This window comes from Marinospirillum sp., from assembly GCF_035271045.1.
Lineage (GTDB): Bacteria > Pseudomonadota > Gammaproteobacteria > Pseudomonadales > Halomonadaceae > Marinospirillum.
In genome coordinates, this window is record NZ_DATESC010000021.1 from 57,672 (window position 1) to 115,342 (window position 57,671).

The following is a 57,671-nucleotide window of genomic DNA, read 5'->3' on the forward strand; positions in this document are numbered from 1 at the left end:
TTTGCGCCCAAATTTATCTGACAACCAACCATAAGGCAGCTGCAGCAATGCTTGGGTAAAACCATAGACACCAATGGCTAAACCAATCACAAAAGGCTCGGCACCTTCATAGTGTAAAAGCAACAAAGGCATCACTGGCAAAACCATGAATAGCCCCAACATACGCAAGCCATATAAGCCAGCTAGCCCAGTAATTGCCCTTACTTCAACTTTCGATAGTGAATCCTGTCGCATATTACCCTTAACCTGTTAAGACTTGCTAAGCAGCAGCCACTTTAAAGCTGGAATTGTACCCTGTTGACGGTTTTGTAACCACAAAGGCAGGCACAGGCGTTCGATAAAATCTATAATAAGCGGTTGCGATTAACTAGGAGAAAATAAGTGGCCTTGGATAAAATCCGTTTACGCGGGGCGCGAACTCATAATCTAAAAAATATTTCTATTGAAATTCCACGTGACCAATTGGTTGTTATTACTGGGCTTTCTGGATCTGGTAAATCATCGCTAGCTTTTGATACGCTTTATGCTGAAGGGCAGCGCCGTTATGTCGAATCACTGTCTGCTTATGCACGGCAGTTTTTATCCATGATGGAAAAGCCTGACATTGATCACATTGAGGGCCTTTCACCCGCTATTTCCATTGAGCAAAAGTCCACTTCCCATAATCCACGCTCTACGGTGGGTACGATTACCGAAATATACGACTACCTGCGCCTACTTTATGCACGTACTGGTATTCCACGTTGCCCAGAGCACCAAGTGCCTTTAGAAGCTAAAACCGTATCTGAAATGGTCGATGAAGTTTTAAAGCTGCCTGAAGAATCGCGTATTTTAATTTTAGCGCCGGTAATACAAGACCGCAAAGGCGAACATCTAAACTTACTGGCCGATTTACGCGCTCAAGGTTTTATTCGTGCCCGTATTGATGGCGCGGTCGTTGAGCTAGATGAAACACCTACTTTAGATAAAAAACGCAAACACACCATTGAAGTAGTGGTTGACCGTTTAAAAGTTAAGCCAGATCAACAATTACGTTTGGCTGAATCATTTGAAACAGCATTAAATCTTTCTGAGGGCTTGGCTTTGGTTAGCTTTATGGATGGCAGCCAGCCAGAAATGTTATTTTCTGCCAGCTTTGCGTGTCCACATTGTGGTTATGCCGTGGCTGAATTAGAGCCGCGTATTTTCTCTTTTAATAACCCTGCTGGTGCCTGTCCAACGTGCGATGGTTTGGGCGTAAAACAGTTTTTTGATGAACATAAATTAGTCGTCGCACCCGAACTGTCTTTAGCAGAAGGCGTTATTAAAGGCTGGGATAGGCGCAGTGTTTATTATTTTGGAATGTTAAATAATATCGCTCATCATTATAAGTTTGAACTAGAAACACCTTGGCAACAATTGCCCAAAAAAGTGCAGCAAATAGTGCTGCATGGGAGTGGTACTGAAGCAATTGATTTTAGCTACATGAACGATCGTGGTAAGAAAGTGCTAAAAGCACACCCATTTGAAGGCGTTATCCCTAATCTTGAGCGCCGTTACCATGAAACCGACTCCAATAGTTTGCGTGAAGATTTATCCAATTTATTAACCACTCAAGCTTGCCCAACCTGTAAAGGCAGCCGTCTTAAAGAAGCATCACGCAATGTATTTGTAGGTCAAACAGCATTACCTGAAATAGTAAAAATGTCGTTAGGTGAAGCCCGTGATTATTTTTCTGAATTAAAGCTTGAAGGCCGCCGAGGTGAAATTGCTGTACGCATACTGCAAGAAATTGTTGAACGCCTAACCTTTTTAGTAAATGTGGGGCTAGATTATTTATCACTAGATCGCAGTGCTGAAACGCTTTCTGGTGGTGAAGCGCAACGCATTCGCTTAGCGAGCCAAATTGGCGCTGGCTTAGTTGGCGTGATGTATATTTTAGATGAGCCTTCGATTGGCCTGCACCAACGTGATAACGCGCGACTGCTACAAACCCTAACTCACCTGCGCGATTTAGGTAACACCGTTATTGTGGTAGAGCACGATGAAGATGCTATTCGTCAAGCCGACTGGTTAATTGATATTGGGCCAGGAGCGGGTGTGCATGGCGGACAAATTGTGGCACAAGGTACACCAGCCGAAGTAATGGCAACTAAAGGCTCAATAACCGCAGACTACTTAACGGGGCGCCGTAAAATTGAAATTCCTTTCCCTCGCCACTTAAATAACCCTGACAAACAATTAGTTATCCACAAAGCCAGCGGTAATAACTTAAAAGAAACCACCATTCGTATTCCACTGGGTTTAATGACCTGCGTTACTGGTGTTTCTGGTTCAGGTAAATCAACCTTAATTAATGGCACACTCTACCCTCATGCTGCCACTTTATTAAATGGTGCAACGACTTTAACGGCTGAACCTTGTGCAAAGATTGAAGGCTTAGATTTATTAGATAAAGTCATTGATATCGACCAAAGTCCTATCGGAAGAACCCCTCGCTCTAACCCTGCAACCTATACCGGTATTTTTACACCAGTGCGTGAATTATTTGCTGGCACACAAGAGTCACGCTCACGCGGCTATAAAGCAGGACGCTTTAGTTTTAACGTAAAAGGTGGTCGCTGCGAGGCTTGCCAAGGCGATGGCATGATTAAGGTTGAGATGCACTTTTTGCCGGATATTTATGTACCTTGTGATTTGTGTAAAGGTAAACGTTATAATCGTGAAACCTTGGAAATTCGTTACAAAGGTAAGAATATTCACGAAGTTTTAAACATGACCATTGAAGAAGCACGTGAATTTTTTACTGCCATTCCAGCTGTTGCTAGACGCTTACAAACATTGATGGATGTTGGTTTGTCTTATATTCGCTTAGGTCAAAGTGCAATTACACTTTCAGGCGGTGAGGCACAGCGGGTGAAACTAGCAAAAGAGTTAGCTAAGCGAGACACAGGCAAAACACTCTACATTCTGGATGAGCCCACCACTGGGTTACATTTTGAAGATATTCGACAGTTACTCATTGTGCTGCATCGTTTAAGGGATCATGGCAATACTTTGGTCATTATTGAACATAACCTAGATGTGATTAAAACAGCCGATTGGATTATTGATATTGGCCCTGAAGGCGGTAAAGGCGGTGGGCAGCTAGTGGCGGAAGGTTCGCCAGAAGAAGTCGCTAAATGTACTGCTTCTTACACTGGGCATTTTTTGGCTAAAACTTTAACGCTCGGTTAAGCGCTAATTGCAAGACAATAAAAAACCGGCTTAGGCCGGTTTTTTATTGATTGATCAAGCGTGCTAATTATTCAGCTGCTTCGTCGGCCACAGGGCGATCAACTAGCTCTACATAAGCCATAGGTGCATTGTCACCAGCACGCATGCCACATTTTAAAATGCGAACATAACCACCAGGACGAGTAGCAAAACGCTTACCTAAGTCTGTGAAAAGCTTACCTACCGCAGCATCAGAACCGGTACGAGCAAAAGCAAGACGACGGTTAGCAACGCTATCTACCTTGGCTAAGGTAATTAGCGGCTCGATAACGCGACGCAATTCTTTAGCTTTTGGCAGGGTAGTTTTAATTACTTCATGTTCTACCAGCGAAATGCTCATGTTTTTAAACATGGCTTTACGGTGGGAACTATTACGATTTAGCTGACGACCACTTTTACGATGACGCATTGTCGTTTATCCTTTCAAACCTTTGGACTTGAATTGACGCTTAGGCAGTTGCCTTGTCGTCGTTCTTCAAACTAGCGGGTGGCCAGTTCTCTAACCGCATACCCAAGGATAAACCACGGGCTGCAAGAACATCCTTGATTTCAGTCAGGGACTTTTTACCCAAATTCGGAGTCTTCAACAGCTCTACTTCTGTACGCTGAATAAGATCACCGATGTAGTAAATATTCTCGGCTTTTAGGCAGTTAGCAGAACGGACAGTCAATTCAAGATCATCCACCGGGCGGAGTAGGACAGGATCAATTTGATCTTCCTCTTCTTCCGGCTCTTGTTGTTTGTCTGCTTCTAGGTCAACAAAGGCAGCTAGTTGCTCTTGGAGAATAGTGGCAGCACGACGGATCGATTCTTCAGGATCCAAAGTGCCGTCAGTTTCCAATTCTAGTACCAGTTTGTCTAAGTCTGTGCGCTGCTCTACACGAGCAGATTCAACAGTATAAGCAACCCGAGTAACTGGACTAAAAGTAGCATCTAACGCTAGACGACCAATCGGACGGGTTTCGTCTTCATCAGTCTGACGAGCATCAGCCGCAACATAGCCACGGCCAGATTGTACACGAAGGGTCATGTTTAATGATGCGCCTTCGTTTAAATTGGCAATAACTAGCTCTGGGTTGATGATCTCTATATCGTGATCACCTTTAATGTCACCAGCAGTAACAACACCCGGGCCTTTTTTGCTCAGCGTCAGAATAGCTTCATCACGGCTAAACATTTTCACCGCAACTTGCTTTAAATTCAAAAGAATCTCGATAACATCCTCTTGAACACCTTCAATAGCACTGTATTCGTGCTCAACCCCTTCTATATCGGCCTCGACAATCGCGCAACCGGGCATCGAAGAAAGAAGAATACGACGCAGAGCATTCCCAAGGGTATGTCCGAAACCACGCTCAAAAGGTTCGAGAATGATTTTTGCACGAGTCGGACTAATGGTCTCGACTTTTATGTCACGAGGGCGAAGAAACTCTGTCACTGAACGCTGCATAGAAACACCTGTTTAGCTGCCTGACGGTTACCCCAATTACTTGGAGTAAAGCTCGACGATAAGGTTTTCGTTAATTTCACCAGAAAGATCCGTACGTTCAGGCTTAGACTTGAATGTACCTTCTAACTTAGTGGAGTCAACTTCAACCCAAGAAACGTCAGAACGCTGACCAGACAATTGCAATGCACTTTTAATGCGTAACTGCTGTTTTGCCTTCTCACGCACGGAAATGACATCACCGGGCTGAACTTGGTAAGAAGGAATATTAACTGTCTTACCATTAACTGTAAGTGACTTGTGGCTTACTAATTGACGTGCTTCTGCACGCGTAGAACCAAAGCCCATACGATAAACTACGTTGTCTAAACGCGCTTCTAGAAGTTGCAGAAGGTTTACACCCGTTGCACCTTTAAGACGATCGGCTGACTTGTAGTAATTACGAAATTGCTTTTCTAGCACGCCATACATACGACGTACTTTTTGTTTTTCACGGAGCTGTAGACCGTAGTCTGATAGACGACCGCGACGCTGACCATGTTGGCCAGGTACTGCTTCAGATTTACACTTCTTTTCATAAGCGGTTACACCACTTTTGAGTAGAAGGTCTGTTCCCTCACGACGAGAGAGTTTACATTTTGGACCTAGGTAACGAGCCATGAGTCTGCCTCCTTATACGCGGCGTTTCTTCGGTGGACGACAACCGTTGTGTGGAATCGGGGTCACATCGGTAATATTGGTGACCTTGAAACCAGCGGCGTTCAGGGCACGAACGGCAGATTCACGACCAGGACCTGGGCCCTTGACCATTACGTCGACGTTCTTCAGACCATACTCGGCTGCCACTGTAGCGGCACGTTCGCTAGCAACCTGTGCTGCGAACGGGGTGCTCTTACGAGAACCACGAAAACCCGAACCACCAGCAGTAGCCCAAGATAGGGTATTGCCCTGGCGGTCAGTTATCGTAATGATGGTGTTGTTAAAAGAGGCGTGGATATGGGCAATCCCATCCACCACCGACTTTTTAACTTTTTTACGAGTACGCGGGTTAGCCATAGTACTTTTTTCCTGAATATTCACGAATGAGCGCGTATTAAAAAACTACACGCACATTGGCTTATTTACGAATTGGTTTACGCGGGCCTTTACGGGTACGCGCATTAGTTTTGGTGCGCTGACCACGAACAGGAAGATTGCGACGGTGGCGAATACCACGGTTACAGCCTAAGTCCATCAGACGCTTAATACTCATGGTTACTTCACGGCGCAAATCACCTTCTACAGTGTAAGCAGCGACTTCACCACGAAGATTGTCGAGTTCTTCAACTGACAAATCACCAATTTTACGAGTTGGTTCAATTCCGGACTTTTTACAGATAGCCTGCGAACGGGTTTTACCAATACCAAAGATATAAGTAAGAGAAATCACCGTATGTTTATTGTCCGGAATGTTGACACCAGCAATACGTGCCATTCAAATTACTCCGATTCCAAGCCGATAATTATCGACTCCAGTTTTTATGTCCATAAAGGGCGAAAAAGCATACCCCTTGACAAGAAAAATATCAAGGGGTTGCTTAACAAGACCTTTTATGATCCTGTCCAGGGATTAACCCTGGCGCTGTTTGTGACGTGGTTCAGTACAAATAACACGAACAGAACCGCGACGACGAATGATCTTACAGTTACGACAGATCTTTTTTACAGATGCACGAACTTTCATCTTCTACTCCTACCTTGCAAGCTGTCTGCCTTAGCGACGTCCATAGCTTTTAAGGTTAGTTTTTTTAAGCAAAGACTGATTCTGGTACTGATGTGACATCATATGTGACTGTAATTGTGCCATGAAATCCATTACTACAACAACGACTATCAAAAGTGATGTGCCGCCAACATAGAAAGGAATGTTCCAAGCCACTTGCAGAAACTGAGGCATCAGAGAAACAGCCGTAATATACAGTGCACCGAACAAGGTTAGACGTGTTACCACCCCATCAATGTATTTTGCTGTTTGATCACCAGGACGAATCCCAGGTAAAAGAGCACCTGATTTTTTCAGGTTATCAGCAATTTCTTTGGGGTTAAACATGAGTGCTGTATAAAAGAAGCAGAAGAATACAACACTGAGTGCAAAAAGCAAGATATAGAGTGGAGCACCTGGCGCTAATAACTGCGACAAATCTTGTAACACCCCAAAACCTTCAGCACTTCCGAACCATTGTCCTAGAGACGCAGGGAACAACAGGATACTTGAAGCAAAAATAGGTGGAATTACACCAGCCATATTCACTTTTAGCGGTAAATGGTTGGTTTGTGCAGCAAAAACTTGATTACCAACTTGGCGTTTAGCGTAGTTGACCGTTATACGACGTTGGCCACGCTCAATAAACACAACGAAGGCAATCGTTGCTACACCCAGAATACCAATCACCAAAAGAGGGATTAGATTCCAAGAACCTTCACTACGGGCGATTTCAAGTGAACTACCGATAGCACCAGGCAAGCCTGCTACAATACCAGAGAAGATTAATAGTGAAATACCATTACCGATACCTCGCTCTGTAATCTGTTCACCTAACCACATAAGGAAGACAGCACCACAAACCAGTGTTGTTACCGCAACAAAATAAAACCCGAAGTTCGCCATATAGACGACGCCACTTTGCCCAGCCAAACCTACTGACATACCTATCGCTTGGAATATAGCCAATACAACTGTGCCGTAGCGAGTATATTGATTAATTTTACGGCGACCGGCCTCACCTTCTTTTTTCAGCGCCTCTAACTTAGGCATTACTGCTGAAAGCAGCTGCATGATTATCGAGGCAGAGATATAGGGCATAATACCCAGTGCCAAGATGCTCATATTTTCAAGTGCACCACCCGAGAACATATTAAACATGTCTAGAATGGTGCCTTTGTTTTGCTCGAAGATGGCAGCAAGCTGGTCAGGATTAATACCAGGTACAGGGACATGAGCGCCTAGACGATAGACAAGTATCGCCAAGACTACGAACCTGAGACGCACCCAGAGCTCGCTTAGTCCACCTTGATTACCTGGTAGGGTTCCTGGTTTTGCCATTTCGTCCTCGACTAGTTAGTCTTCGACTTTACCGCCAGCCGCTTCAATAGCCGCACGCGCACCCTTAGTAGCTTTTACGCCCTGCAAGGTAACAGCACGGTCGATTTCACCGGACAGAATCACTTTAACGTACAGTGTGGAATCTTTAATCACATCTGCAGCTTTTAAAGTTTGCAGTGTAACCAAGTCACCTTCAACCATAGCGATTTCATGTAAACGCACTTCTTGAGTTAGAGGTGCTTTTAACGAAGTGAAACCAAACTTAGGTAGACGGCGTTGAAGTGGCATTTGACCACCCTCAAAACCTGGCTTTACTGAACCGCCAGAGCGGGATTTCTGACCTTTATGGCCGCGACCACCGGTTTTACCGAGGCCGCTACCAATACCGCGACCAACGCGCTTGCCCGCAGGCTTAGAGCCTGGTGCCGGGCTTAGATCGTTTAAATGCATGATTTAAGCTCCTTCAACCTGCAGCAGGTAGGTGACCTTATTGATCATGCCACGTACTGCGGGCGTGTCTTCCACTTCAACCTGATGGCCGATGCGGCGTAGACCTAGACCCTTAACACACAGCTTATGCTTTGGCAAAGTGCCAATGGGGCTGCGTACCAAAGTGACTTTTAATTTCGCCATGGTGTTACCCCAGAATGTCTTCTATGGTCTTGCCGCGCTTGGCAGCAATGTCTTCTGGTGCTTGCATGGCAACCAGACCCTTAATCGTGGCACGAACTACGTTTACTGGATTAGTAGAACCGTAGATCTTAGCCAAAACGTTGTGCACACCTGCTAGCTCTAGTACTGAGCGCATCGCACCACCGGCGATAACACCCGTACCTTCAGAAGCGGGCTGCATGAAGACTTTAGAAGCTCCATGTGCAGCACGGACAGGATGCTGCAATGTGGAACCATCAAGTTTGACGGTTACCATATTGCGACGTGCCTGTTCCATTGCTTTTTGAATCGCAACTGGCACTTCACGCGCCTTGCCACGACCAAAACCAACGCGGCCATTGCCGTCACCAACGACAGTCAGAGCGGTGAACGCAAAAATGCGACCACCCTTGACCACTTTGGCGACACGGTTAACCTGAACTAAACGCTCTAGTAGGTCACCGGCAGTTTTTTCGTTATTCGCCATTGTTACACCCTTTAGAATTCCAGGCCGCCTTCACGAGCCGCATCAGCTAGGGCTTTTACGCGACCATGATACTTAAAACCGCCACGGTCGAAAGCAATGGCAGTGATGCCAGCTGCTTTAGCGCGTTCAGCGATTAACTTGCCAACCTTGGTGGCTGCTTCGATATTACCAGTCGTACCGGTACGCAGACTTCCGTCTAGAGTAGAGGCGCTCGCTAAAACGTGGCCTCCATCAGCGGAGATAATCTGTGCGTAGATGTGACGCGGTGTGCGATTAACACACAAGCGCACTGCACCTAGCTCGCGAATTTTGGCGCGGGCACGGCGGGCACGACGTAAACGAGATTCTTTCTTCGCGTTCATAACCCTGCCTTACTTCTTCTTGGCTTCTTTACGACGAACTAATTCATCGCTATAGCGGATACCCTTGCCTTTATAAGGCTCTGGACGGCGGTAGTTACGGATCTCTGCAGCACAATGACCAAGCAGCTGCTTGTCAGCACCCTTAAGAATAATAAGAGTGTTGCTGGGAGTTTCGGCACTAATACCTTCAGGTAAGGTGTAATCCACCGGATGGGAGAAGCCCAAGGTAAGATTAATTGTTTGCCCTTTAACTTGTGCACGGTAACCAACACCAATGATCTCTAGGTTTTTAGTAAAACCTTCAGATACTCCAATCACCATATTATTGATGAGTGAACGGGTGGTACCGGCAAGCGCCCAGGCAGCCTTGTTGTTTGGGTTGCTAGGAGCAACCGTCACAGTTTTCTCTTCCACTTTTACTTCAACCAAGTTATTTAGGTCGAGTTCTAGTGTGCCATTGCTACCTTTAACAGTAACTTTGCCATCGTTAAGTGTTAGCTCAACTGTAGCAGGCAATTCAATCAATTTCTTTGCTATGCGGGACATTGTAGTCTCCCTTAGAACACGGTGCAGATGACTTCGCCACCGACACCTGCCGCACGAGCTGCGCGATCTGTCATCACACCTTTAGAGGTGGAAACAATCGCCACACCTAAACCTGCATTCACTCTAGGTAAATTATTCTTACCTTTGTAGCTACGCAGACTTGGCTTGCTAACACGTTGGATCTTTTCGATGACCGCTTTGCCTTCAAAATACTTCAAGGTTACAGTCAGTTCAGGCTTAACATCACCCTGGACCTGATAGTCCACGACGTATCCCTCTTCTTTTAGCACACGAGCAACTTCGATTTTCATCTTAGAAGACGGCATGGTAACCGTCTCTTTAGTTGCCATCTGTGCATTGCGAATACGGGTAACCATATCCGCCAGGGTGTCTTGCATACTCATTCGCTTTGCACTCCTGGATCCAGCTTACCAGCTGGACTTGCGCAGACCGGGAACATCGCCACGCATAGCTGCTCTACGCAGTGCGGTGCGGCCCAGACCGAACTTGTTATAGAAACCATGCGGACGACCAGTTTCGCGGCAGCGATTACGCTGACGTGATTGACTAGAGTCGCGTGGCAGCTTTTGGAGTTGCTGAAGTGCTTCCCACTGAGCTTCTTCCGAAGTCTCAGGGTTAACAATAATTGCTTTCAGCTCAGCACGCTTTGCAGCATACTTTTCTACCAATTTGGCGCGCTTCAGCTCACGCTGAATCATGGAAACCTTCGCCATCTAAATCCCCTTACTTCTTGAACGGAAAGCCAAGTGCAGTTAAAAGTGCACGGCCTTCGTCATTGTTACGGGCAGTAGTGGTGATAGTGATGTCTAAACCTCTCACTTTATCAACTTTATCGTAGTTGATTTCAGGGAAAATGATTTGCTCACGCACACCCATGCTGTAGTTACCACGACCGTCAAAAGACTTGGGGTTTAGGCCACGGAAGTCACGAATACGAGGAATCGCAACATCTACTAGGCGGTCGAGGAAGTCCCACATACGCTCTGCACGTAGTGTTACTTTACAACCAATTGGCCAGCCTTCGCGAACTTTAAAGCCTGCGATGGATTTACGAGCCTTGGTTACAATAACTTTCTGCCCACTCAATTTTTCTAAATCTGCGACAGCATTATCCATTAGCTTTTTATCGCTAAGTGCTTCACCAACACCCATATTTAGGGTGATTTTGGTAATGCGTGGTACTTCCATCACATTCTTTAAGCCAAGCTCTTCTTTCAGTTTGGCTGCTACTTCATTTATGTAAAGCTCTTTCAATCTAGCCATACTGATACCTGACTTGATTAGGCGTCGATCTCTGTTTGAGTCGACTTGAAAATACGTACCTTGGAACCATCGTCCAGGACCTTGAACCCTACTCTATCAGCTTTGCTAGTTTCTTTGTTGAAAATAGCAACGTTGGAAGCATGAATGGGCGCTTCGCGCTCAATAATACCACCAGGCTGATTGGCGTAGGGGTTTGGGCGGGTGTGACGCTTGATAATATTCACACCAGACACCACAAAGCGATCGTCATTTAAAACGCGCTTAACAGTACCACGCTTACCCTTGTCTTTGCCTGCAATGACGATCACTTCATCGTCACGTTTAATCTTGCGCATAACCGGCCTCGCTCCTTACAGCACTTCTGGTGCCAAGGAAATGATCTTCATGAACTTATCACCGCGCAGCTCACGTGTTACCGGACCAAAAATACGGGTACCCATAGGGGCATCCTTACCATCCAGAATAACGGCAGCATTGCCATCAAAACGAATAGCTGATCCGTCGGGACGACGAACTGCAGCCCGAGTACGTACTACAACGGCTTTAAGGACCTGGCCCTTTTTCACCTTACCACGCGGGATGGCATCTTTAACGGTGACCTTGATGATGTCACCAACACGTGCATAACGACGGTGTGAACCGCCTAGCACTTTGATGCACATAACACGTTTAGCTCCGCTATTATCGGCAACATCCAGCATTGATTGTGTCTGAATCATAATCTATCTCCAAACTTGAACAGTTGAGAGCATCTGAGTCACCTCAGATACTGTTAGCCTGCTCAACAATCTCAACCAGTTTCCAGGATTTAGTCTTAGAAATCGGACGTGTTTCCTGGATGGTCACGGTGTCACCCATGCGAGCACTATTGTTCTCGTCATGTGCATGTAGCTTAGTGGAGCGGCGAACATATTTACCATACAGAGGATGAGCAATACTACGCTCAATCATGACGATAATGGATTTTTCCATTTTGTCGCTAACCACCTTACCGGTGACAGTCTTAGCTTTCTTTTCGACTTCGGCCATTTTAGTTACCCGCCTTATCGTTCAGCACGGTTTTAACACGTGCAATATCACGGCGCAATTGCTTGAGCAAATGCGATTGGCCAAGTTGGCCGGTCACTTTGCGCATGCCTAGCTGGAATTGCTCACGTAACAAATTATGTAATTGTTCGTTTAGCTCTTCAGCTGTTTTGCCGCGTAGTTCTTGAGCATTCATTACATCACCGTCCGTTTAACAAAAGTTGTCGGGATAGGAAGCTTAGCTGCTGCAAGTGCAAAGGCTTGACGTGCTAACTCTTCAGTTACACCTTCAACTTCATATAGAACCTTGCCAGGTTGGATTAGGGCAACCCAATATTCTACGTTACCCTTACCCTTACCCATACGAACTTCCAACGGCTTACCAGTGATCGGCTTGTCTGGAAAAACTCGGATCCAAATCTTACCACCACGCTTGATGTGACGTGTCATAGTACGACGCGCCGCTTCAATTTGACGGGCTGTTAAACGGCCACGATCTGTAGCTTTAAGACCGAATTCACCAAAGCTGACCTTGTTTCCGCGTAAAGCCAGGCCGCGGTTACGACCCTTATGCATCTTGCGGAATTTTGTACGCTTAGGCTGTAACATCGACTATCCCCTTACTTGGAACCTTTTTTCTTGGGTGACTGCTGCTGTGGCTGCTGAGCTAGCTTAGCAGCGTTTGCACGCACCTCTTCGATCCCGCCCAGGATCTCACCTTTGAAGATCCACACTTTGACACCAATGATGCCATAAGTAGTGTGTGCTTCAGCAGTGGCGTAGTCGATATCAGCACGTAATGTGTGCAGTGGTACACGACCTTCGCGATACCATTCAGAGCGGGCAATTTCTGCACCACCTAGACGGCCACCGACTTGAATCTTGATGCCTTTACCACCGAGACGCATAGCGTTTTGTACCGAGCGCTTCATCGCACGACGGAACATAACACGGCGCTCTAGCTGACCTGCAACACTTTGAGCAACAAGTGCAGCATCTAGCTCTGGCTTACGGACTTCTTCGATATTGATGTGCACAGGCACACCCATCATGTCGGAAACGTCTTTGCGTAAACGCTCAACATCTTCACCTTTCTTACCAATCACAATACCTGGACGGGCAGTATGAATAGTGATGCGGGCATTATTTGCTGGACGCTCAATTTGAATACGACTTACAGCAGCTTGCTTAAGACGTTCTTCTAAGAAGCTACGTACTTTTAAGTCATTATTCAGCTTGTCGGCATAAGCGGAACCTTCAGCATACCAAGTAGATGTATGCTCTTTAACGATTCCCAAGCGTATGCCGGTTGGATTTACTTTCTGACCCATAGGGTTAACTCCTTACCGGTCTGCAACCTTGACAGTGATATGACAAGTGCGCTTGAGAATGCGATCAGCACGACCTTTAGCACGTGGTTTAATACGCTTCATGGTCGTACCTTCATCCACCATAATTGTGGAGATACGCAGTTCGTCGATATCAGCACCTTCGTTATGCTCAGCGTTTGCAATTGCAGATTCTAGAACCTTCTTAACTAATACTGCACCCTTTTTGGGGCTGAAGGCTAGTAGATTAAGTGCATCAGCAACTTTCTTGCCACGTACCTGATCAGCAACCAAGCGGGCTTTCTGTGCGGACAGACGTGCACCACGCATTTTAGCGGCGACTTCCATCATAACCTCCTGATTAGCGCTTGGCTTTCTTGTCAGCTACATGACCGCGATAAGTACGGGTTGCAGCAAATTCACCCAGCTTGTGACCGACCATCTCTTCAGTGATGAATACCGGTACATGCTGGCGTCCATTGTGGACAGCGATTGTTAGGCCGATCATATTTGGAATGATCATAGAACGACGAGACCAAGTCTTAATTGGCTTCTTATCTTTGCCTTCGACCGCAACTTCCACTTTTTTCAACAGATGAAGGTCAATGAAAGGACCTTTCTTCAGTGAACGAGGCACAGCGGATCCCCTTAAACGTTATTTCGCTTTACGACGACGAACAATTAGATTGTCAGTACGCTTGTTTTTGCGAGTTTTGTAACCCTTGGTTGGTACACCCCAAGGCGTAGTCGGATTTTTACCCTTATTGCGGCCTTCACCACCACCGTGTGGGTGGTCAACGGGGTTCATCGCCATACCACGAACACTTGGACGAATACCACGCCAGCGGTTAGCACCGGCTTTACCTAATACGCGTAGGCTGTGCTCACTGTTACCCACTTCACCTAAGGTGGCGCGGCAATCAACAAGTACCTTACGTGTCTCACCAGAACGTAGTCTTAGTGTAGCGTAAGCACCTTCACGGGCAACCAATTGCACCGAAGCACCAGCAGAACGTGCAACTTGTGCACCTTTACCAGGCTTTAACTCTATGCAATGTAGGGTAGAACCCAGCGGCATATTGCGTAGTGGTAGGCTATTACCTGCTTTGATTGGTGCATCAACACCTGACTGAATGCGATCGCCAGCTGCTACGCCTTTAGGGGCAATAATGTAGCGACGCTCACCATCCATGTACTTAATCAAAGCGATGTGTGCAGAACGGTTTGGATCATACTCCAAACGCTCAACAATGCCTACAACACTGTCTTTATTACGCTTAAAATCTATAATACGGTAATGCTGACGATGACCACCACCAATGTGACGAGTAGTGATACGACCGTTGTTGTTACGACCACCAGTTCTGCTTTGTGATTCAAGCAGAGGCGCATAAGGAGCACCCTTATGCAGGTCTTTATTCACCACCTTAACTAGGTGGCGGCGACCGGCGGAAGTTGGTTTAGCTTTAATAACTGCCATAATTAACCCCTTGCCTTATTCCGCGTCAGCGAAATCGATCGCTTGTCCTTCCACTAGGCTTACATAAGCCTTGCGGAAACCTTTGCGACGACCGAGACCGTGAGTAGTGCGTCGGGTTTTGCCTTTAGCATTAAGAACGCTAACTGCATTTACCTTAACATCAAACAGTTTCTCGACAGCTTTTTTAATTTCTAGCTTTGTCGCATCTGAAGCAACCTTGAATACGTACTGATTTTGTTTATCAGCAACTAAGGTAGCCTTTTCGGTCATGTGTGGACCGAGTAGCACTTTAAATATGCGCTCCTGGTTCATCCTAACTTCTCCTCGAATTGACGTAGGGCTGATACAGTCATCAACACGTTTTCGTAGGCGATCAGGCTAACAGGGTCGGCTGCACTAGCTTCGATAACATCAACGTGTGGCAGGTTGCGAGCAGCCAAATACAAGTTGGTGTTAAGTTCAGAAGTAATAATCAGCACTTTACTCAGATTCATTTCTTCAAGCTTGGCAGCAAGTAACTTTGTCTTAGGCGCATCAACTGTAAATTCCTCTACAGCGATTAAACGATCCTGACGAGCCAACTCGGAAAGAATAGAACGCATCGCAGAGCGGTACATTTTCTTGTTAACTTTCTGAGAATGATCTTGAGGACGGGCAGCAAAGGTTACACCACCTTTACGCCAAATCGGAGAAGTAGCAGTACCAGCACGGGCACGACCAGTACCCTTCTGACGCCATGGCTTTTTACCACCACCAGCAACTTCTGCACGTGTTTTTTGAGCACGAGTACCTTGACGAGCACCAGACATATAAGCAACAACTACCTGGTGAACAAGGGCTTCGTTAAATTCTTTACCAAAGGTCGCATCGGATACTTCAACAGTACCCTGAGCTCCAGCTAGGTTCAGGTTCATGTGTCTATATCCTCTTAGCGGCGAGCCTTGACCGTTTGGCGAACAAGCACGTCACCACCAGTAGCACCAGGCACTGCGCCTTTAACTAACAGTAGGTTACGGTCTGTATCGACACGAACGATTTCTAGGGATTGCACAGTTACACGCTCTGCACCCATGTGACCAGCCATCTTTTTGCCTTTAAACACACGACCTGGGGTCTGGTTTTGGCCGATAGAACCTGGTGCACGGTGAGAGAGAGAGTTACCATGAGTTGCATCTTGCATGGAAAAGTTCCAACGCTTTACGCCGCCTTGAAAACCTTTACCTTTAGATGTTCCGATCACGTCAATTAATTGACCGGCCTCAAAGAGACTGACGGTTAAATCAGCACCTACACTAGGCGCTTCATCACCTTCAGCTAGACGATATTCACGAACGATGCGACCTGCTTCAACACCTGCTTTGGCAAAATGCCCAGCTTGTGCTTTGGTAAGGTGCTTCGCTTTACGCGAACCAGCAGTAACCTGTACAGCAGAGTAACCATCCACATCAAGTGAACGTACCTGCGTAACGCGGTTAGGAGTGACTTCAATAACGGTGACTGGAATTGATGCACCGTCTTCGGTGAAAATGCGGGTCATGCCGCTTTTCTTACCGATTAAAGCAAGAGCCATTGTATGTCTCCTATCAGTGTACGGGGCTATCACCCGCTATGGCTGCCTTTTCCAGGGCATTCCACTATCTAAATTGTACTGCGTCTCGCGACGCTAACCACTTTGCTACTAAAACAAATTAACCTAGGCTAATTTGCACATCAACACCTGCAGCCAATTCAAGCTTCATTAACGCATCAACTGTTTTTTCAGTTGGCTCAACAATGTCAAGCACACGTTTATGAGTACGAATCTCATACTGGTCACGAGCATCTTTGTTTACGTGCGGAGAAACCAGCACTGTAAATTTTTCATTGCGTGTCGGTAAAGGAATCGGACCTTTCACCTGAGCACCAGTACGCTTTGCTGTTTCAACAATTTCAAGTGCGGACTGATCAATTAGGCGATGATCAAACGATTTCAACCGAATACGGATCTTCTGGTCTTGCATTATCCAATGCTCCGATACGGGCTACATGGGTACAGACACTTAAATCTGCACCTAAAAAAGGAGCAGCATTATAGTGCTGCTATTTCTTGCGTGTCAAACCTTTATTGAAAAAGTTTAACAACAAAGAGGGCTCCTTTTAAGAAGCCCTCCTTTTACTGGCCTAAAACAGTGCCAAAATTAAGCAACGATTTTAGCAACAACACCAGCACCAACAGTACGACCACCTTCACGAATAGCAAAACGGAGACCGTCATCCATCGCAACAGGCGCAATCAAAGTAACAACTAACTTAACGTTATCACCCGGCATAACCATTTCTACGCCTTCAGGCAGTTCACAAGAACCCGTTACATCAGTTGTACGGAAGTAGAACTGAGGACGGTAGCCCTTGAAGAAAGGCGTATGACGACCACCTTCGTCTTTTGACAGAACATAAATTTCTGCTTCAAAAACTGTGTGTGGAAGAATAGAACCTGGCTTAGCTAGAACCTGACCACGCTGAACGTCGTCACGCTTAGTACCACGTAGTAGTGCACCAATGTTCTCACCTGCGCGACCTTCGTCAAGCAGCTTACGGAACATTTCAACACCAGTACAAGTAGTCTTAACTGTGTCTACAATACCAACGATCTCAATTTCTTCACCAGTACGTACAACACCGCGCTCTACACGACCCGTTACAACAGTACCACGGCCAGAAATAGAGAAAACGTCTTCGATAGGCATTAGGAATGGTCTATCAATAGCACGCTCAGGTAAAGGAATGTAGCTGTCTAAAGCTTCAACTAGCTTAATAACAGCAGAAGTACCCATACCGTTGTCGTCTTTACCTTCTAACGCCATTAGTGCAGAACCAATGATGATAGGGGTATCGTCGCCAGGGAATTCGTAAGTTGATAACAAATCACGAATTTCCATTTCTACTAGCTCAAGTAGCTCTTCATCGTCAACCATGTCCGCTTTGTTCATGAACACAACGATGTAAGGAACACCAACTTGACGAGATAGTAGAATGTGCTCACGCGTCTGAGGCATAGGGCCATCAGCTGCTGAACAAACAAGAATACCACCATCCATCTGGGCAGCACCAGTGATCATGTTTTTAACATAATCGGCGTGACCTGGGCAGTCTACGTGTGCGTAGTGACGCGTAGGAGACTCATATTCAACGTGAGACGTTGAAATAGTGATACCACGCTCACGCTCTTCAGGCGCATTGTCGATACCAGCAAATGCAACTGCAGTACCACCATATACTTCTGCACAAACACGTGTTAGAGCAGCAGTTAGAGTGGTTTTACCATGGTCAACGTGACCAATAGTGCCAACGTTTACGTGGGGTTTACTACGTTCAAATTTTTCTTTAGCCACAACGATAACCTCTTCAGTTAACGGCAGATTATAAATTTACTTTTGATTGATGACGGCTTCAACAATACTAGCCGGCGCCTCTGAGTACTTAGCAAACTCCATAGAGTAGCTAGCACGGCCTTGGGTTGCGGAACGCAAGTCTGTAGCGTAACCAAACATCTCACCCAATGGAACTTCCGCACGAACAACTTTACCAGCTGGTAGATCGTCCATGCCCTGTACGAGACCACGACGGCGGCTCAAGTCGCCCATAACGTCGCCCATGTACTCTTCAGGTGTAACCACTTCAACCTTCATCATCGGCTCAAGTAGCATAGCACCCGCTTTCTTAGCACCTTCTTTAATTGCTAAAGAACCAGCAACTTTGAAGGCCATTTCGTTAGAGTCGACGTCATGGTAGGAACCGTCAAACAAGGTTACCTTAACATCGATCATTGGGTAACCAGCTAGAACACCATTTTGCAATTGCTCAAAGCAACCTTTGTCAACTGCAGGAATGTATTCACGCGGTACTACACCACCAACGACTTCGTTAACGAACTCGTAAGTCTTCTCGCCATCTTCACCTTTATCGGTGAGTGGTTCGATTTTAAGCCAAACGTGACCATACTGACCACGACCACCGGATTGACGCACAAATTTACCTTCTTGCTCAACCGATTTACGAATGGTTTCACGGTAGGCAACTTGTGGTTTACCAATGTTGGCTTCAACATTAAATTCACGACGCATACGATCAACAAGAATATCTAGGTGTAGTTCACCCATACCAGAGATAATTGTTTGACCTGATTCTGGGTCTGTCTTAACGCGGAAAGAAGGATCTTCTTGAGCTAGTTTACCTAGCGCAATACCCATCTTTTCTTGGTCAGCTTTAGACTTAGGCTCTACTGCAACAGAAATAACTGGCTCAGGGAATTCCATGCGCTCTAACACAATGCGATGATTGTCGTCACACAGGGTATCACCCGTAGTTACATCTTTTAGACCAACACAAGCTGCGATGTCACCAGCGCGAACTTCTTTGATCTCAACACGGTCATTTGCGTGCATTTGCACTAAGCGGCCAACACGTTCTTTTTTCTGTTTTACAGAGTTATAAACGCCTGAACCACTTTCTAGTACACCCGAATAAACACGGATATAAGTTAGCGTACCAACAAAAGGGTCGGTCGCAATTTTGAATGCTAGCGCAGCAAAAGGTGCAGCATCTTCAACTAAACGAACTGCTATTTCACCATTTTCTAGCTCGCCTTCAATAGGGCGAACTTCGTTAGGTGCAGGCAAGTATTCAACAACAGCATCAAGAACAGCAGGTACACCTTTATTTTTAAAGGCTGAACCGCACATTGCTAATACTATTTCGTTATTAATTACACGTTTACGAAGACCAAATTTAACTTCTTCGTCGGTTAACTCACCTTCTTCAAGGTATTTATTCATTAACTCGTCGTTGGCTTCAGCCGCAGCTTCAACCATTTCTTCGCGTAGCTTTTGAGCTTTAGCTACTAATTCTGCAGGAATATCAGCATATTCATGGGTTAAACCCAAGTCTGCTTCATTCCAGTAGATCGCCTTCATTTTCATAAGGTCGACTACACCAACAAAATTCTCTTCAGAACCAATTGGTAATTGAATAGCGATAGGGTTTGCTGCTAAACGTGTCTTAATCTGACCAAGTACACGCTCAAAATCTGCACCAGAACGGTCCATCTTGTTAACAAAAACGATACGTGGAACTTCGTATTTATTAGCTTGACGCCATACTGTTTCAGATTGTGGTTCTACACCTGAAGAGCCACAAAACACAACAACTGCACCATCAAGTACGCGCAATGAACGCTCTACTTCGATAGTGAAATCAACGTGTCCAGGAGTGTCAATGATGTTGATACGGTGTTCTTCAAACTGCTTGTCCATACCTTTCCAGAAAGAGGTAACAGCAGCCGAGGTGATAGTAATACCACGCTCTTGCTCTTGTTCCATCCAGTCTGTGGTGGACGCACCATCGTGAGTTTCACCCAACTTATGGTTGACACCTGTGTAATAAAGTACGCGTTCTGTTGTGGTGGTTTTACCCGCATCAACGTGAGCGCAGATACCAATATTACGGTACTGTTTAATAGCTATTTTACGTGCCACTTGAGGTCTCCCTTAGAAGCGGTAGTGTGAAAATGCCTTGTTAGCTTCAGCCATGCGGTGAACATCTTCACGCTTTTTGACTGCAGCACCTTTACCTTCGGCAGCATCCATAATCTCGCCAGCTAGACGAAGATCCATAGATTTTTCACCGCGCTTACGCGCGAAATCAACCAACCAACGCATAGCAAGTGCAGTACGACGTGAAGGACGAACTTCAACAGGCACCTGATAGGTAGCACCACCAACACGACGCGATTTTACTTCAACCAATGGTTGAATACTTTCAAGTGCTTTATCAAACAATTCGAGTGGATCTTTCTTGGTGCGTTCTTCCACTTTGCTCAGTGCGCCGTAAACGATGCGCTCTGCTGTTGCTTTTTTGCCGCTTTCCATTACATGGTTCATGAATTTGGCTAAGCGATCACTTCCGTACTTAGGATCTGGCAAAATTTCACGTTTCGCCGCAACTCTTCTTCTTGGCATGATAAGCCCTCTAAACGGTCTTCAGGTAACCCCAGGACATGCATTTACTTCGTACGGCCTGGCCTTACTCTTATCAGACGGTATAAATATTAAATTACTTAGGACGCTTCGCGCCGTACTTAGAACGACCTTGCTTACGACCTTGAACACCAGAAGTATCCAATGCGCCGCGAACGGTGTGATAACGCACACCTGGTAAATCTTTTACGCGACCACCACGAATCAGTACAACCGAGTGCTCTTGAAGGTTGTGACCTTCACCACCAATGTATGAAGAAACTTCAAAACCATTAGTTAAACGCACACGGCAAACTTTACGTAGCGCCGAGTTAGGTTTTTTAGGGGTAGTCGTGTAAACACGAGTACATACGCCACGTCGTTGCGGGCAAGCCTGAAGCGCTGGAACGTCGCTTTTGGCTACTCTGCGTTTGCGTGGCTTGCGAACCAACTGATTAATTGTTGCCATGCAAGCAAACTCCAATGTCTGTTTCAGCACCTAAATGGCACTTCAACAAGGCAGATTTCTGATAAAACAAAATGGATAGACGCACCTATCCCCTCTTTTGAGGAAGCGCATTCTACGGTTATAAAGCACAAGAGGTCAAGAGGAGTAGACAATTTACAGCCTATTCCTCTTGCATTTATGCTTAATCTTCGTCTTGATCTAGCGCTGATAACTCACTTGTCAAGGCTGCTTCCACTTCACTCGCGCTTGGGCCACTTTGAATAATGTGTTGATCTTCGCGGTGACGCTTACGCTGCGCGTGGTAGGTTAATCCAGTACCCGCTGGTATCAGACGACCTACTACGACGTTTTCTTTCAAACCACGTAAATAGTCACGCTTGCCATTTACGGCTGCTTCGGTCAACACACGGGTTGTCTCTTGGAAAGAAGCCGCTGAAATAAATGACTCAGTCGCCAAAGACGCCTTAGTGATACCAAGCAGTAAACGCTCAAATTTAGCTGGGAATTTCTTAGCTTTCATTAGCGCTTCGTTTTCTTCTAGCACTTTAAAGTATTCAACTTGCTCACCTGACAAGAAGCTAGAATCACCCACTTCTTGTACTTCTACTTTACGCAGCATCTGGCGAACAATCACTTCAATGTGCTTATCGTTAATCACAACACCTTGTAAACGATAAACATCTTGTACTTCTGTGGTGATGTATTTAGCTAATTCACTGACACCTAATAGACGCAGAATATCGTGCGGGCTAGAAGGGCCATCAGAAATGACCTCACCACGCTCAACATTTTCACCTTCAAACACGTTAATTTTACGCCATTTTGGAATTAACGCTTCATAAGGCTCATCGCCATTATTAGGTGTAATAACAATACGCTGCTTACCTTTGGTTTCTTTGCCCATTGAGAGCGTACCACTAATTTCAGCCATTATAGCTGACTCTTTAGGGCGACGCGCTTCAAATAGGTCAGCAACGCGCGGCAGACCACCAGTAATGTCTCGGTTACCACTACTTTCTTGTGGGATACGCGCAATAACTTGACCTACACCAACGGTTAAGCCGTCATCAATGGTAACAACCGCTTTACCTGGCAAAATGTACTGAACAGGTGATTGACTACCTGGCAGCGCAAGTTCTTTACCTTGAGCATCAAGCAACAGCATCATAGGACGCTTATCTTTACCTGAAGATGGACGGTGCTGTGTTTCAATAATTTCAATGGAAGACAAGCCTGTTAACTCATCGATATTGCGGTTAATAGAAATACTATCTTCCATATCAACAAACTGAACTTTACCTGCAACCTCTGCAACAATCGGATGCGTGTGGGCATCCCATTTAGCAACAATTTGACCGGCAACAACTTCTTCATTGTCAGCAACGCTAACCTCAGCACCGTAAGGTAACTTGTAGTATTCGCGCTCACGGCCTTTAATGTCAGCAATCGCCATTGCACCCGAACGTGATACAGCAATCAATTTGCCATCTTCACGGGTAACAAACTTCACGTTATGGAAACGGACTTTACCACCATGCTTAACTTGTACGTTATCAATAGCAGAAGCTCGTGATGCCGCACCACCAATGTGGAACGTACGCATGGTAAGCTGTGTACCCGGCTCACCAATCGACTGAGCAGCAATAACACCTACAGCTTCACCGACGTTAACCTGATGTCCACGGGCAAGGTCACGACCATAGCACATAGCACACACGCCAAAACGTGTCGTACAAGTAATCGCTGAACGAACAATAATCTCGTCCACACCTAAAGAATCTAAACGATCACACCATTTTTCATCCAACAGTGTGCCTTTAGTAATAACGACTTCACCAGTACCTGCATTAAATACATCACGCGCAACTACACGGCCTAGCACACGCTGAGAAAGTGGCACAATAATGTCACCACCTTCAATAACAGGGTGCATGACTAAGCCTTCTTCTGTACCGCAGTCTAGCTGCGTTACCACTAAATCTTGTGCCACATCAACTAAACGACGCGTCAAGTAACCAGAGTTAGCCGTTTTAAGTGCCGTATCTGCCAAACCTTTACGCGCACCGTGAGTCGAAATAAAGTACTGAAGTACGTTAAGACCTTCACGGAAGTTTGCAACGATGGGCGTTTCAATGATTGAACCATCAGGCTTAGCCATTAGACCACGCATACCGGCTAGCTGACGTATCTGTGCAGCAGAACCACGCGCACCAGAATCAGCCATGATAAATACGCTGTTAAAAGAATCTTGCTCAGATTCATTACCGTCTTTATCAGTCACCGTTTCTTTGGAAATACCAACCATCATCGCCTTGGCAACTTTATCGTTCGCCTTAGACCAAATATCAATGACCTTGTTGTATTTCTCACCTTGTGTCACCAAACCTGAAGCAAACTGTTGTTCAATTTGCTTAACTTCAGCTTCAGAAGCAGCAATAATACTAGCTTTCTCAGCAGGAATAACAAAGTCGTTCACACCGATAGAACAACCTGACCAAGTTGCGTATTGGAAACCGGTATACATAAGTTGGTCAGCAAAAACCACAGTATCTTTCAAACCAACACGGCGATAAGCTTCGTTAATCAAACGAGAAATGGCTTTTTTATTCAGCGCTTTGTTAGCTAAATCAAACGGCAAGCCGATAGGCATAATCCGCGACAGTAAAGCACGACCAACGGTAGTATCAACCACGATCGTACGTGTTACCGCTTCGCCTTCAATTTCTTTGTCCGTTTCAGTCACACGCACTTTTACCTTTGCGTGTAATGCAACACTGCCTGTAGCATGAGCACGTTCAGCTTCTTCAATGTTACTAAACATCATGCCAGTGCCTTTGGCACCTACTTTTTCGCGGGTCATGTAATAAAGACCCAATACCACATCCTGCGAAGGAACAATAATCGGCTCACCGTTAGAAGGCGACAAGACGTTATTAGTTGAAAGCATTAATGCACGCGCTTCTAGCTGAGCTTCCAGCGTTAGCGGTACGTGTACAGCCATTTGGTCACCGTCAAAGTCGGCGTTATAAGCCGCACAAACCAACGGATGTAGCTGAATAGCTTTACCTTCAATTAATACAGGTTCAAATGCCTGAATACCCAAACGGTGAAGTGTTGGCGCACGGTTAAGCATAACAGGGTGCTGACGAATAACCTCGGCAAGAATATCCCAAACTTCAGGCAATTCGCGCTCAACCATTTTCTTAGCTGCTTTAATGGTCGTTGCTAAACCACGCGCTTCTAACTTGGCAAAAATAAATGGCTTAAATAATTCAAGCGCCATTTTTTTAGGCAGACCGCACTGATGCAGGCGCAGTGTTGGACCTACGGTAATAACAGAACGGCCTGAGTAGTCAACACGCTTACCTAGCAAGTTTTGACGGAAACGACCTTGCTTACCTTTAATCATATCGGCAAGTGATTTTAAAGGACGTTTATTAGTACCTGTAATGGCACGACCACGACGACCGTTATCTAGCAAGGCATCAACTGCTTCTTGCAACATACGCTTTTCGTTACGCACGATGATGTCAGGCGCATTTAACTCTAACAAACGCTTTAAACGGTTGTTACGGTTAATAACACGGCGGTAAAGATCATTCAAATCTGAAGTAGCAAAACGACCGCCGTCTAGTGGTACTAAAGGGCGTAAATCAGGTGGCAGAACAGGTAATACTTCTAGCACCATCCAGCCAGGCTGGTTATTTGAATCACGAAAAGCTTCTAGAATTTTTAGACGCTTAGTGATTTTCTTCATCTTAGTTTCAGAAGAAGTTTGTGGAATTTCTTCACGAATTCTTTCGATTTCGTCGTTTAAATCAATATCGCGCAATAAAGCTTGGATCGCTTCAGCGCCCATACGGGCATCAAAGTCATCACCAAACTCTTCTAGTGCATCAAAATACTGCTCATCATTTAGCAGCTGGCCTTTTTCTAGCGTAGTCATGCCAGGGTCAATAACAACAAAGCTTTCAAAATAAAGCACGCGCTCAATATCACGCAGGGTCATATCAAGCATTAGACCAATACGTGAAGGTAGCGACTTTAAGAACCAAATATGGGCAACAGGCGACGCTAATTCAATGTGTGCCATACGCTCACGGCGCACTTTAGCTTGCGTTACTTCAACACCACATTTTTCGCAAATAATACCACGGTGCTTCATGCGCTTATATTTGCCGCACAAACACTCATAGTCCTTGGTAGGACCAAAAATTTTGGCACAGAATAAACCATCACGCTCAGGCTTAAACGTACGATAGTTAATAGTTTCTGGCTTTTTAACTTCACCAAATGACCAAGAACGAATCAGTTCCGGTGAGGCCAGAGTAATTCTTAGTGATTCAAACTCATCAGGTTGACCCTGATTACGCAATACATTAACCAGATCTTTCATCAGCCGCAGCTCCCGTTGGAGTGGCGACGAGCACTAAGCTCGTCATGCAATCTTTGCTATCCCAGAACAATACTAAAAAGCCTGCTGGGTAGCAGGCCACCCAGCAGAACTTCTTAGTATTCCAAGTCGATATCTATCGCTAGGGAACGTATTTCTTTAATCAGAACGTTGAAGGACTCAGGCATACCTGGTTCCATCTTATGATTACCGTCTACAATGTTTTTATACATTTTAGTACGACCATTCACATCATCTGATTTAACAGTTAGCATTTCTTGTAGCGTGTAAGCAGCACCGTAAGCCTCTAGTGCCCAAACTTCCATCTCACCAAAACGCTGTCCACCAAACTGCGCTTTACCACCCAAAGGCTGCTGCGTTACAAGGCTATAAGAACCCGTTGAACGCGCGTGCATTTTGTCATCAACCAAGTGGTTAAGCTTCAGCATGTACATATAACCAACGGTTACTGGGCGGTCGAATTTCTCGCCAGTACGACCATTGTAAAGGTCCATCTGACCGCTGCGCGGTAAACCAGCCAGCTCAAGCATGGCTTTAATTTCATGCTCTTTAGCACCGTCAAAGACTGGCGTTGCCATAGGCACACCTTTCTTCAAGTTATGCGCCAGTTCAATCACTTCATCGTCAGTTAGCTTATCGAGTTCTTCAATACGCAAACCTTCTGAAAGGTTATAAACTTTTTCTAAGAAACTACGAATTTCTTTAATTTGCACTGAACGCTCATTTTCAAGCATTTCAGTAATACGCTCGCCTAAACCTTTAGCCGCTAAGCCTAGGTGAGTTTCTAATACCTGACCAACGTTCATACGTGAAGGAACACCTAACGGGTTCAACACAATATCAACGGGAATACCTTGTTCGTTATAAGGCATGTCTTCAACCGGCATAATGGCCGAAACAACACCTTTGTTACCATGACGACCCGCCATTTTATCGCCGGGCTGAATACGACGCTTAACAGCAACATAAACTTTTACAATTTTTTGTACGCCAGGTGCTAAATCATCACCCTGCTGTAGCTTACGTTTTTTGTCTTCGAACTTTTCTTCCATCAGCTTTTTACGCTCAATCAACTGAGCTTGAGCTTGAGCAAGCAATTCGTTCAACGCGTCATCTTGCATCCGTAATTTAAACCATTCGGCATAAACCAAATCATTTAAGTATTCATCAGTGATTTTGGCGTTTTTAGACAGCTGAGGACCACCGTTAACCATTTGCGTAACCAATGCATTGCGTAAACGTGCAAAGGTCGCTTCTTCAGCAATACGGTATTCTTCTTTTAAATCTTTACGCACTTCGTCTAGCTGTGTTTCTTCAATGGCTAAAGCACGCTTATCTTTATCAACGCCGTCACGGGTGAACACTTGTACGTCAATAACCGTACCTTTCATACCTGTAGCAACACGTAAAGATGTATCTTTTACATCAGACGCTTTTTCACCAAAAATGGCTCGCAGTAGTTTCTCTTCAGGGGTTAGTTGAGTCTCGCCTTTAGGCGTTACTTTACCAACCAAAAGATCACCAGGGCCAACTTCAGCACCGATATAAACAATGCCCGACTCATCTAGCTTAGAAAGCGCAGATTCGCCCACGTTAGGAATATCGGCACTAATTTCTTCAGAACCCAATTTAGTATCACGCGATACGCAAGTTAGTTCTTGAATATGAATGGTAGTAAAACGGTCTTCTTCAACAACGCGCTCTGAAACTAGAATCGAATCTTCAAAGTTAAAACCGTTCCAAGGCATAAATGCGATACGCATATTTTGCCCTAATGCTAACTCACCCATATCCACTGAAGGGCCATCGGCTAAAATATCATCTTTAGAAATAATATCGCCAGGCTTAACAATGGGACGCTGGTTAATACAAGTGTTCTGGTTAGAACGGGTGTACTTAGTGAGGTTATAAATATCAACACCCGCTTCACCACCGATTAGCTCGTCTTCATTAATACGAACAACGATACGTGACGCATCAACCGAATCAACCACACCACCACGCAGTGCAACAGCACAAACACCTGAGTCACGCGCAACCGCACGTTCCATACCCGTACCGACTAACGGCTTATCAGCTTTTAGCGTTGGTACAGCCTGACGTTGCATGTTTGAACCCATCAAGGCACGGTTAGCATCATCATGCTCAAGAAAAGGAATCAGTGAAGCTGCCACCGAAACAACCTGACGTGGCGAAACGTCCATTAAGGTTACTTGGTCTGGCGTTACAAAAGTGGTATCACCGTTATGACGAACCTGTACTAACTCATCAATCAACTCACCTTTTTCGTTCAAGGTGGCAGAAGCCTGAGCAATAACGTATTGGCCTTCTTCAATCGCCGAATAGTAAGCAACATCATTGGTTACTTTGCCATCCACAACAGTACGGTAAGGTGTTTCTAAGAAACCGTAAGAGTTGGTACGTGCATAAGTCGCCAAAGAGTTAATTAGACCAATGTTTGGACCTTCAGGCGTTTCGATAGGACAAACACGACCATAGTGAGTGGCGTGTACATCACGTACTTCAAAACCTGCACGTTCACGTGTTAGACCACCGGGGCCTAAAGCGGAAACGCGACGCTTGTGCGTAACTTCTGATAACGGGTTGTTCTGGTCCATAAACTGAGAAAGCTGACTCGAACCAAAAAACTCTTTAACCGCAGCAGCAACCGGCTTGGCGTTAATTAAGTCTTGTGGCATTAAGCCTTCACTTTCAGCTAAAGATAAGCGCTCTTTAACCGCACGCTCAACACGCACTAAACCAACACGGAATTGGTTTTCAGCCATTTCACCAACCGAACGAATACGGCGATTACCTAAGTGGTCAATGTCATCCACTTCACCTTTACCATTACGAATGCTTAATAGTTCACGCAATACAGCAACGATGTCATCGTGGGAAAGCACTGGCTCGCCAACGTCAATATCGCGGTGTAAACGGCGGTTGAACTTCATACGGCCAACGGCAGAAAGGTCGTAGCGCTCAGGCGAGAAGAACAAGTTATTAAACAAGCTTTCAGCCGACTCTTTAGTTGGTGGCTCACCAGGACGCATCATACGGTAAATTTCTACCAGTGCTTCAAGTTGCGTACGGGTAGGATCAACACGTAAAGTGTCTGAAATAAACGGCCCACAATCTAAATCGTTGGTGTAAAGCGTTTCAAAGCTCTTAATTTTAGCTTCAGCTAGCTTAGTTAGAACTTCTTCAGTAATCTCAGTATTACATTCAACTAACAGTTCACCCGTAGAAGGGTCAACAATGTCTTTGGCAAGTACTTTGCCATTTAAGTAATCATAAGGAACCGCTAGCTGCTTAATACCCGCCTTTTCTAGTAAGCGAATATGGCGCTGAGTAATACGACGATCTTGTTCAACCAACACCGTGCCATCTTTATCTTTAATTTCAAAAGAGGACGTTTCACCGCGCAAGCGTGAAGGTACTAGATCAACATAAATACCGTCTTTTTTGAAATAATAGCTGCTAGTATCAAAGAACATTTCCAGAATCTGTTCTGTACTAAAGTTCAAGGCACGTAACAAAATACTGGCAGGTAATTTACGACGGCGGTCAATACGCACATAAACTAGATCTTTAGGATCAAATTCAAAATCCAACCAAGAACCACGGTAAGGAATAATACGTGCAGAATAAAGCAATTTGCCTGATGAGTGAGTTTTACCACGGTCGTGGTCAAAAAACACACCCGGCGAACGGTGTAATTGAGAAACAATAACACGCTCAGTACCATTAATAACAAAGGTACCATTTTTGGTCATGAGTGGCATTTCACCCATATAAACTTCTTGTTCTTTAATATCTTTGATTGCCTTGTTAGGCGAATCTTTATCATAGATAATCAAACGTACTTTTACGCGCAAAGGTGCTGCAAAGGTAATACCTCGCAAAACACACTCTTTAACATCAAATACTGGGGTTCCAAGGCGATAGCTTACATATTCCAGTGCAGCATTGCCTGAATAGCTCTCGATTGGAAATACGGATTGAAAAGCCGCATGTAAACCAGTTTCAGTGCGCGCATCACCGGCAAGATCCTCTTGGAGGAATTGACGATAAGAATCTAGCTGTATGGCTAAAAGGTAAGGAACATCCATTACCGTCGGCAATTTACTGAAATCCTTACGGATACGTTTCTTCTCAGTGTACGAGTAAGCCATCTGTTTCCCCCAGCTTGTTCACCAAAAACTAGACCGCAGTGGTCACTACACCTTCAAGGGGAGGTGCGCCCCGCTGCAAGCATCACGGTTTAAGGTGAGGTGCAGTTAAATTAAACTAGGCTGCCTGTAACAGAAAAAGGCCGGCAGTGCACTTGCACCACCAGCCATTCTGCTGCAGCCCTAAGCTGCCATGCAAATTACTTAAGTTCCACCGATGCACCGGCTTCTTCAAGTTTAGCTTTAGCGGCTTCAGCTTCAGCTTTAGAAGCGCCTTCCTTAACTGTAGCAGGAGCGCCGTCAACCATTGCTTTAGCTTCTTTCAAGCCTAGGCCAGTAATTTCACGTACTGCTTTGATAGCGTTAACTTTCTTCTCGCCAGCAGAAATTAGAACTACGTCAAATTCAGTTTGCTCTTCAGCTGCTTCAGCAGCAGCAGGACCTGCAGCTACAGCAGCAGCCGCAGATACGCCGAATTTTTCTTCCATTGCTGAAACTAATTCAACAACTTCCATTACAGACATGTCAGCGATAGCGTTAAGAATATCGTCTTTAGTAATTGCCATGTTAAATTCTACCTAAGTAAATTTGTTTAGAAGGACTCAGTAAGATTAAAAGCCGCTTTATTAAGCCGCTTCTGCTTCTTTCTGGTCACGCACAGCTGCAAGAGTACGAACCAACTTGCCTGCTGCTGCTTCTTTCATTGTTGCCATTAGCTTCGCGATCGCTTCGTTGTAAGTTGGCAGTGTAGCCAAACGATCGATATCTGTAGCAGGAATAAGCTCACCTTCGTAAGCCATTGCCTTAACTTCAAATGATTTTTGCGTTTTAGCAAATTCTTTGAATAAACGCGCTGCTGCACCAGGATGCTCCATAGAGAAAGCAATCAGTGTAGGGCCGGTAAATTCTTCAGTTAAACATTCAAAGTTAGTTGCTGCAAAAGCACGACGCGCTAACGTGTTACGAACAACACGTACATCTACGCCAGCTTCACGAGCCTGCTTACGCAGAACGCTCATAGCACTAACGGTTACACCGCGTGCGTCAGCTATAACTACAGATTGAGCAGCTTTGGCAGCATCATTGACTTGACCAACAATGGCCTGTTTGTCTTTTAGATTAAGCGCCACTTTATCTTGCTCCTAATATAGAGAAACGGATTATCACGCCTCTCCACGGTTTCCAACCCTCCGGGAATTCGGAGTCGGTATTGATGGTTGGACCTACAATGTAGGCGGTCACCCATCTGCGTAGGAAATTAAGTTATTTATAAATAACACCTACGGTCTTTGAAGGTTGCCGCTAGCTTTAAATTAAACCATTAAAAAACTAGCCGCATCCGCAAAGTTTGTTGCACAACGTTTAGTCGATTACTTAACGTCTAACGTTGCAATATCAATCGTTAAGCCTGGCCCCATCGTGCTAGACAGTGTTATTTTCTTAATGTAAATACCCTTAGAAGAAGCAGGCTTTAGCTTTTTAAGATCAACAACGAGCGCTTCAATATTGCCGCGGATAGCATCAGCAGCAAAATCAATTTTACCAACACCGGCGTGAATAATACCGTTTTTGTCAGTACGGAAACGTACTTGACCTGCTTTAGCATTTTTAACGGCTGTCGCAACATCAGGTGTAACAGTACCCACTTTAGGGTTAGGCATTAAACCGCGTGGACCTAGAATTTGACCAAGCATACCCACCACACGCATAGCGTCAGGTGCAGCAATAACTACGTCAAAATCCATCTCACCCGCTTTAACTTTTTCAGCTAGATCGTCCATACCTACTAAATCTGCACCGGCTGCCAAAGCAGCTTCAGCCGCAGCGCCTTGAGCAAATACAGCAACACGAACACTATTACCAGTACCGTTAGGTAGAACAGTAGCGCCACGAACAACCTGATCAGATTTACGTGGATCAACGCCTAGGTTAACAGCAAGTTCAATGGTTTCTTTAAACTTAACCGCTGGCAGGCTGCTTAATAAAGCTACTGCGTCTTCAACGCTGTAGCTTTTTAGTGCAACAACTTTTTCAGCAATTAGTTTTTGACGCTTAGTTAACTTGGCCATTTACACGCCCTCCACGTCAATACCCATGCTGCGCGCGGTGCCAGCAATGGTTCTAACTGCAGCATCTAAGTCAGCAGCAGTTAAGTCAGGTTCTTTAGTTTTGGCAATTTCTTCTAGCTGTTCAAGAGAGATTTTACCTACTTTTACTTTATTTGGCGTTGCTGAAGCCGATTTCAAACCCAAAGCTTTTTTCAACAATACTGCTGCTGGTGGCGTTTTGGTGATGAATGTAAAGCTACGGTCGCTGTAAACAGTAATAACAACGGGGGTAGGTAAACCTACTTCCATGTCCTGAGTAGCGGCGTTAAATGCTTTACAAAATTCCATAATATTCACACCGTGCTGACCTAACGCAGGACCAACGGGTGGACTTGGATTTGCTTTACCAGCTGCAACTTGCAACTTAATGTATGATGTGACTTTTTTAGCCATGATAACTCCTATGGGTATAACGCCTTGCGGCTCCCCGTTTTTTTAAAAAAGCCAAGTATTATTCTTTCTCTACCTGACCAAACTCTAATTCGACTGGTGTTGGGCGGCCAAAAATACTCACAGAAACCTGTAAACGGCTCTTCTCGTAATTGACTTCTTCAACTGTACCGCTAAAATCTGCAAAAGGTCCATCAAGTACACGAACCAACTCACCAGGCTGAAACATAGTGCGTGGACGTGGCTTATCGCTGCCATCTTGCACACGCTGTAAAATAGCATCCGCTTCACGCGCAGTAATCGGTGCAGGCTTTTCTGCCGTACCACCAATAAAACCTAGCACTTTGGGTGTTTCTTTAACTAAGTGCCAGCTATCATCGTTCATAGCCATTTCAACTAAAACATAGCCTGGATAAAACTTACGTTCGCTTTTACGCTTTTTGCCATCGCGCATTTCCACAACTTCTTCGGTGGGAACTAAAATCTGTCCAAAAGAATCTTCCATTTTTTTAATGGCAATACGCTCCAGCAGTGAGCGCATAACTTGCTTCTCAAAACCGGAGTAGGCGTGTACAACATACCAACGCTTAGACATTTTCTACCCCTAATAAATCAGACTTTTAATCGCCCAGCTTAGCATTGAGTCAACAAGCCATAGCAAAAATGCAACAATAACGACGGCTGCTAGAACAATGAGTGTTGTTTGAATTGTTTCTGGACGTGTAGGCCATACCACTTTACGTATTTCTATTTTAGCTTCATGCGCAAGGTCGATTAAACGCAGACCTTTTGCTGTACGCAAAAAAACTACACCAGCCATACCACAAAGCAAAACAACGCCGATCACTCTATATATCATAGGTGCATCAGCGTAATACATATTACCTGCTACAGCGACAGCCACCAACAGCAATACTGCAAACCACTTGAGAACATCCAGACTAGCTGGCTGAGCTTCGGCTTTTGCTTTCATTAGAGAGGATAACTCCTTGCATCAGCACGTATAGGAAAAATAGATAAGTAACCAACTTGGGGAAAGTTGGCAGGCCAGGAGGGAATCGAACCCCCAACCTACGGTTTTGGAGACCGTCGCTCTGCCAATTGAGCTACTAGCCTGTATCTGGCATTATCAGCTTACTACAAAACTCCACAAATCTAGTATCTATGGAGCTCATGGACGGAATTGAACCGTCGACCTCACCCTTACCAAGGGTGTGCTCTACCCCTGAGCTACATGAGCGTATTTGGAGCGGGCAGTGGGAATCGAACCCACCTCTTCAGCTTGGAAGGCTGAGGTAATAGCCACTATACCATGCCCGCCTGACTGAAAGAATTTGGTGGAGGGGGAAGGATTCGAACCTTCGAAGCTCGCGCGGCAGATTTACAGTCTGCTCCCTTTGACCACTAGGGTACCCCTCCAACTAGGCGACAAATTATAGATTATTTGTCTGCGTTGTCAAACTATAAATGATCTCTCTCGACAACGGCGGCAACTTTACCAACAACTTTTAAATTGAGCAAGCAATATTTAAAATTATTTCTAAATATTTTTAGATGGCACACCCAACAAGTTACCTTTTTTCTCAGCATCGGTCACTGGAAACATCAACTCTAAACCCGCATAAACCATATCAGGCCAACACAAGCTATCCATTTCTAAACCTGCTGCAACCAAGGCAGCATCACCGCCCGTTAAAATAACTGGCAGCAAATTTTCGGTCTGGTTATACGCTTGACGATAAGCCAAAGTAATTTGCCCTAGCGCAGCTAAATAAATGCCATGACTCACTGCTTCTTGGGTTGAAACACCAAAATTCATTACGCCACGATGCGTATCATCAGGATCAATTGCCACATTTTTAGTGCCCAATTTCAAACTTTCTTTCATTAAACGAATACCTGGTGCAATGTAACCGCCCAAATGCCCACCATCCGCCTTCACCACATCAATCGTAATCGCACTACCGCAATCCACTACAAAACAAGCACCAAAACTGTGGTAAGCGGCCAATAAGCCTAGCCAGCGGTCAATACCTAGTTTTTCTGGCTCTTTATAAGCATTACGCACACCGGCAAATTTAATGGTTGAACGTGCAACGTGTAGCGGTACACGAAACCGCCGTGCAATCCGCTCCACTTCACCTAACACTTCTTTACCGCCGACATTTGAAACACGCATTACTTTAATGTCACGAAAATCAGGAATGGATTCAGAACTCTCCCAACGGTCACGCGTCCAAATAGAACCACGATCAATCAACGCATTAGTCACCGCGTGTTTCATGCGCCATTTAGTCAGGGTATTACCTATGTCTAAATCTAAAATCATTCCCTTGCCCTCACACTTACTTCACCGGCATTAATTAGCCCTTGCAAGCCATCATCATAAGTCACTTGCAACTCACCAATAGCATTAACGCCACCTAGCGTTACAGCCACCTGTTGATTCGGTGTAATAATAAAAGCTTTTTTACCTGCCCAAATGTGCGCGGTATTCCAACGCGCTTGCCACGGTTCAAAGCCTTGTACAGAAAAATTAATTAACAACTGCTCAAGTGCTAAGGCTAAATCAGCCGCTAAACGGGTTCGGCACAGTGTAAAATTTGGATCTGTATCACTTAAAAAAGCCACCGGCTGATCTAACACCAACGGCCCTTGAGGGCGAAATACATTCAACCCCAAACCCACCACCAAATTACAAGGGCCTGAAAAATCACCCGATAGCTCGATTAAAATACCGCCTAACTTGGCATTGTTAAGGTACAAGTCATTCGGCCACTTTAACTGCACACCGTTAATACCCTGCTGCTCTAAAACTTCTTTAATCACCACGCCCACCGCAAGGCTTAAACCCTGCAACGCATTCGCGCCGCCTTCCACTTGAAAACTTAATGATAAGCTTAACGATGCCGCATAAGGACTAAACCAATCACGCCCGCGACGCCCACGACCGGCAGTTTGTTTCTCAGCCAACAACAAGCGCGGTGATGCCGTTTCACCATTTGCCAAGCACCTTGCCAATTCAGCATTAGTGGAATCTATAACTGGGGAAAAATCTAGCACCAACGAAGAGTTGACTGCCAACAGCTGCGCTTGCAGTCGCTCAATGTTCAAGAGCTGCAAAGGCTGTGCTAAACAATAACCATCATTTTTTTTAGTTATAATGTCTAATCCCAAACTTGGCAACTGCTGAATTTGCTTCCAAATGGCTGCGCGACTAATCCCTAACTGTTGACCCAATTGAGTGCCGGTTTGAAACTGGCCATTGCTTAATAATTTAATTAGCGGGTAAAGGTTCATGGTTACGCCGTGCATTTTGGTAAATAAGGTGCAGCGCTTCAGGAATACCTTCAGCGCCATCAATGGTGAGTTTAATAAACCAATCAAACTGACTTTCATAAGTAAAAAACAACAGGTGATTGATCGGATACTTTTTAACCACATTAATCGCTCTAGTCACCTCATCAACAACCCGAGCCTTAATTAAGTCATTTTGTTGATCGGCTAGCCTATTTCCATTTTTATCAAATGCCATCAAACCATTACTACTTGACTCACTTACCAACAAAATCTCACGCTCTGGTCTACCTGACTTATATAGCTCTCTTTCCAGTAAAGCTAAAGTCGACTCTGTTCTACAGGTGTACCACTGATCTAAAATGGCTTTGTCTTTAGCGGCTTGTTTTGCTTGCAAAGCCAAATCATTCGTCATTTTTTCCTCAGCATCCCAAAAAGACAAAGCTTGGCGCAACTCAGTTATTTTAGTATTTTCAAAGCCATCACAAGCAGGGTGCAGTTTTTGCTTAGCAAACCACTGCAAAGACTCGTTATGCACTTCATCTTGCAACAAAGTAGAAAGGTAAAAATCAAAGCCAACAATGTCTAACGAAGTAGGTAAGCCACCGCCCAAATACATATTGTTAGCTTTATCGTAGGTTGTTAGGCGAATATCACCAATAACACTTAGCCACCTCAATTCTTCAGCCGAAGCTTCGCCTCGGCTTTCTTTAGCTTCTAACCGACTAAAATATTCATCAATACTACGCGTATAAGCACTTGAAGTAGCATCAATGTGCTGGGCAAAACTCGCATTGAACATAGCACTAGCAAACACAGCGCCAATTTTCACCTTATTTAAACCTACACTGTCTAATAAATAACGAATATCCAATGCCATTTGGTCTAAATCTTCAAAACTTATTCCATTTAAATAAGGTTCATCACCTAAAAAAATAGCTTCTACTGCTTCAGGGTGCTTTTTTATTGCCTCATAAAAAGGTGCTAAATAATGCGCAAAAACATCCCTAGAAACAGTACGACGCAATTTAATTAAACGAGCAGGAGGTAAGTTTTTTTTATAGATTTCACTCTCAAAGTTATAGTTTAATGAGATATTTTCCATATACATGGCGGGCAATTCTAATGCCAGAAAAAGCTTTAAACCCTGCTCGCTCGCTAATTGTAAGGTTTTTTCTAAATGCTCAACTGTACTTAAATTATAAAGCTGAATATCCACCTTTGAAGCAAAATCTTCAACCACTCTACCTGGTGCAAAAAAACCTATTTTTAAGGCATTCTCATCAATAGTTACAGGGTTATGAGTAGCCTTATTAGTACCTGACTCTGAACAACCCAATAATAAAAATAGTCCCAACATAAAAAAAGCTAATCGTTTCAAAAAATCACCCTCTATCTAAAATCAGTATCGCCGCCCACAAACCAGCAACAACCATCTATTTCGGTACTTAAAGCAGCGTCTAACTTTTCACCGGGTAATGCTAAATAACCGGCATTAATCCAAGTTTCAGGATTAGGAAAATTTAACGCTTCAACAACTTGCTGTGTACCCCAAACAGAAACCTGCTGCAGCCCTAAATTCACACAAGTATTGTCTATTGCTTGTTGTAACCATGCCAAATACTGCCAATCACTTAACGCAAAATCAATAATTTCTAATCCATCCGCACTGGGCAATACCACCGCTGCACCCAATAAACGACCCCAGCGCGACACTCTAATAATTTGATAATGCTTGTCGACGTGCTTAGCAAAACGCCATTGCCAATAATCTGCACCCTTTTGCAGCGAAAAAAGCACCGCAGCCGGTGGCGAGTGCACCGTTAAAGTGTCTAACCAAGTAAAATCACTCATTGTAGCGGCGGCTTCACGTTTGCTACGCACACCAAAGGGTAGGCGTTGACCTTGGGCAACACTTTTATGAGCAATGTAGACCTCATCGGCACGGCGATATAAACCTAAACGAATCCCCAAATGCAGCGCTCGCATAGTAGGGAAGCCAAAACACAGCTGGTAACGCTTATTCAATCCCAAATGTTCTTTCAGCAACAAGCGACTCATTCTTGAAAAAACACCCTGACGGCGTGTACCAAAACGGTGTTTAGCTTCAACCATCACATCAGCTTGCTGCGAAACAACCACAGTTTTGCCTTGCCACAAACCTGTTCTTTCTAGCGCACCATAAAAACCTACCACCTTGCCTTGATCTTCAAACACCGTACCAATCAAGGCTTGTGAAGTATATTTCCATTGCCACCAAGCCAGCTTAACTTGGCTACTAAATACGTCATCATGCAACTCACAGACTGACTGTGCATCGGCGATTGTCGCATAACGCGCACTGGTTACATTAGGACAAACCGCCCAATCTAAGGCGTAATAAGCTTCAGCAAACTCACCTTCTGCTGCTAATTTACCCGCAAATAAACTGCGATAAGCCGCCAAACCTTCTACAGCACGGTCATAACTACCACATTCCAGTGCCGTAGCATGGCATTTTAAAGCGGCTAATTTGGTTTGAAAAACTGCATTAATGTTCAAAAAACGATTCGCAGGTAAAGGCGACCAAACTTCGTAAAACAATACACCTTGGTTAAATTTTAATTGCTGGTGCGCCCGTACAGCCAATTGCCCAACAGCCGCATGGTCGGGGTGCAAATCATATAACCAAGGTGCAATTAACAAACTAGGTTCAAAATTAGCCAAAGATTCTGTTAACAAGCTATCCATCGCCATTGGGTAATCACTTAATCCTCCATCGGGAAAATTCCACGCTTCATGGCTAATGGAAGCCCCCAACACTCGCAACGAAGCCAAAAACTCTTGAAAGCGCACTGCTGCTGCACTTTCTGGCAAGCCACCCGCACCGGAACCATCGCTCACTAACACCACCCTAACGGCAATACCCAGCTGCGCCAATTGAATGAGCAAACCGCCACAACCAATCGCTTCATCGTCTGGGTGGGGTACTAAAACTAAAGCCCGCTTAATTTCTGCAGGGTTTAAAGGAAGGGGCATCAAAGGTTGAGTAAGGTTAATCATTAAGGAGCTGCTGTTCAAAAAGTTCAAGAATATCTGCCCAAATTGGTAATTTTTTATATTCAAGCAATGCCTGCTGCTTCCAAAATAGCGCCTGATTAGGGTTACTGATTAAACGATATATAGCATTTGCCATACTGTCTGCTTTGGGTGGCACTAACCAAGCACCATTACCCAGCACTTCACCGCTTGCACCAGCACTTGGCACCACACAAGGCAAGCCAAACGCCATTGCTTCACGGTTTGCCTGTCCAAACGACTCAATGGCACAACTACTAATGTAAAGATCGGCTAACACATAGGCTTTTGGCATATCTTGTATAAAAGCGGTGCGTAATATATGCCTTAGCGGTTTGCTGGCGGCATAATCTAATAAAGGCTGCACATCGCCACCACCAGCAATTAACAACTGCACACCCTGCTTGGTTTGCTGATCTAATAAATGCACCGCATCCACCAATAACTGATAATTTTTAGCAGGCGAAATACGCCCTACCGCCAAAATAACCGGCACAGCAGGCGGCGCTTCAAACCCAAAAATAGAAAAATCTGGGCTAGGTATGGTTTTAATCTGGGGTGGCTTACCGTAAGGCAATATCACAAAATGCTGGGGTGGTTTTATATACGCAAGGTCGCGTAACAAGGCATCGAGGGCAGTTTGTGAGGGAGTAAAAACTTTATCTGCTTTATTCAAGGTGCGGCGTTCAAATGCCAAAAACCAACGGAATAAACGCGGTGAAAAGGTTAAACCATCACGGCTCACCGCCCAAGTAAAACTGCCCAAGCCGTGTTCAGAAATAAACATTTTTGGGCGCTGCTTAAATTCAGCACCTTGCTTAAAACGCCCTTGTTTAAAAAAGAGCTGACTCCAGCGCCCCCACTGATAACCCAACGCCATCCAAGGATCATGCAGCCAAACATGGGTTGCCTTAATTCTGACCGCATGGCGACCACCGGCAATGCCTTGAATTAAGCGTTCTGCCAAAGCCGGTGCAATTAAACCAAAAAAAGGTCGTAGAAAAGCAATAAAACGCCCTAACCAACGCTGGTGGGTATTAGTGCATTCGGTTTGTGAAAAATACACCACTTCATGCCCACGCTCGCGCATTGCCTGAATAAAAGGCAACAGGGTTCGACCCAAACCATAGTTTTTATCGGCGGCATTTTCACGCGTTATAACCAAAAGCTTAACTTTACTCACACACGCCTGCTTTCCAAACCCTTGGGGCATGATACAAACCTTGCTCTAATTGATTGTCGGGCGAAGCAACGCTAAACCTTGCCGCAGGAATAACTTGGTCATAAAACATAATGCCTTGCTCACACAATAAATAGGCTTCTAGCCAAAACTCACCTTTTAACAGCGCCAGATTAGGCAGTTCTAACACCACTTTGCCTTCACCCTGTGCATTTACCTGCAACACTTTTTTATCTATGTGTGAACCCGCACTTGCCACCATGCGCCCATCGGCACTATGTAAAGTAATCGCAAAGGAAGGCGGCGGTAAATTTAACGAACCTTGCCAAGCACACACCACTTTCAGCGTACTTTTGCTGGTATAAGCCGTTTGCGCTTGCGTCATAGAAGCCAGTTGATCGTCAATAAAAACTTGCAATTGGGTAATGCGTGGATTACCTAAATCTTGCATAGCGCCAGCAGCAGATTCAGCAGCGCTAGCCCTTTGCTGCCCAGCGGTTAATTCTGGCGCAACCGCCGTGCTATCTTCCATGCTGGCATATAAATAGTTTTCATAACGGCGAATGACTTCAGCAGGCATCCCTTCTGAAACGACTTTACCTTCATGCAACCAAATAGCACGGCTGCAAATGGCCTCAACTTGATACAGGTTATGCGAGCAAAATAAAATCGTACAACCTTGCTCTTTCATACTCATAATGCGTTCAAAAGATTTACGCGCGAACGCACCATCGCCCACGCTTAACGCCTCATCAATCACCAAAATATCGGGGTCTACACACACAGCCACCGAAAATGCCAAACGTACAAACATCCCACTGGAATAGGTTTTAACAGGCTGGTCAACCGCTGTACCTATACCAGAAAACTCAATAATTTCATCTAAACGGGCATTTAAATCAGCTTCACTTAGCCCTAAAATTGCCCCGTTTAAAAAAATATTTTCACGCCCTGTAAATTCAGGATTAAACCCCGAACCCAATTCTAGCAACGCAGCAATGCGCCCATAAGCCATAACTGAGCCAGACGAAGGTGGCAAAGTGCCACAAATTAACTGCAACAAGGTAGATTTACCCGCGCCGTTTCTGCCTAAAAGACCAATCACTTCACCTTTTTTTACCGTTAAATTCAGTGGCTGCAAGGCTTCAAAAACACGGCAGTTCACCTTAAAAAAAGGCAATGCTTGTAATAAACGGTCAACGGGGCGCTTATAAATACGGTAGATCCGACCAATATTATTTAATTCTAATGCAAGATTATTAGAGGATTCTTGGTTAAAGGACATCAGCAAAACCCTTGCGTAGTTTTTTAAATGCCAAAGCACCCAACACCGCCAAGCCTAGCGCAGCAACAGCATAAGCGGCTAGGTAATACAAGTTTGGCCAATCACCCCCTAACAAAACAGCACGAACAGCTTCAATCATTAAAGTTAACGGATTAAAAATAATCACCCCTTGTAACCATTCCGGTAACATAGAAACAGGGTAAAACACGGGGGAAAGAAACAACAGCGGCGTAATTAACATGGCAATCAAGTGCTGGCTGTCGGGCAGATAAACACCCAAACCCGCCAAAAGCCACGAAAAACCCAGCAGCACCAAAATAAATACCGCCAATAACACCGGCAGCAGCAGCAAGCTCCAAGTTATGGGCGTACCTAAAATAACCATGCCAACGATTAACACTGTAAAACTAATCATTGCCTGAAAACTGGCCGATAAAAGCGTTACCCAAGACAACAAATGCAAGGGAAACACAACTTTAGTGACCATATTAGGGTTGTCTGCCACCAAACGCGGTGAACGGGTTATCACGTCACTAAACCAAGTGAATAAAATTAAGCCTGAAAACAAATTCAAGCCAAACGCACTGGCAGATTGTTCAACACCGGGCCAACGGGCTTTAAAAACACTTTGAAACACCAAAACATAAACCAACAACATGGCAATCGGGGTAATCACCGACCAACCCAAACCCAACCAAGAGTTGCGAAACTTGGCTTGAATTTCACGGCGGGTTAATTGCTGCAATAAATGACGGTGCTGAACCGGCCAAAAATAACTCAACATGAAGGCTCTCTTTAAAAAAACTCGCTTTAAAAAACTAGGCTTATACTGCTTAAATTTTTAGGTGCTAACACTAAAGCGCTTGCTTACCTGTACTTAGATCATCGAGTAAATCAGGCTTTATAATAATTAACGAAGCCGTACCGTTGCGCTGCACCACTTCATTACTAATCAGCGTTTGAAATACACGCGTCACGGTTTCTCGACTGATATTCAACATAATTGCCATTTCTTGATGTGTTGGAGGATTCAGTAATTCAACCCCATTACCTGCCGTTCTTAGGTTTTGCGTTGAGACGATTAAAGCCGATAATTGAGCACAAACGCGCTGCTGCACGTTAGGAATGGCTAACAAAGAACGCTGCAAAGTTAAATAACGAATGCGCTGCGCCATACGCTGGGCAATGGCTAAAATAAAGGCACTGGCACTATTCATTACATAGCGCACCGCTGCATAAGGCAAAGCCACCACCTGCGTTTTAGTGATGGCCACCACATAATCGCTGCGGTGCGCTTCATCAAATAAGCCCGTTTCGCCACAAAAGTCATTTTGCTCTACAAAGTAAAGACCCACCTCACGGCCGTCAATGGTAAAATCGACCCCTTGCAAACGCCCCTCAAATACAAAACAAATTAACTCATCTTTTAAACCGGCACTTAATACCACTTCACGCCGAGCATATTGCTTTAAGGTGGCTTGCTCAGCAATAAACGACAAAGCATCGTCAGGAAGTCCAGCCAATAAATCAAAGTTTCTTAACAGTTCAACCGACACCGCCATTCGTTATCCTTTCTAATTTAAAACGCTCTAGCTTGTCATACAACTTTGCTTCACTGGCAGCAATCATGGTGTCGTATTGGCTATTTTGACAACCCCACAGCGTTGAATCTTGCTCGGGGTTATGGCCGGCCACAAAAGGCAAAGGCACCAATACCCGTAAGTCCTTCTTCTCTAAATACCTATCCATCGTATTTAGGTGTACGTCTTGATTCATACAATCCCAGCCAGCCATATAAGTCAGCGGCTTTTTACCATAAAAGTTACACACAGCACTAATCATTCGGTCAATAATGACGTAACTTTCACCATCCCGTTCAAAATAATCCAATATTTGTGTGGCATCCGAAACATCGGCTAATAAGCCACTTAATAAATCACAAGGCTTAGACAAAGCAGTCGATGACTCAGCAGCAGGTTTTGTTTCTAACGTTAAAAACAAATCCTTCGCCTTTTGCCAACGCTGCAACGCTGCAGGGCTTAGCACCACGTCATCTTCCCAAACTTCTAAATAATCATTACCCTGCAACAACGCTTGCTGGGCAAGGTAACTGTAACTTAGCGCACAGCCTATCCAACCGATATTAAAACGCAAGCCATGAAAGACACCGACACTGGGGTGTCGTTCCCTAAAAGTAGCATGGCGCTCATATGATTCAGGCATTGAAAGGCACAAGGGTTGTTGCATGGCGGGCTGACTTAACACCGCTGGCAGTGTTTTAACCGCCAAAGGGCTAATTAACCCTAAACCCACTAACAGGCGACCCACATGAAACTTAGCACCGGCTAAATCGGTGGGTAATTCAGCTAAACTGCGCGGTTTATCTAACTGCGTTTGAATGGCCTGCAACATAGCATCAAGATCACCAATGGGGGTAAACGTGATCCAAGGGTTTAAAACAGCGTGGTCAGCTTGGTCAACACTGACTTCAGAAACAATATTTAAACCTAGCGACAAAGCCTCATAAATACGCGTGGTTTCTAGCAAAGCACCTTCATAATAATGAATATTCACTAGCACTTTGGCGCGTTGCAATTGTGCATACAAGGCTTCACCAAACACTTCGCTAACAATCAGGGTTTTAAATTGCTTGCTGATCGCATCTAAAAACAGTTTGCGCCTTGGGTTATGCACATCACCATAAAAAACCACATCATAGTCGACTAAGTTTTCTTGGCTAGTAGACGAACTATTAACAGACAGGCTATTAACCGGAAGATTACTAATCGGCAAGTAATAAAGCTTGGCAAAAGGAACACCTTGCTGTTCTTGCAAATAGGCAAGGTTGGTTTTGGAATAATCCAGTACCGCCTCAGCGTTATTTAAAATGTGGGCATAATTGGCATCAAACCAGCGCGAACTAACGCTTTGCTCCATTTGAAACACCACATACCTAGCAGGCATTTTTTTAAACAGTTGGGCACAAATAATAATGTGTAAAGAAGTATCATACTGCGGCAATTCAGCATCACCTGCACCTTTTACAAACAGGTTATTTACCGTCAAACCAAAGCTTTTTAACTGCTGTTGCAGCAACTTTGCCACAAACTCAGTATGCGCCGTACACAAAAGCGTAATGCCATTAGCATTCACAAACGGTTCAGCAGCAGTTATAGGTTCAGCAGCAGTTATAGATACAGCAGCACTCACGCTAGCCACAGGCGTTGCAGTAAACCAGCGGCGAATTTTTTTCAGCACACCTTCGGTATTACGCAGCAACCTAATTTTAATACCTTGCAAATCACCCACAATAATTAACTGCAATAAGGTACGCATTTTACTACTAATTTTAGTCACCCAAGGCCAAGCTGCTACGCCACTTTTTTGCTGCGCCAACATTCTTATGGCATACAGGTTTTCATTCATAGTGGCTTGCAATTGCTGTTGTTGGGCTTGTAACTGGGTCAGCATTTCAGCCTGCAAACTGGCTTGTTGCTGGGCTTGTTGCTGTTCAATTTTGTTAATGCTGATAGTTTTGGCTAACTGATTTAACTGATTATTAACCACTTTGGCTTCATTGGTTAGGGCGATTTCAAACGCTAACTGCTGCTGTTGCTGTTGCATTTTAACCATCTGAAAATCTTTAGTGAGCTGACCTAGCTGGTTATCAATCGACACTTCTTGCTCTTGGCGGCGGTTAGTTTCTAGCAAGCTTAGCTGTAACTGGCTAACCACCTCTTCATGGTGCTTATTGGCTTTGGCTACACTAAAAAAATTACGGCACATAAACAGCATAACGCTGATTTGTTCAGCCGAATAAAAGGGGGCGCTTAACTTAAAAAACTTAGCTAATTCAGCACTAAAACCCTGTATAGACACACCAAAACCGACACCACTTAACTGAGCGCTGTACCAAGCGGTAACCCCTGGCACACGCTGCATTGACCCTTTTTCAGCCATTTGTAGCCAAAAATTCCAATCTTCATACACATCCAGCTGCGTATTAAACTGGCAAGCTTGAGTTAAAGCGTTATTTTTGAATAATACCGAATGAATCGGCAGGTAATTTTCATAAGCCAAGTGCAGTGGGTCGAACTCGTAATCAAATACCTTTTGCACTTCAGGATTTGCCGCTGAAAATACACAGGCAGTGTCTGAATAAGCAGCAATCAGTTCTGAGTCACCTTGCAACACTTTCAACAACCCTGCCACATGGCTGGGGTCAATCCAATCATCATCATCTAAAAACAGCAGCGCTTTACCTGCTGCTTTTTTTAAAGCCACGTTCGCTGCATTAGAGCGCCCTTGGTTGGTATCTAAATTAACCAGCGTAAAAGCCACCTGTTGCTGAATGGCTTGCTGTTTTAGTTCAAGGTCGACGGCTTGACCACCATCATTAACTAAAATAATTTCTAAGGGTCGATGGGTTTGCTGTAAAACGGCATCAACTGCTTTAGCTAGTGTAACAGGGCGGTTAAACGTTCTGATTAAAACCGAAACAAGGTTTGCATTCATTTGACCCACCAACTCCTATTCATGCTAAGTAATTGATTCAATTTATTGGGTAATAAACGGTTGTTTTTACCCAGCTTATAGCCCAGCAATTTCAGCAGGCTTCTTAATAAAGATTCTGGAATTTTATGCGCTAAACCTTGGCTTTTTAACCATCGCATTTCTGACATCACATAGTGCCGACCGGCTTTTTCTGGCCTTGCCAAAGTAGTAAAAATCCACGCTTGCTGTTGATGCATACAGCCAATGTCAAAATAGCGTTTTAATTCTTGCCACGGCGTGTAATCGTGCGAGTGTACAGCGGTTGCTTGGGCAACATAGGCTAGCGCATAGCCTGCCTTTAATAACTTAGCGCCAACAATAAAATCTTCACCAATAATGGTATTAGCAGGAAACTGCCCCACCGCATTTAAGGCTTGTTTCGTGTAGGCACAAAACGCATTCGACAAAAAAGCTGCTTTAATACCGCGTTCTTGCAAGGTTTCAGGCGTAGAAACATAACTTTGGGCAGGGTAATTAAATGCCCGTAAATGCGCCCCAAAAGGCTGCGCTGTGGCGTTGGGTAATTGCCTGCCATAAGCCGCGGCTAACTGGGGCTGATTGATTAAAGTATTCACCAACAACTCAACCGCAGCAGGCGTGGGCAAAGCATCTTGGCTTAAATACACTAGAATATCGGCTTGGGCATGACGAATAGCAAGGTTGCGTGTGCCGCCGTGATTAAATTCACTGCGTTGAATGCTGATAAATTCAATCGCTGGGCAGGCTTGGCAAAGCTTAGGCGTAGCATCGGTGGATGCTGAATCAATAATGATGCACTGGTAATTGCCAGTGTTTAGCAATTCACTTAAACACTTCAACAACGCAGGCAACCACGCTTGGGCATTTAAAACCGGCACGATTAAAGTCGCCTTAGGGCTGATTATTGATAAAGCCATGAATAATCGTTCTCAACATTATTTTAATATCAAACAGCAGTGTTTTGTGTTGCACATAGTAAATATCGGCGTTAACGCGCTGTTGCATTTCAGTATCGGACTTAACATAGCCCCTTAAACCCTTCACCTGCGCCCAGCCAGTCATACCAGGGGGCACAGTGTACCTTAGGTGATAGTTAGCAAACACCCGTTCATAATGTTGATTTTGTTCTAGTACATAAGGTCGCGGGCCAACTAAAGCCATTTCACCTTTTAAAACATTCAATAATTGCGGCAATTCATCTAGGCTGGTTTTCCTTAAAAAATGCCCTAGTTTGGTGATACGCATATCACCCGGCATTGCAGCTTTAAAAACTTGTGGCGCACTGACTCGCATGGTACGAAATTTGTAAATAGCAAATGGTTGCTTGTTAAGGCCAAGGCGTTGCTGCTTAAATAAAACAGGACCTTTAGAGGTGAGTCGAATGAGTAGCGCAAGGGTAAATAAGAGCGGTAGTAATAGCAGTAATATCAAGGCTGCTAGTAGTTTGTTTTGTAGTGAACCCATGCTTTTTAGCTTCTTGTATTATTAAAAAACCCCTGCTCATACGAACAAGGGTTGCGAGTATTTTTAACGAGTCATAGATTAACAGCTAGAATCCAGCTTACTTGTGACAAGCATCACATCAAATCCTTGTAAACCAAATCTTGCAAAAAGTATTATTTAAAACTGCCAGTTAATGCCCAGTTCTATTTGGCGGCTTCTATATTCAAACACCTCTAAGTTACTATCTTGGTGCTGCATAGCTGCCTGAGCACTAAGCAACAAGTTAGAACTTAAAGGCAATAAATAGGCTACAGAAAATTGCTGACGCTCTACGCTACGACGAGCATTATTACGCATGTATGGGCTATAACCTTCAGCATCTTGCCACTGAGTATAGCGTGCTTGCGCTTGCAGCCTGCCGCGAAATAAGGGTTGCTGCCAATGAACAGTAAACTCGGTACCTACACGATGACCACCAGCGCGGTCATTATTTAGTGCATAGTTAAGCATTGCACCACCACTAAAACGTAATTCGGTGGTATTAAAGGTACAGTTCAAAGCGGGTGTTAAACGGTATTCAATGGCATTAAGGTGACTGCGTCCAGGAAAATCTTGATAGCCCAATGTGTGATGAGGCGCAAATTGGCAGTTATCATTATTATCAAACTTAATTTTAGTTTTAGCTGGCTGCCATTCTTGCTGGGCTTCTAAAGTAGAAAAGATATGTTTACCACCATGATCAAGCCCAATTAAAGCGAGGTTATGCTTTAGTTGTCCACCACCAAACAATTGGTTTTGGTGTTGGTAGCGAGCGCTAAGTTGGTGTTGGTTATCTTCGGAGTTTTCGCTTAAACGGCTATTTAACCCTAACTGCAAGCTGTGACTACTATTAGCACTGCGCTGCGTATATTGACTGCTAGCACCTAAACTTAATACTGCGCCACTGCGTGGCTGCGCTAGCTCTAACAACCGTTCCTCACCCTCCCAGATTATAGTTAAATAACTAAGGCTAGGGCTAGTGTTTAGGTTGCTGTCATAACCAGCATTTAAGCTTAATTGGTGAGTAAAGGTATTCAATCGCTTACTCAATACTTTTTGATTGGCTTTAATTTGTTGGCGAATAACTGGTGGTAAATTAGGGTTGTTTAATAAATGTTGATTTAATGATTGGGCAGCAAAGGGATCACCGCTGAAATAAAGCACTTGAGCATAATCCATTTGCGCAGCACCGTGCTGAGGATTTAATAACAGTGCTCTTTCTAAAGTATCTAAAGCGCTACTTACACGCCCAGTACGCAGTTCTATTGCCCCAAAATAGGCTAAAAAATCTGCACTACTAAGACAGGCTGTAAATAGGGGTTGTAGACGTTGGTGCTCAGCATGCCATTCTTGTGGTGTAGTTGGTAAGGTGTCTGGCTGCCAATTACCACAAGATTCAGGATTGCTTGCTAATGCCAATCCTGCAAAAAACAGGTTTGCAAAAAGCCAACCAAGAATTAGTAAGGCACAGCGCATAAAAAGATTAGGATTTAAAGTTATCAAATTACTTACATTGCCGTGCCGTTTGAAGGGTTCGTTTTAAAGTATTTGATTATCTACTTTGTGGGCGCAGTTGCAATACCCTATTAGTGTGACTTTTAGCTAGATTTTGTGACTGTTGGCGCAAAGTAAACAACTCTTGTGGAGCAGTAAAGCCTTCTAATAAATAACGACCTTGGCTTTGTACCGCTTCTGTTGGTAGGGTTTGAGCTGCTTGTTCGCCTAAAAGTAAGGTGCTACCTATTTCAGCTGTCATTTTTTGAATACCAATAACACGATTAACCGTTTGCCCCAACAATAAATGGCTGCGGCGCTGAGCAGAACCAAGGCTACCCATAAGTACACTGCCTAGATCTAAAGCAAAATCTAACGCCAAGGGTTCTAAATTAGGGTGGGGCGGCGCTTCTAATAATTTATGCAAAGTTGCTTGTAGCTGTTGCACCATAGCAATAGCATTTTGTACCTGAGCAGTTTGATTGCTAGGGTTAACTGGCCAAGCGGCTAGAATCGCATCACCACGGAACTCATGCAGTGTACCGCCGTGCATGGCTAAGGTTTTGTTAGCAGTAATAAAGAAATAGTGTAATAGGGCGGCGGTTTCTTCAGCTGGCAGGTGTTCTTGCCAAGCATTGAAATTGCGTAAATCAGCATAAATAACTAGCAACTGTTGGTTGCTACCTTCCACTTGACTCGTTGTTTTACGAAATGCAATTTGGTCGGCTATGCCTTTGGGCAAATAGCTACTTAGGTTTTGGTAAAGGCGCTGACGCTCAAAGCGAGTACGAGCAAATTCTAATAGTAATAAAGCCACAGCAGCAAGGCTAGTATACAAGGCGGGCAATAACCAACCCAACCACAGATTATGAGACAGAAACATCCAGTGCATAGCGAGCTGGGCTAAGGGTAAAACAGCAGCAGCAGTAGCTAAGAATGTAACGTTATATTGGCGGTTAGCTGCTAACAGTAGTAACAAGCCAGCACTTAACAAAACTTGAATCAGTTGGTATAACCAAGCACCTTGTGGCTGGTAAGTATGGTTTTGGTCTAACAAGGCACTTAATAAGCGTGCTTGCAATTCCACTCCAGGAGTTAGCGCAGCATGAGGTGTAGGCACTACGTCTGCCAAACCAAAAGCAGTAGCGCCAACTAGCACCCAAGCATTACTTAATAGCCGAGGTGGGTAGTTATTGTTCATTAAATCGGCAATAGAAAGGGTCGTAAAATTTTCGGGGGCTTGCTGATAACTAAGGCGTAAATTGCCCTGTGCATCTAATGGCAACTGAACCGGCGTATTGCTAGCCTTTAACCACCAAACTGGCGCAAATAAACCCATGCCTTTTTCTAAGTAAAGTTCTGGTTTAAGTTCTGGTGAAGCAGACGGTTTTATTCCAGCCAACAGTGCGGCTAAGGTTAACGAAGGGTATGCTTTACCATTCACACACACTAAAGGCGGCTGGCTACGAATCACGCCGTCTTGACTAACCACCGGCGCAATGTGCCCCACGTTTTGGTTAACATAAACCGCTGCGTTGCCTAAATAATTTTGTGTATTAGGCAACACTTGGCAGTGAATGCTGTTACTTAAAAGAATGCCTTGACCTAGCTGGCCGGTTTGTAGGTTTTGGTTGCTATCTAGTGCCGGTAAAATACCTAACACGCTGGGGGTTTGTGCCAGTTGTGCAGCAAATAAATCGTCACCGGCTTTAGCTTCAGGCAAAATTAAATCATAAATTTGTAATGCTACACCAGCTTGCTGCAACTGAGCAGAAACCTCTGCCAAGGTTGTGCGACTCCAAGGCCAAGCACCTAATTGCTGTAACGCGGCTTCGTCAATAGTCACCACCACAAAGCGCTGTTCTGGTTGAATTAGTGGTGCAAAAGCCCAACGCTGCTCACTGGCTCTTTCTTCAAACAAACGCAGCTGCGGTGCTACTAGCCACATCAGCAGCAACAAAAGTGGCAGCACAATTAACAACAACAGCAACCGAGACGCGTGCGGGTTAATTCGCAGCGTCAGGGCTACTGAAGGTGGTAAAACTGTGTTTGGTGCAGCTGGCTTGGCGCTCACAATAAACCCTTGGTGGCAGTGCAATAAAATAGAATAGTTAACTTAAAATAAACATTCTATAGATTGCCAAGTATCACGCGGTGACGGCGATCACATCAGGGGTTAAGTTGGTTAAATAGTTGGTCGTATTCTTGTAGTTTGCTGGGTTCTAGCTGGCCGGTTTCTAGGTGAAGGCGTAGGTCTGATAAGAGGTAGGCTACTAGGGCTTCTGCATGGCGTTCTCTGGCTTGAAACAGGCGTGCATTGGCTTCTACTACATCGACTTGGCTTTTTAAGCCTAGTGTTTCTCCGCGTGTGGCGGCTTGTTGGTAGCCTTCTGCCGATAGCATGGAGTTTTTTAGGGCTTGTAGGCGTTGGTAAAGGTTTTGTTGTTTTGCCCAGGCTACGGCTATCATTTGCTGGGCATCTAGTACTACTTTGTCGGCTTGTGCTTGTTCGGCATTTAGGCGGGCTTGGGCTTGGCGTAGGGCGCTGCTGGTGCGTCCGCCTCCGTAAAGTTCTAGGCTTAAATTTAATGAGGCGGTAAAACCTTCTTTTTCACGAAATTCGTCGTCTGATGAGCGGTTGGTGTAGTCTAAATCTAGGTTTAGGGTGGGGTAGTGGCCTGCGCGTTTGGCTAGGCGTGTTGATTCTGCCATGGCTACTCTTGCTAGTTGTTCTTGGTAGGCTTGGTTGCCTATGGCTTGTTTATTCCATGCTTCTATACTTTGCGGCTGTTGGGTTACTTCTAATTGGTGGGCTGTTGTTACCCAATGGGCGGGCGGTAGTAATTTACGGCCGCTCATTAGTTGAATTTCTAGCAGTTTTTCTGATAGTTCGCTTTGTGCTGCCAGTAAGTCTGCTTGGGCTAGGTCGCGTCTGGCGCTTATATCTAGCAGTTCTAGTTGGTCGCCTACGCCTAGTTGGTCTTGCCTTTCGGCTTGGGCTAGGCGTAGGTCTAAGCTTTCTAGGTTTTCTAAACTAAAGTGTACTTGCATTTGTGCATAGAGCAGGTTTAACCATACATCGGCTACTTTGAAGACTAGCTGTTGTTTTACTTGCTGGTAACGGTGTTCTGCGGCGGTTACTTGGTTTTTGGCGCGGTTTAAATCTTGGTTTAGACTGCGGTCAAAAATTGGCTGGCGAATATTAAAACGCCAGTAGTTGTCGTGTATTTTACCGCTTGAGCGTACATCATCTTCTTTGTAGTAGTTGGTATTGTCTTTGTCGGTATAAATATTGTCTGTATCTTCGTAGGTATATCCTGCACCAAAGGCTAAACGGGGTAGCAGTTGGCTACGTGCCATGCTTATTTCTTGGCGTTCGCCTTCTAAAGTGTAACGTGCTGCACGGTATTCAGAATCGTGATTCATTGCCGCTTGCAGCACCTGTTCAAAAGTGGCAGTTTCTACTGCCGTTATTTGATTATTTGTCTGTGTTAAAACCAAGGGTGCTGAAACCAAGGGTGCTGAAACCAAGGGTGCTGAAAACAAGGGCAAACAAGCCAGAGCTAACGCATAAAGTCGCTGTTTCTGTTTGATTTTCATGGCGATTATTTTTCCTTAAAGCTGCGAGTAAAGCTATCAGCCAAAGGCTTCATTAAATAGCTAAGGAAAGTACGGCTTTCGCGGCGCAACATCACTTCGGCTGGCATACCCGGAATTAGCTTTAATTTAGCAAGGCTTTCTGCACCGTTTTCAGTAACACGCACCCGCGTTAAATAATAATTCATGCCGGTTTGCTTGTCGGTCAGGCTATCTGCTGAAATATGCACCACTTCGCCTTCAATGCTGGGCGTGGTGCGCTGGTCAAACGCAGGAAAACGAATGTCACTTTTTTGCCCCACAAACACGCTGTTAATGTCTTGAATTTGAATACGTGCTTCGACCACAAAATTATCACTCATCGGTACTAGGTCTAAAATATCTTGCCCAGAATTAGTGATACCACCAAGGGTGTGTAGCTGCATATTAACGATATAACCAGCTTCAGGCGCACGAATCGAGCTGCGGCTTACCTTGTCTTGCATCACTAAAAAGCGCTCTTGGGCTTCAAAGTAATTATTTTGTGCCGTACGAATGCGCTCACCCACTTCTTTTTGAAAATTCTGTTGATTACTGGCGAGCTGTACTTCAACTTCACTGGCTTGCAATAAGGTGCGCTCTTGATCGGCTTTTAAACGTGCGGCTTCGTTACGCAACGATAAACCTTGACGCGCTAGTTCACGTGCTCGCATACCGTCACCTAAACGTTCGTCTTGTAAAGTAGCATAGGCTTCTTGTTCTTTATTAATCAGCTGAATTTGCTCTTCTAGCAATTTGCGCTGCTGCTCTAAACCACGCACGACGGCTAGCGTTTGTTGCATACGGCTGGCTAAAGTTTGCTGTTCTTTGGTATAGCTTTCAATTCGCGCTGTGTATAAGCGTTTTTGCTGCACTAATACGCTTTGTAAATCGGCAGATTCAGCCGCAGCAGCAAGCACTCGATCACTAAATTCTAGTTTCTCAGCTAACTGTTGCTCATGCTGCAAACGCTCTAGCTCTATCAAGCTACTAAACATATTTTGCGAAGAACTACGCATTTCGCCTTGCCACTGGGTGGTATCTAGCTGCACCAGCAGGTCGCCTTTTTGTACTAGGTCGCCATCACGCACCGCAATATTTTCTACAATGCCGCCTTCGTAATGCTGAATCGTTTTACGGTACGATTCTAAAACCACTTCGCCTTGGCTAATCACCGCACTACCAAGCTGGGCAAAGACTGCCCATAGACCAAAACCACCAAAACCAAACAAAACAATGAATGCACCAATGCGAATGTAGCGGCGCGAATCTAAAGGAATGGGGTTATCAGGGTCATTTTGTGAATTCATTTGCTTAGGTGTTGCCATAGCAACCGGCTGCTTTTTTTTACTCAGGAGGTTCTTCCCTGCCTGAACGGGTTCTTGCTTATTCATGCGTTTTCTCGGTTATTGGCTGGGATTAGCTTTTTTGCGTTAGATTTTGCTGGGCAAGTGCTTTGAGTACGTCATCACGCTCGCCATACATTTGTATTGCTCCATCACGCAGCACCATAATTTGGTCAACGTGGCGCAACAATGCCGGACGGTGGCTAACTAAAATAACGGTGGTTTGCTCTTCTTTTAACTGCGTCATAGCAATCGCCAAAGCTTGCTCACCTTGCTCATCTAAGTTGGAGTTGGGTTCATCTAGCACAATAACTTTTGGTGAACCATATAAAGCACGCGCCAAACCAACACGCTGACGCTGACCACCCGATAAAGCACCTTGAGTGCTACCTATGTGCGTATCATAGCCGTTAGATAATTTAAGGATTAGTTCATGAACACCAGCTTTTTTAGCTGCAACCACTACTTTATTAGGGTCAACGTCACCAAAACGAGCAATGTTTTCGGCAATCGTGCCATCAAATAACTCAATGTCTTGTGGCAAATAACCCAAGTGCGGGCCAAGCTCATCACGGTTGTAATGGTCAATTTGTGCGCCATCAATTCTAACCACACCGCCGGCTGCCGGCCATAAACCCAATACAGCACGGGCAAGGGTTGATTTACCGGCAGCACTAGGCCCAACAATAGCAAGGTGTTTGCCAGAAGGTAGCAAAGCATTAATGTTATGCAGCGCAGGTGTTTGACTGCCGGGGGGATAAACGACTAAACCTTCAATTTTCACTTCACCTTTTGGATCAGGCAGACTCATGTGCTGTTGCAGCGCAGGAAAATCATTAAGCAATTTGTTTAAACGGCCATAAGCTGAACGGGCGCTGTTAAAACCACCCCAACTGTTAATAATTAAATCCATCGGCGCTAAGGCACGCCCCATTAAGATAGAACCGGCAATCATCATGCCTGGAGACATTTCATTGTGTACAACATACCAAGCGCCCAAACCTAGAATCAGCGATTGGAAAATCATTCTTAAAACTTTACTCAGGTTACTGTAAATACCGGCTTTGTCGCTGGCTTCTGTTTGTTTACCCAAAAACAGTTGATGCTTCTTATACCAACGACCGCGAATGCCCGGCAACATACCCATAGCGTGCAGCACTTCGGTGTTGTTTAAATTGCTACCCGCAAGGTTTTGCGCGTGGATATTTAATGAACCAGCTTCACCCATTGCTTTTTTAGTGCCACGTTCATTCAAAATGGCTACCGCTAATAAAATAAGCGCTGCACCAATCGAGAAAAAGCCAAAGGCAGGGTGGAACATAAATAAGATGCCGATATAAATAGGCAACCAAGGCGCATCAAAGAAAGCAAACAGCCCGTTGCCGGTCATAAACTGGCGTAACGTGGTCATGTCGCTTAGTGCTTGGGGGCTACGCTGAGAAGGCATTTTTACGCCTTGTTCAAACATAGCACTGTAAACTCGGTTACTAAGCTTATCTTGCATCTGATTGCCAACTCGAACCAAAAGCCGTGACCTTACCCATTCCAAAAGTCCCATTAACCCAAATAAAAACACCATAATTAAGGTTAAAAAGAACAAGGTTTCTGTACTGCGCGAAGTCACTACACGGTCGTAAACCTGTAGCATATATAACGGTGAAGTCAGCATTAAAAGGTTAATAAATAAGCTGAATACGCCCGCAGCAATGAAGGAGCTTTTGCTGGCCTTTAGTGCATCTTTAAGGTCAGTGGCCAGTGGGGTTGGTTTCATTTTGGGTCTCTTGGCGGTTGGTAAGGCTTTTAAAAAAAATACTTTAAAACGGCTTCCTAAAAATATTGGGACAGCGATTGATTTTTCAAGCGCTGTCCTGTTCAGTTTGCCAAATTTAACTCAGCACATTATTGCTTATTTTTTGGCTTTTACGGCTGGCTTAGCAGCAGCCTTACCGTTAACTTTAGGCGCTTCTTTAGTATCGTTTTTTGTAACCAGCTTTGCTTTAACATTTTTTTCTGCATCTTTTATTGCTTCACCTAACAGACGAGCATAAGCAGAACGAGCGGTCTTTAGCATGGCAAGCAACGATTCTTGGCGGCCAATTTCTTGATCGGTTACTTTTAAGTTATTAATTTGGCTAATTGCTTGCTCCGATAAATTTGAGACTAGGTACTCTTTATCATCAATAATAACTTTTTGTTCTTGATTCATGCTTTTTTTCCTATTTTAATACTTAGGTTGATTTTGAATTAAAAAACGGCGACCTAAAAACGAAACAAGTCTTCTTCTGTTTGATCAAATAGTTTATCTAGGTCTATTTCTTCTTCTGTAGTTTGAGCGGCTTGCGCTGCTTGGGCACGAAGGGTTAAGAGTGTTTGTAGATTCTCGATACGGTGCTCAGAATAAAGTTGGCCATAAGCTAACGAAAGTGCACCACGCAAATTTAGTACCTGCACTTGTTCTGCTGATAACTCACGCAAGGCAGATTCTTTAATATGATATAAGCCTTGTAACGGCTGCTGGCTTTCTGAAAAACCATCAAGTCTTATATGCCAAGGCGTTATAAGTTCATACTCTGCCAACAAATTAACTAATTCTTGCGTTTTTTGAGAGTCTTTAGCAACAAGAGCTAAAAAGTCTCTTATTTTTAGAATAATATCCGCTGGCTCGCCTGTTGCGGCAAATAGACTTTCATCATCAGCTTCAGCTTTTTCATGAAAAAATGGGCTGTCTTCGTCTATACATAACAACATTTCTGTTTTGCCATCAACTGGAAACAAACGGAAAGGATAGCCGCGATAACAAGCAGGTACATAGCCAGCTAACATTTGATTGCTTTCGTTTAAAAATAAGTTTTGCCCAGGCAACAAACCTTGTAGTGCAACTAGCTGAAAGCCTGTCATTTCCTCTGACTTATAAAATGCTAACGGCATACGTGGTAATAACTTTGCTACTTCACTAATAACTACAGGGGCTAGTGCATCATTAGCAGCATGACCGTAATGACTTACTTTTTCAAAACCAGCAGCTTGATGGCTTTGTTGATTAACAGGTACAAAATTTGGCATGCATTCCTCTTTTACCGAAAGTTATTTTTTAATTCCCCAGAGAGTGATGCCATCTATCTCTCCTTCAACCCTTGGTAAGGACTGATTAAATAGATAAGCCGCTTCTTTACCATTCAAACTAACAATACCTTGTAAATTTTGATTATTGCTTTCATGGTTAAAATGCCCAGTATTTTTTGTTGTGCCTGAAGCGTTGAAGAAAATTTGCCCAGTACGCTCATGGCTTAGTTGTATTTGAGTTGAAAATACGCCGCGATCAAAATCTATAACGAGCATGCCGCTACCTACTTCCATAGGTTCACGGTAAGCGTGCCAGTTTAACCATGCTGACGCATCGTTTAAAGCAAACTTTAATTCAGGTAAAAAAGGGTTAATTACTTGATTGTATTCATTACGACGATACAAAGCATAGGCTTCGTTACCTATCTCAGTTTCGTGGTGGGTTTTGTTTAGCTCGTCGAAGGCGGCTTGGGTTTGTACAAATTCGGGCAGAGTGTCTTGGTTAGTGTTTAAGTAACCCCAGATTAGGGCAGTCGTTTTAACGCTTTCGACTGGTTCTGATGGCTCTATTGGCTTAGGCGGCTTTTCTGGAAATAGGAGAAAATCAGAAGTGGCGATTAGTTCGCTGTTAATTAGCTTGCCGCTTTCATCTCGCACTGCGGTTTTAGAATCACTAACAACTACTAGATCGCCTATTTCACTGCTAGACTCTTTAACAGCAACTATTGGCTCTGGCTCTGTAGCAGATTCAGAAGTAGCAGATTCAGAAGTAGTAGATGTTGATTGAGTAGGTGCTGGTGAAGTGGCAGCAACAACGGGTGACG

Annotated in this window: 61 protein-coding genes and 4 tRNA genes (2 of these 65 cut by a window edge); 1 reads left to right on the forward strand and 64 read right to left on the reverse strand. The window is 44.6% G+C overall.

The window, feature by feature from the left end:
* Window positions 1-234, reverse strand: partial view of an MFS transporter gene (locus tag VJY63_RS08430; protein WP_324049898.1) — the 5' portion only. The gene continues 1,134 nt to the left of window position 1, outside the view; 234 of the gene's 1,368 nt are visible here — the first part of the coding sequence; its start codon is at window positions 232-234; the stop codon falls past the left edge of the window.
* A 153-nt stretch (window positions 235-387) separates the two neighbouring features.
* Between VJY63_RS08430 and uvrA the strand changes: the two genes are divergently transcribed.
* The gene (gene uvrA / locus VJY63_RS08435; RefSeq protein ID WP_324050011.1) at window positions 388-3,216 is read left to right on the forward strand and encodes an excinuclease ABC subunit UvrA; all 2,829 of its coding nucleotides are present in this window, start codon (window positions 388-390) and stop codon (window positions 3,214-3,216) included.
* Window positions 3,217-3,283: 67 nt separating this feature from the next.
* On the opposite strand, the gene rplQ is transcribed toward uvrA, so the two are convergent.
* The 63 genes from rplQ to VJY63_RS08750 form a co-directional block, all read right to left on the reverse strand.
* Window positions 3,284-3,664, reverse strand: coding sequence for a 50S ribosomal protein L17 (rplQ, locus tag VJY63_RS08440; RefSeq protein WP_324049900.1), 381 nt, complete (start codon window positions 3,662-3,664; stop codon window positions 3,284-3,286).
* A gap of 40 nt (window positions 3,665-3,704) precedes the next feature.
* Window positions 3,705-4,706: a DNA-directed RNA polymerase subunit alpha gene (locus VJY63_RS08445; RefSeq protein ID WP_324049902.1), complete on the reverse strand. Its 1,002-nt coding sequence runs from the start codon at window positions 4,704-4,706 to the stop codon at window positions 3,705-3,707.
* A gap of 36 nt (window positions 4,707-4,742) precedes the next feature.
* A complete protein-coding gene (gene rpsD, locus VJY63_RS08450; RefSeq protein WP_324049904.1) occupies window positions 4,743-5,363 on the reverse strand; it encodes a 30S ribosomal protein S4 in 621 nt (206 codons plus the stop codon).
* 12 nt (window positions 5,364-5,375) lie between these two features.
* Window positions 5,376-5,759 (reverse strand): 30S ribosomal protein S11, encoded by a 384-nt coding sequence (rpsK, locus tag VJY63_RS08455; RefSeq protein ID WP_324049906.1) that lies wholly within the window; start codon window positions 5,757-5,759, stop codon window positions 5,376-5,378.
* A gap of 61 nt (window positions 5,760-5,820) precedes the next feature.
* Window positions 5,821-6,177 (reverse strand): 30S ribosomal protein S13, encoded by a 357-nt coding sequence (rpsM, locus tag VJY63_RS08460; protein ID WP_324049908.1) that lies wholly within the window; start codon window positions 6,175-6,177, stop codon window positions 5,821-5,823.
* A 135-nt stretch (window positions 6,178-6,312) separates the two neighbouring features.
* A complete protein-coding gene (gene rpmJ, locus VJY63_RS08465) occupies window positions 6,313-6,426 on the reverse strand; it encodes a 50S ribosomal protein L36 (protein WP_324049910.1) in 114 nt (37 codons plus the stop codon).
* A 30-nt stretch (window positions 6,427-6,456) separates the two neighbouring features.
* The gene (gene secY, locus VJY63_RS08470) at window positions 6,457-7,785 is read right to left on the reverse strand and encodes a preprotein translocase subunit SecY (protein ID WP_324049912.1); all 1,329 of its coding nucleotides are present in this window, start codon (window positions 7,783-7,785) and stop codon (window positions 6,457-6,459) included.
* Between the two features lie 15 nt (window positions 7,786-7,800).
* Window positions 7,801-8,235, reverse strand: a complete 435-nt coding sequence (gene rplO, locus VJY63_RS08475; RefSeq protein WP_324049914.1) for a 50S ribosomal protein L15 — start codon at window positions 8,233-8,235, stop codon at window positions 7,801-7,803.
* 3 nt (window positions 8,236-8,238) lie between these two features.
* A complete protein-coding gene (gene rpmD, locus VJY63_RS08480; RefSeq protein ID WP_324049916.1) occupies window positions 8,239-8,418 on the reverse strand; it encodes a 50S ribosomal protein L30 in 180 nt (59 codons plus the stop codon).
* Window positions 8,419-8,422: 4 nt separating this feature from the next.
* Complete coding sequence (gene rpsE, locus VJY63_RS08485) at window positions 8,423-8,923, reverse strand: 30S ribosomal protein S5 (protein WP_324049918.1); 501 nt, start codon at window positions 8,921-8,923, stop codon at window positions 8,423-8,425.
* 11 nt (window positions 8,924-8,934) lie between these two features.
* A complete protein-coding gene (rplR, locus tag VJY63_RS08490; protein WP_324049920.1) occupies window positions 8,935-9,285 on the reverse strand; it encodes a 50S ribosomal protein L18 in 351 nt (116 codons plus the stop codon).
* A gap of 9 nt (window positions 9,286-9,294) precedes the next feature.
* Window positions 9,295-9,831, reverse strand: a complete 537-nt coding sequence (gene rplF / locus VJY63_RS08495; RefSeq protein ID WP_324049921.1) for a 50S ribosomal protein L6 — start codon at window positions 9,829-9,831, stop codon at window positions 9,295-9,297.
* An 11-nt stretch (window positions 9,832-9,842) separates the two neighbouring features.
* Entirely contained in the window at window positions 9,843-10,235 is a 393-nt protein-coding gene (gene rpsH / locus VJY63_RS08500) for a 30S ribosomal protein S8 (protein WP_324049923.1), read from the reverse strand.
* 24 nt (window positions 10,236-10,259) lie between these two features.
* Window positions 10,260-10,565: a 30S ribosomal protein S14 gene (gene rpsN / locus VJY63_RS08505; protein WP_324049925.1), complete on the reverse strand. Its 306-nt coding sequence runs from the start codon at window positions 10,563-10,565 to the stop codon at window positions 10,260-10,262.
* A 10-nt stretch (window positions 10,566-10,575) separates the two neighbouring features.
* Window positions 10,576-11,115, reverse strand: coding sequence for a 50S ribosomal protein L5 (gene rplE / locus VJY63_RS08510; RefSeq protein ID WP_324049927.1), 540 nt, complete (start codon window positions 11,113-11,115; stop codon window positions 10,576-10,578).
* 17 nt (window positions 11,116-11,132) lie between these two features.
* Window positions 11,133-11,450 (reverse strand): 50S ribosomal protein L24, encoded by a 318-nt coding sequence (gene rplX, locus VJY63_RS08515; RefSeq protein WP_324049929.1) that lies wholly within the window; start codon window positions 11,448-11,450, stop codon window positions 11,133-11,135.
* Between the two features lie 15 nt (window positions 11,451-11,465).
* On the reverse strand, window positions 11,466-11,834 hold the full coding sequence (rplN, locus tag VJY63_RS08520; RefSeq protein WP_027849013.1) for a 50S ribosomal protein L14: 369 nt from the start codon (window positions 11,832-11,834) through the stop codon (window positions 11,466-11,468).
* 43 nt (window positions 11,835-11,877) lie between these two features.
* Window positions 11,878-12,144, reverse strand: a complete 267-nt coding sequence (gene rpsQ / locus VJY63_RS08525) for a 30S ribosomal protein S17 (protein WP_324049931.1) — start codon at window positions 12,142-12,144, stop codon at window positions 11,878-11,880.
* Between the two features lies 1 nt (window position 12,145).
* Window positions 12,146-12,337 carry a 50S ribosomal protein L29 gene (rpmC, locus tag VJY63_RS08530; RefSeq protein WP_324049933.1) on the reverse strand — a complete coding sequence of 64 codons (192 nt, stop codon included), beginning with the start codon at window positions 12,335-12,337 and terminating at the stop codon, window positions 12,146-12,148.
* The gene (gene rplP, locus VJY63_RS08535; RefSeq protein ID WP_324049935.1) at window positions 12,337-12,750 is read right to left on the reverse strand and encodes a 50S ribosomal protein L16; all 414 of its coding nucleotides are present in this window, start codon (window positions 12,748-12,750) and stop codon (window positions 12,337-12,339) included. The genes rpmC and rplP overlap by 1 nt, the downstream gene beginning before the upstream one ends.
* An 11-nt stretch (window positions 12,751-12,761) precedes the next feature.
* Window positions 12,762-13,472, reverse strand: coding sequence for a 30S ribosomal protein S3 (rpsC, locus tag VJY63_RS08540; RefSeq protein WP_324049937.1), 711 nt, complete (start codon window positions 13,470-13,472; stop codon window positions 12,762-12,764).
* 12 nt (window positions 13,473-13,484) lie between these two features.
* Window positions 13,485-13,817, reverse strand: coding sequence for a 50S ribosomal protein L22 (gene rplV, locus VJY63_RS08545; protein WP_324050013.1), 333 nt, complete (start codon window positions 13,815-13,817; stop codon window positions 13,485-13,487).
* A gap of 13 nt (window positions 13,818-13,830) precedes the next feature.
* The gene (rpsS, locus tag VJY63_RS08550; RefSeq protein WP_324049938.1) at window positions 13,831-14,106 is read right to left on the reverse strand and encodes a 30S ribosomal protein S19; all 276 of its coding nucleotides are present in this window, start codon (window positions 14,104-14,106) and stop codon (window positions 13,831-13,833) included.
* 18 nt (window positions 14,107-14,124) lie between these two features.
* Window positions 14,125-14,949 carry a 50S ribosomal protein L2 gene (gene rplB / locus VJY63_RS08555; RefSeq protein WP_324049940.1) on the reverse strand — a complete coding sequence of 275 codons (825 nt, stop codon included), beginning with the start codon at window positions 14,947-14,949 and terminating at the stop codon, window positions 14,125-14,127.
* A gap of 15 nt (window positions 14,950-14,964) precedes the next feature.
* The gene (rplW, locus tag VJY63_RS08560) at window positions 14,965-15,261 is read right to left on the reverse strand and encodes a 50S ribosomal protein L23 (RefSeq protein WP_324049942.1); all 297 of its coding nucleotides are present in this window, start codon (window positions 15,259-15,261) and stop codon (window positions 14,965-14,967) included.
* A complete protein-coding gene (gene rplD, locus VJY63_RS08565) occupies window positions 15,258-15,863 on the reverse strand; it encodes a 50S ribosomal protein L4 (RefSeq protein ID WP_324049944.1) in 606 nt (201 codons plus the stop codon). Before rplD ends, rplW begins: the two co-directional genes overlap by 4 nt.
* A gap of 14 nt (window positions 15,864-15,877) precedes the next feature.
* Window positions 15,878-16,519, reverse strand: a complete 642-nt coding sequence (gene rplC / locus VJY63_RS08570; RefSeq protein ID WP_324049946.1) for a 50S ribosomal protein L3 — start codon at window positions 16,517-16,519, stop codon at window positions 15,878-15,880.
* Window positions 16,520-16,637: 118 nt separating this feature from the next.
* On the reverse strand, window positions 16,638-16,949 hold the full coding sequence (rpsJ, locus tag VJY63_RS08575; RefSeq protein WP_324049948.1) for a 30S ribosomal protein S10: 312 nt from the start codon (window positions 16,947-16,949) through the stop codon (window positions 16,638-16,640).
* Window positions 16,950-17,126: 177 nt separating this feature from the next.
* A complete protein-coding gene (tuf, locus tag VJY63_RS08580) occupies window positions 17,127-18,320 on the reverse strand; it encodes an elongation factor Tu (protein ID WP_324049950.1) in 1,194 nt (397 codons plus the stop codon).
* Between the two features lie 36 nt (window positions 18,321-18,356).
* A complete protein-coding gene (gene fusA, locus VJY63_RS08585; RefSeq protein ID WP_324049952.1) occupies window positions 18,357-20,462 on the reverse strand; it encodes an elongation factor G in 2,106 nt (701 codons plus the stop codon).
* 12 nt (window positions 20,463-20,474) lie between these two features.
* The gene (gene rpsG / locus VJY63_RS08590) at window positions 20,475-20,945 is read right to left on the reverse strand and encodes a 30S ribosomal protein S7 (RefSeq protein WP_324049954.1); all 471 of its coding nucleotides are present in this window, start codon (window positions 20,943-20,945) and stop codon (window positions 20,475-20,477) included.
* 94 nt (window positions 20,946-21,039) lie between these two features.
* Window positions 21,040-21,411, reverse strand: coding sequence for a 30S ribosomal protein S12 (rpsL, locus tag VJY63_RS08595; RefSeq protein WP_027849028.1), 372 nt, complete (start codon window positions 21,409-21,411; stop codon window positions 21,040-21,042).
* Window positions 21,412-21,592: 181 nt separating this feature from the next.
* Window positions 21,593-25,807, reverse strand: coding sequence for a DNA-directed RNA polymerase subunit beta' (rpoC, locus tag VJY63_RS08600; protein WP_324049956.1), 4,215 nt, complete (start codon window positions 25,805-25,807; stop codon window positions 21,593-21,595).
* A gap of 113 nt (window positions 25,808-25,920) precedes the next feature.
* Window positions 25,921-30,000, reverse strand: coding sequence for a DNA-directed RNA polymerase subunit beta (gene rpoB, locus VJY63_RS08605; RefSeq protein WP_324049958.1), 4,080 nt, complete (start codon window positions 29,998-30,000; stop codon window positions 25,921-25,923).
* A 197-nt stretch (window positions 30,001-30,197) separates the two neighbouring features.
* Window positions 30,198-30,563 (reverse strand): 50S ribosomal protein L7/L12, encoded by a 366-nt coding sequence (gene rplL, locus VJY63_RS08610; RefSeq protein ID WP_324049960.1) that lies wholly within the window; start codon window positions 30,561-30,563, stop codon window positions 30,198-30,200.
* 60 nt (window positions 30,564-30,623) lie between these two features.
* Entirely contained in the window at window positions 30,624-31,127 is a 504-nt protein-coding gene (gene rplJ, locus VJY63_RS08615; protein WP_324049962.1) for a 50S ribosomal protein L10, read from the reverse strand.
* Window positions 31,128-31,367: 240 nt separating this feature from the next.
* Window positions 31,368-32,066, reverse strand: coding sequence for a 50S ribosomal protein L1 (gene rplA, locus VJY63_RS08620; protein ID WP_324049963.1), 699 nt, complete (start codon window positions 32,064-32,066; stop codon window positions 31,368-31,370).
* Window positions 32,067-32,498, reverse strand: coding sequence for a 50S ribosomal protein L11 (gene rplK, locus VJY63_RS08625; RefSeq protein ID WP_324049965.1), 432 nt, complete (start codon window positions 32,496-32,498; stop codon window positions 32,067-32,069).
* 58 nt (window positions 32,499-32,556) lie between these two features.
* Entirely contained in the window at window positions 32,557-33,090 is a 534-nt protein-coding gene (gene nusG / locus VJY63_RS08630) for a transcription termination/antitermination protein NusG (protein ID WP_324049967.1), read from the reverse strand.
* Window positions 33,091-33,099: 9 nt separating this feature from the next.
* Window positions 33,100-33,468, reverse strand: a complete 369-nt coding sequence (gene secE / locus VJY63_RS08635; protein ID WP_324049969.1) for a preprotein translocase subunit SecE — start codon at window positions 33,466-33,468, stop codon at window positions 33,100-33,102.
* Window positions 33,469-33,535: 67 nt separating this feature from the next.
* Window positions 33,536-33,611, reverse strand: a tRNA-Trp gene (locus tag VJY63_RS08640).
* Window positions 33,612-33,660: 49 nt separating this feature from the next.
* A tRNA-Thr gene (locus VJY63_RS08645) sits at window positions 33,661-33,735 on the reverse strand.
* Between the two features lie 5 nt (window positions 33,736-33,740).
* A tRNA-Gly gene (locus tag VJY63_RS08650) sits at window positions 33,741-33,815 on the reverse strand.
* 15 nt (window positions 33,816-33,830) lie between these two features.
* A tRNA-Tyr gene (locus VJY63_RS08655) sits at window positions 33,831-33,914 on the reverse strand.
* Window positions 33,915-34,035: 121 nt separating this feature from the next.
* On the reverse strand, window positions 34,036-34,824 hold the full coding sequence (locus tag VJY63_RS08660; RefSeq protein ID WP_324049972.1) for a type III pantothenate kinase: 789 nt from the start codon (window positions 34,822-34,824) through the stop codon (window positions 34,036-34,038).
* Entirely contained in the window at window positions 34,821-35,795 is a 975-nt protein-coding gene (locus VJY63_RS08665) for a biotin--[acetyl-CoA-carboxylase] ligase (protein WP_324049973.1), read from the reverse strand. The genes VJY63_RS08660 and VJY63_RS08665 overlap by 4 nt, the downstream gene beginning before the upstream one ends.
* Window positions 35,773-37,152 (reverse strand): hypothetical protein, encoded by a 1,380-nt coding sequence (locus VJY63_RS08670; protein ID WP_324049975.1) that lies wholly within the window; start codon window positions 37,150-37,152, stop codon window positions 35,773-35,775. The genes VJY63_RS08665 and VJY63_RS08670 overlap by 23 nt, the downstream gene beginning before the upstream one ends.
* A 32-nt stretch (window positions 37,153-37,184) precedes the next feature.
* The gene (locus tag VJY63_RS08675) at window positions 37,185-38,834 is read right to left on the reverse strand and encodes a GNAT family N-acetyltransferase (protein ID WP_324049977.1); all 1,650 of its coding nucleotides are present in this window, start codon (window positions 38,832-38,834) and stop codon (window positions 37,185-37,187) included.
* Complete coding sequence (locus VJY63_RS08680) at window positions 38,827-40,032, reverse strand: glycosyltransferase family 4 protein (protein WP_324049979.1); 1,206 nt, start codon at window positions 40,030-40,032, stop codon at window positions 38,827-38,829. The genes VJY63_RS08675 and VJY63_RS08680 overlap by 8 nt, the downstream gene beginning before the upstream one ends.
* Window positions 40,025-41,314: an ABC transporter ATP-binding protein gene (locus VJY63_RS08685; protein WP_324049980.1), complete on the reverse strand. Its 1,290-nt coding sequence runs from the start codon at window positions 41,312-41,314 to the stop codon at window positions 40,025-40,027. Before VJY63_RS08685 ends, VJY63_RS08680 begins: the two co-directional genes overlap by 8 nt.
* Window positions 41,304-42,098: an ABC transporter permease gene (locus VJY63_RS08690; RefSeq protein WP_324049982.1), complete on the reverse strand. Its 795-nt coding sequence runs from the start codon at window positions 42,096-42,098 to the stop codon at window positions 41,304-41,306. The genes VJY63_RS08685 and VJY63_RS08690 overlap by 11 nt, the downstream gene beginning before the upstream one ends.
* A gap of 70 nt (window positions 42,099-42,168) precedes the next feature.
* Window positions 42,169-42,876, reverse strand: a complete 708-nt coding sequence (locus VJY63_RS08695; protein ID WP_324049984.1) for a Crp/Fnr family transcriptional regulator — start codon at window positions 42,874-42,876, stop codon at window positions 42,169-42,171.
* A complete protein-coding gene (locus VJY63_RS08700; protein WP_324049986.1) occupies window positions 42,860-45,829 on the reverse strand; it encodes a glycosyltransferase family A protein in 2,970 nt (989 codons plus the stop codon). The genes VJY63_RS08695 and VJY63_RS08700 overlap by 17 nt, the downstream gene beginning before the upstream one ends.
* Window positions 45,826-46,764, reverse strand: coding sequence for a glycosyltransferase family 2 protein (locus VJY63_RS08705; protein ID WP_324049988.1), 939 nt, complete (start codon window positions 46,762-46,764; stop codon window positions 45,826-45,828). Before VJY63_RS08705 ends, VJY63_RS08700 begins: the two co-directional genes overlap by 4 nt.
* Window positions 46,739-47,311 carry a sugar transferase gene (locus tag VJY63_RS08710; RefSeq protein WP_324049990.1) on the reverse strand — a complete coding sequence of 191 codons (573 nt, stop codon included), beginning with the start codon at window positions 47,309-47,311 and terminating at the stop codon, window positions 46,739-46,741. The genes VJY63_RS08705 and VJY63_RS08710 overlap by 26 nt, the downstream gene beginning before the upstream one ends.
* A 156-nt stretch (window positions 47,312-47,467) precedes the next feature.
* Complete coding sequence (locus VJY63_RS08715) at window positions 47,468-48,832, reverse strand: hypothetical protein (protein ID WP_324049992.1); 1,365 nt, start codon at window positions 48,830-48,832, stop codon at window positions 47,468-47,470.
* 49 nt (window positions 48,833-48,881) lie between these two features.
* On the reverse strand, window positions 48,882-50,897 hold the full coding sequence (locus VJY63_RS08720) for an adenylate/guanylate cyclase domain-containing protein (RefSeq protein WP_324049994.1): 2,016 nt from the start codon (window positions 50,895-50,897) through the stop codon (window positions 48,882-48,884).
* A gap of 95 nt (window positions 50,898-50,992) precedes the next feature.
* Window positions 50,993-52,423, reverse strand: coding sequence for a TolC family protein (locus VJY63_RS08725; RefSeq protein ID WP_324049996.1), 1,431 nt, complete (start codon window positions 52,421-52,423; stop codon window positions 50,993-50,995).
* Window positions 52,424-52,428: 5 nt separating this feature from the next.
* Window positions 52,429-53,832, reverse strand: a complete 1,404-nt coding sequence (locus VJY63_RS08730; protein WP_324049998.1) for an HlyD family type I secretion periplasmic adaptor subunit — start codon at window positions 53,830-53,832, stop codon at window positions 52,429-52,431.
* 25 nt (window positions 53,833-53,857) lie between these two features.
* Complete coding sequence (locus tag VJY63_RS08735) at window positions 53,858-55,555, reverse strand: type I secretion system permease/ATPase (protein ID WP_324050000.1); 1,698 nt, start codon at window positions 55,553-55,555, stop codon at window positions 53,858-53,860.
* Window positions 55,556-55,690: 135 nt separating this feature from the next.
* Window positions 55,691-55,990 (reverse strand): hypothetical protein, encoded by a 300-nt coding sequence (locus VJY63_RS08740; protein ID WP_324050002.1) that lies wholly within the window; start codon window positions 55,988-55,990, stop codon window positions 55,691-55,693.
* 53 nt (window positions 55,991-56,043) lie between these two features.
* Entirely contained in the window at window positions 56,044-56,847 is an 804-nt protein-coding gene (locus tag VJY63_RS08745; protein ID WP_324050004.1) for a SapC family protein, read from the reverse strand.
* Window positions 56,848-56,868: 21 nt separating this feature from the next.
* Window positions 56,869-57,671 carry the final stretch of a FecR family protein gene (locus VJY63_RS08750; RefSeq protein ID WP_324050006.1) on the reverse strand. 832 nt of this gene lie beyond the right edge of the window, so the window shows 803 of its 1,635 coding nt (coding positions 833-1,635); its start codon lies off the right edge, out of view; it ends in the stop codon at window positions 56,869-56,871.

What these genes read in the sequence shown, in the direction of transcription:
- rplQ (WP_324049900.1), bottom strand. Translation starts at nt 3,664, where the DNA reads ATGCGTCATCGTAAAAGTGGTCGTCAGCTAAATCGTAATAGTTCCCAC.
- VJY63_RS08445 (WP_324049902.1), bottom strand. Translation starts at nt 4,706, where the DNA reads ATGCAGCGTTCAGTGACAGAGTTTCTTCGCCCTCGTGACATAAAAGTC.
- rpsD (WP_324049904.1), bottom strand. Translation starts at nt 5,363, where the DNA reads ATGGCTCGTTACCTAGGTCCAAAATGTAAACTCTCTCGTCGTGAGGGA.
- rpsK (WP_324049906.1), bottom strand. Translation starts at nt 5,759, where the DNA reads ATGGCTAACCCGCGTACTCGTAAAAAAGTTAAAAAGTCGGTGGTGGAT.
- rpsM (WP_324049908.1), bottom strand. Translation starts at nt 6,177, where the DNA reads ATGGCACGTATTGCTGGTGTCAACATTCCGGACAATAAACATACGGTG.
- rpmJ (WP_324049910.1), bottom strand. Translation starts at nt 6,426, where the DNA reads ATGAAAGTTCGTGCATCTGTAAAAAAGATCTGTCGTAACTGTAAGATC.
- secY (WP_324049912.1), bottom strand. Translation starts at nt 7,785, where the DNA reads ATGGCAAAACCAGGAACCCTACCAGGTAATCAAGGTGGACTAAGCGAG.
- rplO (WP_324049914.1), bottom strand. Translation starts at nt 8,235, where the DNA reads ATGCATTTAAACGATCTAAGCCCGGCACCAGGCTCTAAGCCTGCGGGC.
- rpmD (WP_324049916.1), bottom strand. Translation starts at nt 8,418, where the DNA reads ATGGCGAAATTAAAAGTCACTTTGGTACGCAGCCCCATTGGCACTTTG.
- rpsE (WP_324049918.1), bottom strand. Translation starts at nt 8,923, where the DNA reads ATGGCGAATAACGAAAAAACTGCCGGTGACCTACTAGAGCGTTTAGTT.
- rplR (WP_324049920.1), bottom strand. Translation starts at nt 9,285, where the DNA reads ATGAACGCGAAGAAAGAATCTCGTTTACGTCGTGCCCGCCGTGCCCGC.
- rplF (WP_324049921.1), bottom strand. Translation starts at nt 9,831, where the DNA reads ATGTCCCGCATAGCAAAGAAATTGATTGAATTGCCTGCTACAGTTGAG.
- rpsH (WP_324049923.1), bottom strand. Translation starts at nt 10,235, where the DNA reads ATGAGTATGCAAGACACCCTGGCGGATATGGTTACCCGTATTCGCAAT.
- rpsN (WP_324049925.1), bottom strand. Translation starts at nt 10,565, where the DNA reads ATGGCGAAGGTTTCCATGATTCAGCGTGAGCTGAAGCGCGCCAAATTG.
- rplE (WP_324049927.1), bottom strand. Translation starts at nt 11,115, where the DNA reads ATGGCTAGATTGAAAGAGCTTTACATAAATGAAGTAGCAGCCAAACTG.
- rplX (WP_324049929.1), bottom strand. Translation starts at nt 11,450, where the DNA reads ATGCGCAAGATTAAACGTGACGATGAAGTGATCGTCATTGCAGGCAAA.
- rplN (WP_027849013.1), bottom strand. Translation starts at nt 11,834, where the DNA reads ATGATTCAGACACAATCAATGCTGGATGTTGCCGATAATAGCGGAGCT.
- rpsQ (WP_324049931.1), bottom strand. Translation starts at nt 12,144, where the DNA reads ATGGCCGAAGTCGAAAAGAAAGCTAAGACTGTCACCGGTAAGGTGGTT.
- rpmC (WP_324049933.1), bottom strand. Translation starts at nt 12,337, where the DNA reads ATGAATGCTCAAGAACTACGCGGCAAAACAGCTGAAGAGCTAAACGAA.
- rplP (WP_324049935.1), bottom strand. Translation starts at nt 12,750, where the DNA reads ATGTTACAGCCTAAGCGTACAAAATTCCGCAAGATGCATAAGGGTCGT.
- rpsC (WP_324049937.1), bottom strand. Translation starts at nt 13,472, where the DNA reads ATGGGTCAGAAAGTAAATCCAACCGGCATACGCTTGGGAATCGTTAAA.
- rplV (WP_324050013.1), bottom strand. Translation starts at nt 13,817, where the DNA reads ATGGAAGTCGCCGCTAAAATGCGTGGTGCACGTCTGTCCGCACAGAAA.
- rplB (WP_324049940.1), bottom strand. Translation starts at nt 14,949, where the DNA reads ATGGCAGTTATTAAAGCTAAACCAACTTCCGCCGGTCGCCGCCACCTA.
- rplW (WP_324049942.1), bottom strand. Translation starts at nt 15,261, where the DNA reads ATGAACCAGGAGCGCATATTTAAAGTGCTACTCGGTCCACACATGACC.
- rplD (WP_324049944.1), bottom strand. Translation starts at nt 15,863, where the DNA reads ATGAACCTGAACCTAGCTGGAGCTCAGGGTACTGTTGAAGTATCCGAT.
- rplC (WP_324049946.1), bottom strand. Translation starts at nt 16,519, where the DNA reads ATGGCTCTTGCTTTAATCGGTAAGAAAAGCGGCATGACCCGCATTTTC.
- rpsJ (WP_324049948.1), bottom strand. Translation starts at nt 16,949, where the DNA reads ATGCAAGACCAGAAGATCCGTATTCGGTTGAAATCGTTTGATCATCGC.
- rpsG (WP_324049954.1), bottom strand. Translation starts at nt 20,945, where the DNA reads ATGCCAAGAAGAAGAGTTGCGGCGAAACGTGAAATTTTGCCAGATCCT.
- rpsL (WP_027849028.1), bottom strand. Translation starts at nt 21,411, where the DNA reads ATGGCAACAATTAATCAGTTGGTTCGCAAGCCACGCAAACGCAGAGTA.
- rpoC (WP_324049956.1), bottom strand. Translation starts at nt 25,807, where the DNA reads ATGAAAGATCTGGTTAATGTATTGCGTAATCAGGGTCAACCTGATGAG.
- rpoB (WP_324049958.1), bottom strand. Translation starts at nt 30,000, where the DNA reads ATGGCTTACTCGTACACTGAGAAGAAACGTATCCGTAAGGATTTCAGT.
- rplL (WP_324049960.1), bottom strand. Translation starts at nt 30,563, where the DNA reads ATGGCAATTACTAAAGACGATATTCTTAACGCTATCGCTGACATGTCT.
- rplA (WP_324049963.1), bottom strand. Translation starts at nt 32,066, where the DNA reads ATGGCCAAGTTAACTAAGCGTCAAAAACTAATTGCTGAAAAAGTTGTT.
- rplK (WP_324049965.1), bottom strand. Translation starts at nt 32,498, where the DNA reads ATGGCTAAAAAAGTCACATCATACATTAAGTTGCAAGTTGCAGCTGGT.
- nusG (WP_324049967.1), bottom strand. Translation starts at nt 33,090, where the DNA reads ATGTCTAAGCGTTGGTATGTTGTACACGCCTACTCCGGTTTTGAGAAG.
- secE (WP_324049969.1), bottom strand. Translation starts at nt 33,468, where the DNA reads ATGAAAGCAAAAGCCGAAGCTCAGCCAGCTAGTCTGGATGTTCTCAAG.
- VJY63_RS08660 (WP_324049972.1), bottom strand. Translation starts at nt 34,824, where the DNA reads ATGATTTTAGATTTAGACATAGGTAATACCCTGACTAAATGGCGCATG.
- VJY63_RS08665 (WP_324049973.1), bottom strand. Translation starts at nt 35,795, where the DNA reads ATGAACCTTTACCCGCTAATTAAATTATTAAGCAATGGCCAGTTTCAA.
- VJY63_RS08670 (WP_324049975.1), bottom strand. Translation starts at nt 37,152, where the DNA reads ATGTTGGGACTATTTTTATTATTGGGTTGTTCAGAGTCAGGTACTAAT.
- VJY63_RS08675 (WP_324049977.1), bottom strand. Translation starts at nt 38,834, where the DNA reads ATGATTAACCTTACTCAACCTTTGATGCCCCTTCCTTTAAACCCTGCA.
- VJY63_RS08685 (WP_324049980.1), bottom strand. Translation starts at nt 41,314, where the DNA reads ATGTCCTTTAACCAAGAATCCTCTAATAATCTTGCATTAGAATTAAAT.
- VJY63_RS08690 (WP_324049982.1), bottom strand. Translation starts at nt 42,098, where the DNA reads ATGTTGAGTTATTTTTGGCCGGTTCAGCACCGTCATTTATTGCAGCAA.
- VJY63_RS08695 (WP_324049984.1), bottom strand. Translation starts at nt 42,876, where the DNA reads ATGGCGGTGTCGGTTGAACTGTTAAGAAACTTTGATTTATTGGCTGGA.
- VJY63_RS08700 (WP_324049986.1), bottom strand. Translation starts at nt 45,829, where the DNA reads ATGAATGCAAACCTTGTTTCGGTTTTAATCAGAACGTTTAACCGCCCT.
- VJY63_RS08705 (WP_324049988.1), bottom strand. Translation starts at nt 46,764, where the DNA reads ATGGCTTTATCAATAATCAGCCCTAAGGCGACTTTAATCGTGCCGGTT.
- VJY63_RS08710 (WP_324049990.1), bottom strand. Translation starts at nt 47,311, where the DNA reads ATGGGTTCACTACAAAACAAACTACTAGCAGCCTTGATATTACTGCTA.
- VJY63_RS08725 (WP_324049996.1), bottom strand. Translation starts at nt 52,423, where the DNA reads ATGAAAATCAAACAGAAACAGCGACTTTATGCGTTAGCTCTGGCTTGT.
- VJY63_RS08730 (WP_324049998.1), bottom strand. Translation starts at nt 53,832, where the DNA reads ATGAATAAGCAAGAACCCGTTCAGGCAGGGAAGAACCTCCTGAGTAAA.
- VJY63_RS08735 (WP_324050000.1), bottom strand. Translation starts at nt 55,555, where the DNA reads ATGAAACCAACCCCACTGGCCACTGACCTTAAAGATGCACTAAAGGCC.
- VJY63_RS08740 (WP_324050002.1), bottom strand. Translation starts at nt 55,990, where the DNA reads ATGAATCAAGAACAAAAAGTTATTATTGATGATAAAGAGTACCTAGTC.
- VJY63_RS08745 (WP_324050004.1), bottom strand. Translation starts at nt 56,847, where the DNA reads ATGCCAAATTTTGTACCTGTTAATCAACAAAGCCATCAAGCTGCTGGT.